Annotated in this window: 42 protein-coding genes; 39 read left to right on the top strand and 3 right to left on the bottom strand. The window is 39.3% G+C overall.

Annotated features, from left to right (window positions below; genetic code table 11):
* Nucleotides 1-118: 118 nt before the first annotated feature.
* Nucleotides 119-784, bottom strand: coding sequence for an SIMPL domain-containing protein (locus ACIFOT_RS30775; RefSeq protein WP_430072362.1), 666 nt, complete (start codon nucleotides 782-784; stop codon nucleotides 119-121).
* Between the two features lie 174 nt (nucleotides 785-958).
* On the opposite strand from ACIFOT_RS30775, the gene spoIIIAA reads away from it, so the two are divergent.
* From spoIIIAA to spo0A, 22 genes are all read left to right on the top strand, one after another.
* Nucleotides 959-1882 (top strand): stage III sporulation protein AA, encoded by a 924-nt coding sequence (gene spoIIIAA / locus ACIFOT_RS30770; protein WP_430072359.1) that lies wholly within the window; start codon nucleotides 959-961, stop codon nucleotides 1880-1882.
* Nucleotides 1883-2398, top strand: a complete 516-nt coding sequence (gene spoIIIAB, locus ACIFOT_RS30765) for a stage III sporulation protein SpoIIIAB (RefSeq protein ID WP_430072356.1) — start codon at nucleotides 1883-1885, stop codon at nucleotides 2396-2398. It abuts the gene before it with no gap.
* 11 nt (nucleotides 2399-2409) lie between these two features.
* Nucleotides 2410-2613: a stage III sporulation protein AC gene (spoIIIAC, locus tag ACIFOT_RS30760; RefSeq protein WP_007084610.1), complete on the top strand. Its 204-nt coding sequence runs from the start codon at nucleotides 2410-2412 to the stop codon at nucleotides 2611-2613.
* 16 nt (nucleotides 2614-2629) lie between these two features.
* Nucleotides 2630-3019, top strand: a complete 390-nt coding sequence (gene spoIIIAD, locus ACIFOT_RS30755) for a stage III sporulation protein AD (protein WP_289985496.1) — start codon at nucleotides 2630-2632, stop codon at nucleotides 3017-3019.
* Nucleotides 3020-3032: 13 nt separating this feature from the next.
* A complete protein-coding gene (spoIIIAE, locus tag ACIFOT_RS30750) occupies nucleotides 3033-4232 on the top strand; it encodes a stage III sporulation protein AE (protein WP_430072353.1) in 1200 nt (399 codons plus the stop codon).
* A gap of 15 nt (nucleotides 4233-4247) precedes the next feature.
* The gene (spoIIIAF, locus tag ACIFOT_RS30745; protein ID WP_430072350.1) at nucleotides 4248-4877 is read left to right on the top strand and encodes a stage III sporulation protein AF; all 630 of its coding nucleotides are present in this window, start codon (nucleotides 4248-4250) and stop codon (nucleotides 4875-4877) included.
* Nucleotides 4870-5520 (top strand): stage III sporulation protein AG, encoded by a 651-nt coding sequence (gene spoIIIAG / locus ACIFOT_RS30740; protein ID WP_430072347.1) that lies wholly within the window; start codon nucleotides 4870-4872, stop codon nucleotides 5518-5520. Before spoIIIAF ends, spoIIIAG begins: the two co-directional genes overlap by 8 nt.
* A gap of 16 nt (nucleotides 5521-5536) precedes the next feature.
* Nucleotides 5537-6097 carry a SpoIIIAH-like family protein gene (locus ACIFOT_RS30735; protein WP_430072344.1) on the top strand — a complete coding sequence of 187 codons (561 nt, stop codon included), beginning with the start codon at nucleotides 5537-5539 and terminating at the stop codon, nucleotides 6095-6097.
* 1043 nt (nucleotides 6098-7140) lie between these two features.
* Complete coding sequence (gene accB, locus ACIFOT_RS30730; protein ID WP_430072341.1) at nucleotides 7141-7650, top strand: acetyl-CoA carboxylase biotin carboxyl carrier protein; 510 nt, start codon at nucleotides 7141-7143, stop codon at nucleotides 7648-7650.
* A gap of 14 nt (nucleotides 7651-7664) precedes the next feature.
* Nucleotides 7665-9020: an acetyl-CoA carboxylase biotin carboxylase subunit gene (accC, locus tag ACIFOT_RS30725; RefSeq protein ID WP_430072338.1), complete on the top strand. Its 1356-nt coding sequence runs from the start codon at nucleotides 7665-7667 to the stop codon at nucleotides 9018-9020.
* Nucleotides 9021-9038: 18 nt separating this feature from the next.
* Nucleotides 9039-9446 (top strand): Asp23/Gls24 family envelope stress response protein, encoded by a 408-nt coding sequence (locus ACIFOT_RS30720; RefSeq protein ID WP_430072335.1) that lies wholly within the window; start codon nucleotides 9039-9041, stop codon nucleotides 9444-9446.
* Nucleotides 9447-9657: 211 nt separating this feature from the next.
* Nucleotides 9658-10056: a transcription antitermination factor NusB gene (nusB, locus tag ACIFOT_RS30715; protein WP_430072332.1), complete on the top strand. Its 399-nt coding sequence runs from the start codon at nucleotides 9658-9660 to the stop codon at nucleotides 10054-10056.
* A 36-nt stretch (nucleotides 10057-10092) separates the two neighbouring features.
* On the top strand, nucleotides 10093-10950 hold the full coding sequence (gene folD, locus ACIFOT_RS30710; protein WP_430072329.1) for a bifunctional methylenetetrahydrofolate dehydrogenase/methenyltetrahydrofolate cyclohydrolase FolD: 858 nt from the start codon (nucleotides 10093-10095) through the stop codon (nucleotides 10948-10950).
* Between the two features lie 218 nt (nucleotides 10951-11168).
* Nucleotides 11169-12527 (top strand): exodeoxyribonuclease VII large subunit, encoded by a 1359-nt coding sequence (xseA, locus tag ACIFOT_RS30705; RefSeq protein ID WP_430072325.1) that lies wholly within the window; start codon nucleotides 11169-11171, stop codon nucleotides 12525-12527.
* Nucleotides 12517-12750, top strand: coding sequence for an exodeoxyribonuclease VII small subunit (locus tag ACIFOT_RS30700; protein ID WP_335715157.1), 234 nt, complete (start codon nucleotides 12517-12519; stop codon nucleotides 12748-12750). Before xseA ends, ACIFOT_RS30700 begins: the two co-directional genes overlap by 11 nt.
* Nucleotides 12751-12752: 2 nt before the next feature.
* Nucleotides 12753-13646: a polyprenyl synthetase family protein gene (locus ACIFOT_RS30695; protein ID WP_430072321.1), complete on the top strand. Its 894-nt coding sequence runs from the start codon at nucleotides 12753-12755 to the stop codon at nucleotides 13644-13646.
* Between the two features lie 240 nt (nucleotides 13647-13886).
* Complete coding sequence (dxs, locus tag ACIFOT_RS30690) at nucleotides 13887-15782, top strand: 1-deoxy-D-xylulose-5-phosphate synthase (protein WP_430072318.1); 1896 nt, start codon at nucleotides 13887-13889, stop codon at nucleotides 15780-15782.
* Nucleotides 15783-15785: 3 nt separating this feature from the next.
* Nucleotides 15786-16616 (top strand): TlyA family RNA methyltransferase, encoded by an 831-nt coding sequence (locus tag ACIFOT_RS30685; RefSeq protein WP_430072315.1) that lies wholly within the window; start codon nucleotides 15786-15788, stop codon nucleotides 16614-16616.
* A gap of 151 nt (nucleotides 16617-16767) precedes the next feature.
* A complete protein-coding gene (ahrC, locus tag ACIFOT_RS30680; RefSeq protein WP_223591477.1) occupies nucleotides 16768-17217 on the top strand; it encodes a transcriptional regulator AhrC/ArgR in 450 nt (149 codons plus the stop codon).
* A 15-nt stretch (nucleotides 17218-17232) separates the two neighbouring features.
* Complete coding sequence (gene recN, locus ACIFOT_RS30675) at nucleotides 17233-18921, top strand: DNA repair protein RecN (protein WP_430072311.1); 1689 nt, start codon at nucleotides 17233-17235, stop codon at nucleotides 18919-18921.
* A gap of 122 nt (nucleotides 18922-19043) precedes the next feature.
* Nucleotides 19044-20333: a SpoIVB peptidase gene (gene spoIVB, locus ACIFOT_RS30670; protein WP_430072308.1), complete on the top strand. Its 1290-nt coding sequence runs from the start codon at nucleotides 19044-19046 to the stop codon at nucleotides 20331-20333.
* A gap of 285 nt (nucleotides 20334-20618) precedes the next feature.
* Nucleotides 20619-21413, top strand: a complete 795-nt coding sequence (gene spo0A / locus ACIFOT_RS30665; protein WP_223591483.1) for a sporulation transcription factor Spo0A — start codon at nucleotides 20619-20621, stop codon at nucleotides 21411-21413.
* A gap of 67 nt (nucleotides 21414-21480) precedes the next feature.
* On the opposite strand, the gene ACIFOT_RS30660 is transcribed toward spo0A, so the two are convergent.
* A complete protein-coding gene (locus ACIFOT_RS30660; RefSeq protein ID WP_430072305.1) occupies nucleotides 21481-21621 on the bottom strand; it encodes a YycC family protein in 141 nt (46 codons plus the stop codon).
* Between the two features lie 38 nt (nucleotides 21622-21659).
* Between ACIFOT_RS30660 and ACIFOT_RS30655 the strand changes: the two genes are divergently transcribed.
* Nucleotides 21660-22388 carry a glycerophosphodiester phosphodiesterase gene (locus ACIFOT_RS30655; RefSeq protein WP_430072302.1) on the top strand — a complete coding sequence of 243 codons (729 nt, stop codon included), beginning with the start codon at nucleotides 21660-21662 and terminating at the stop codon, nucleotides 22386-22388.
* 13 nt (nucleotides 22389-22401) lie between these two features.
* Here ACIFOT_RS30655 and ACIFOT_RS30650 read toward each other — a convergent pair whose 3' ends face one another.
* Nucleotides 22402-22635 carry a DUF2627 domain-containing protein gene (locus ACIFOT_RS30650; protein WP_430072299.1) on the bottom strand — a complete coding sequence of 78 codons (234 nt, stop codon included), beginning with the start codon at nucleotides 22633-22635 and terminating at the stop codon, nucleotides 22402-22404.
* A gap of 185 nt (nucleotides 22636-22820) precedes the next feature.
* Between ACIFOT_RS30650 and ACIFOT_RS30645 the strand changes: the two genes are divergently transcribed.
* From ACIFOT_RS30645 to ACIFOT_RS30570, 16 genes are all read left to right on the top strand, one after another.
* Complete coding sequence (locus ACIFOT_RS30645) at nucleotides 22821-24896, top strand: sigma 54-interacting transcriptional regulator (protein ID WP_430072296.1); 2076 nt, start codon at nucleotides 22821-22823, stop codon at nucleotides 24894-24896.
* Between the two features lie 132 nt (nucleotides 24897-25028).
* Nucleotides 25029-25934 carry a phosphate butyryltransferase gene (yqiS, locus tag ACIFOT_RS30640; protein WP_430072293.1) on the top strand — a complete coding sequence of 302 codons (906 nt, stop codon included), beginning with the start codon at nucleotides 25029-25031 and terminating at the stop codon, nucleotides 25932-25934.
* Between the two features lie 28 nt (nucleotides 25935-25962).
* On the top strand, nucleotides 25963-27066 hold the full coding sequence (gene bcd, locus ACIFOT_RS30635) for a branched-chain amino acid dehydrogenase (protein WP_430072290.1): 1104 nt from the start codon (nucleotides 25963-25965) through the stop codon (nucleotides 27064-27066).
* A gap of 98 nt (nucleotides 27067-27164) precedes the next feature.
* Nucleotides 27165-28268: a butyrate kinase gene (buk, locus tag ACIFOT_RS30630; protein ID WP_430072364.1), complete on the top strand. Its 1104-nt coding sequence runs from the start codon at nucleotides 27165-27167 to the stop codon at nucleotides 28266-28268.
* A gap of 22 nt (nucleotides 28269-28290) precedes the next feature.
* The gene (gene lpdA, locus ACIFOT_RS30625; RefSeq protein WP_430072287.1) at nucleotides 28291-29712 is read left to right on the top strand and encodes a dihydrolipoyl dehydrogenase; all 1422 of its coding nucleotides are present in this window, start codon (nucleotides 28291-28293) and stop codon (nucleotides 29710-29712) included.
* A 39-nt stretch (nucleotides 29713-29751) separates the two neighbouring features.
* Nucleotides 29752-30750: a thiamine pyrophosphate-dependent dehydrogenase E1 component subunit alpha gene (locus ACIFOT_RS30620; protein WP_430072284.1), complete on the top strand. Its 999-nt coding sequence runs from the start codon at nucleotides 29752-29754 to the stop codon at nucleotides 30748-30750.
* A 2-nt stretch (nucleotides 30751-30752) separates the two neighbouring features.
* Nucleotides 30753-31736: an alpha-ketoacid dehydrogenase subunit beta gene (locus ACIFOT_RS30615; protein WP_223591496.1), complete on the top strand. Its 984-nt coding sequence runs from the start codon at nucleotides 30753-30755 to the stop codon at nucleotides 31734-31736.
* Between the two features lie 39 nt (nucleotides 31737-31775).
* The gene (locus ACIFOT_RS30610) at nucleotides 31776-33074 is read left to right on the top strand and encodes a dihydrolipoamide acetyltransferase family protein (protein ID WP_430072280.1); all 1299 of its coding nucleotides are present in this window, start codon (nucleotides 31776-31778) and stop codon (nucleotides 33072-33074) included.
* 104 nt (nucleotides 33075-33178) lie between these two features.
* The gene (locus ACIFOT_RS30605) at nucleotides 33179-35047 is read left to right on the top strand and encodes a methylmalonyl-CoA mutase family protein (RefSeq protein ID WP_430072278.1); all 1869 of its coding nucleotides are present in this window, start codon (nucleotides 33179-33181) and stop codon (nucleotides 35045-35047) included.
* Nucleotides 35028-37226, top strand: a complete 2199-nt coding sequence (scpA, locus tag ACIFOT_RS30600; RefSeq protein WP_430072276.1) for a methylmalonyl-CoA mutase — start codon at nucleotides 35028-35030, stop codon at nucleotides 37224-37226. The genes ACIFOT_RS30605 and scpA overlap by 20 nt, the downstream gene beginning before the upstream one ends.
* Nucleotides 37227-38351, top strand: coding sequence for a methylmalonyl Co-A mutase-associated GTPase MeaB (meaB, locus tag ACIFOT_RS30595; RefSeq protein ID WP_430072273.1), 1125 nt, complete (start codon nucleotides 37227-37229; stop codon nucleotides 38349-38351). It begins immediately after the preceding gene.
* A gap of 78 nt (nucleotides 38352-38429) precedes the next feature.
* A complete protein-coding gene (locus ACIFOT_RS30590; protein ID WP_430072270.1) occupies nucleotides 38430-38867 on the top strand; it encodes a BrxA/BrxB family bacilliredoxin in 438 nt (145 codons plus the stop codon).
* A gap of 123 nt (nucleotides 38868-38990) precedes the next feature.
* The gene (locus ACIFOT_RS30585; RefSeq protein WP_430072267.1) at nucleotides 38991-40163 is read left to right on the top strand and encodes a M20 family metallopeptidase; all 1173 of its coding nucleotides are present in this window, start codon (nucleotides 38991-38993) and stop codon (nucleotides 40161-40163) included.
* Nucleotides 40164-40397: 234 nt separating this feature from the next.
* Nucleotides 40398-41174 (top strand): ABC transporter substrate-binding protein, encoded by a 777-nt coding sequence (locus ACIFOT_RS30580; RefSeq protein WP_430072264.1) that lies wholly within the window; start codon nucleotides 40398-40400, stop codon nucleotides 41172-41174.
* Between the two features lie 27 nt (nucleotides 41175-41201).
* The gene (locus ACIFOT_RS30575) at nucleotides 41202-41861 is read left to right on the top strand and encodes an amino acid ABC transporter permease (RefSeq protein WP_430072262.1); all 660 of its coding nucleotides are present in this window, start codon (nucleotides 41202-41204) and stop codon (nucleotides 41859-41861) included.
* The gene (locus ACIFOT_RS30570) at nucleotides 41854-42576 is read left to right on the top strand and encodes an amino acid ABC transporter ATP-binding protein (RefSeq protein WP_430072259.1); all 723 of its coding nucleotides are present in this window, start codon (nucleotides 41854-41856) and stop codon (nucleotides 42574-42576) included. The genes ACIFOT_RS30575 and ACIFOT_RS30570 overlap by 8 nt, the downstream gene beginning before the upstream one ends.
* Nucleotides 42577-42670: the final 94 nt, after the last annotated feature.

The raw sequence follows: 42670 nt of genomic DNA, 5'->3' as shown, positions 1-42670 counted from the left end.
TCATGCGCCTACTCTATTTTAATGGAAAGTATAAATTTCGACTTCGAGAACTGTCCAGCTCCAGCGCCTAGCACCTCGAGGTTTCTTGTCGGGGCTGACCAAGGCGCTTACGCTTTTCTTATGTGTAATGAAATTCGGCCAATATATTGGCCCTTACAATAATTTGTCCCGGTTCAATTTGAGTAGAAGTAATGCCTTTAACCATTGTTTCTGGCTGAAAAGAAAAGGGTTGGACTGAGGTTCCTCCCTCAACGACTAAGCTTGGAGTTTGTATTAATGTCACATTCAATGAACTGGCAATAGTACTCGCTTTTTGATGAGCGTTGGCCAGAGCTAGCTTAAGGGCTTGCTGGTAGTAAGCATCTTTGTTTTTTAGCTTAAATTGAACATTAGAGACATAATTAACACCGTTTTGGACAGCTGTATCCACTATATTTCCTATTTTCGATAAATCGTCTATCTTCACTTGGAGGATATGAGTGATTTTATATCCGCGGAATATTTGTTTTCCCTGTTCGTAATCATAATCTGATTCTATACGGTAATCGAAGGTTTGAATCTGATTTTTGCTGATACCTTGTGATACTAAAGCATTGATTACCTTTGTAGATTTTTGAGAATTTTGCTGCTGAGCGGTTATTAGTTCCTTTCCTTCCGTTATAACACCTAAGTTTACCGAAGCTGAGTCCGGTTGTACCGCTAATTCTCCTTCCCCATTCACTTTGATTAAAGATTCCCCAGCTCTTGGAAATCCGTTACGAATCGATGGCTGGTAATGGTACACATATCTCCCCTCCCAAAAGCTTTTCTCTTTCCTATAAAATACGATACCCCTTAATAAAGGTTCCATTTATTAATAGACTCAAAACATATTTTGACAGATTTGAAAGTCATAATGTGTCTTAGCAGGCATACATTTTAAATAATGAGACAGGCATTTAAGAGGAGGAAGCTTTTTGTGGAAACGATCCTAAACTTTTTACCTAAAAATATCGCCGGCCTAATCAAACAAATCCCCTCTGATCAAAAAGAAGAATTGGAAGAAATACGGATTCGCATCAATCGGCCGATTGAAATAACGATGAAGGGTGCACCAAAATTCCTTTCATATATCATTCAGCCTGATGATGCCTTCCATCTAATGAATAAAATTAGTCAATTCTCCATCTATACGCTTGAAGAGGAACTTAAACGAGGGTATATAACCGTTTCCGGCGGCCACAGAATCGGTCTTGCCGGCAAAGTTATTCTCGAAGACGGAAAGGTTAAGGCCATCAGAGATATCGCTTCTTTTAACATTCGGATTGCTAGAGAAAAGATTGGGATTGCAGACCCAATGATTCCGTATCTGTTTAACGGAAGCTGGATGCACACTATGATTATCGGTCCACCTCAAACGGGAAAAACCACCTTGCTTCGTGATATTGCAAGAATAATCTCTGCAGGGCATAAAGTGAAAGGCATCGAGGCAAAGAAGGCCGGTATAGTGGATGAACGCAGTGAAATTGCCGGATGTGTGAATGGAGTGCCTCAACTGACCTTTGGCAACCGGGTAGACGTATTAGATGCTTGTCCAAAGGCTGAAGGGATGATGATGATGATTCGCTCGATGAGTCCGGAAGTCCTCATTGTGGATGAAATTGGCAGGAAAGAAGATGCTGAAGCCATACAGGAGGCTGTTCATGCGGGAATAAAACTCATAATGACCACACATGGGACGAGCTTGGAAGAATTAAGGAGCAGACCTTCCTTAAGAGAAATCCTTGATCAAAAAATTTTCGAGCGGTTTGTTGTTCTCAGCCGAAAAAGTGGTCCTGGTACCATTACCCATATATTAGATGAAACAGGAAAAGAAATGAAACAAAAAGTGAGTGTGACATAAATGGTTAAGCTTATTGGAGCCATCTTTATAATCGTTGCAACCACTGTCATTGGATTTGAGGCGGCCAGGCATTTTAGTGAAAGGCCCAAGCAGCTTCGTGCCTTAAGGTCTGCTCTGCAATCTCTTGAGGCTGAAATTATGTACAGCCATACACCATTACATGAAGCAGCAAGAAGATTAGCCGTTCAGCTATCAAAGCCACTATCATCTTTCTTTGATAGCTTTGCCAAGAAATTAACGGATACCGAAACAACGGTAAAAGAGGCTTGGGAAACTAGCCTAATAGAGATATGGAAGTCAACCGCTTTAAAGCAGGGAGAATTTGAAATTATGAAGCAATTTGGGGAAACCCTTGGCCGTCATGATCGCTTTTCCCAACAGAAGCATATATTGCTGACTCTTTCCCATTTGGAAAGAGAAGAAGCTGACGCGATTCAAGCACAAGCAAAATACGAAAAAATGGTAAAGAGTCTCGGGTTCCTATCGGGATTATTACTGATCATTTTATTATTTTAGGGGGAAAAGCAATGGGCTTAGAAGTGGATATTATTTTTAAAATAGCCGGTGTAGGGATAGTCGTTGCATTTTTGCATACAGTTCTTGATCAGGTTGGAAAAAAGGAATATGCACAATGGGTTACCCTGTTTGGGTTTATTTACATTTTATTTCAGGTCGCTTCGATAGTCGATGATCTCTTCCAGAAAATAAAATCAGTATTTTTGTTTCAATAGAAAGGGGGGCTCTGCCATTGAAATCATAAAAATTATCGGCGTAGCTCTTGTTGCAACCTTTCTAGCTTTAATTGTAAAGGAACAGAAACCTAATTTTGCCTTCCTTTTAATCGTCTTTGTCGGTTGTACCATTTTTCTTTTTTTAGTAGATAAAATTTATGAAATTATTCATATGCTCGAAAAATTGGCCGTTAATGCAAAGGTAAATTTGGTATATGTTGAAACCATATTAAAAATAATTGGCATTGCTTATATTGCTGAATTTGCTACACAAATCACCAAGGATGCGGGACAGGGAGCGCTGGCATCAAAGATTGAATTAGCAGGAAAAATTATCATACTTGCCATGGCGATACCGATTCTTACGGTTCTAATCGAAACTATTATCAAACTAATTCCGAGCTAATGAGGTGTAAAAATTGAAGGCTAGGCTGCAGATTATTCCTATTATTATTCTCTTATTCTTCTTTATATTTATTCCAAGTGTCCAAGCTGCCGAAGAATCTAAAGACCCAGCTGCCCCAATAACACCTCAGACATTGGTTGACGAACAACTTAAATCCTTGGATTTAACAGAACTTAAACAATATTGGGAGGATATTTCCACTAAATATGGCGGATTCCTGCCAGAAAGCCAAAAGGGAAGCTTGTATGATTTTGTAAGCGGTGAAAAAAAGTTCTCTTTTAAACAATGGGGGCAGGGAGTACTAAAGTTTGCCTTTCATGAATTTGTTGCAAACGGTAAATTACTTGGAACCTTAATCATGCTGACCATTTTTAGCATGTTTCTTCAATCTATGCAAAATGCGTTTGAACAAAGTGCCATAAGCAAGGTTGCTTACTCTATCGTTTATATGGTGCTAGTCATACTCGCCTTAAACAGCTTTCATATTGCCATTAACTACACAAATGAAGCGATTGGGACAATGATTTCCTTTATACTAGCGCTCGTCCCATTGCTGCTTGCATTAATTGCCACATCTGGCGGACTTATTTCAGCGGCCTTCTTCCATCCAGTTATTCTTTTCTTAATGAATATGAGTGGAGTATTCATGCAATATATTATTCTGCCGCTCCTTTTTTTAGCCACCTTGCTCAGTATCGTAAGTACAATGTCTGAACAATATAAGGTGTCACAATTGGCGGCCTTATTAAGAAACTGGAGCATCGGGTTAATGGGGCTGTTTTTAACCGTATTTCTTGGCGTCATCTCTGTACAAGGTGCATCAGCAGCAGTAACGGATGGAGTAACAATAAGAACGGCAAAATTCGTAACAGGGAATTTCATTCCTGTTATCGGCAGAATGTTCACGGACGCAACAGACACGGTCGTTAGTGCGTCTGTACTGTTAAAAAATACTGTCGGCATTGCGGGTGTAGCCATCCTATTAATCATTGTTGCCTTTCCGGCTATTAAAATCTTAATGATTGCCTTTATTTATAAGTTTGCTGCCGCAATCCTGCAGCCATTAGGGGGAGGGCCGGTCATAAAATGTCTGGACATTATCAGCAGAAGCGTGATATACGTCTTCGCAGCCCTTGGCATTGTATCCCTTATGTTCTTTTTAAGTATTACTGTCATTGTCGCGGCCGGAAATTTAACGATGATGATGAGATAGGAGGGGATCCCAGCAATGGACTTTTTAAAAGAATGGGTAACAAATATTATTCTTTTTATCCTTTTAGCAACAGTAATCGATATGCTCCTTCCAAATTCAAGTATGCAAAAATATACGAAGATGGTAACCGGATTGCTGTTAATCGCCATTATTTTAACTCCAATCTTCAAATTAATCTCTAAGGACTTCGAAACAGCTCTTGGTTCTCTCCCTTCATATCAAGCCCCTGGAGAAAAAAACATGAAAAATTTAATAGATTTAAAGAAAAAAGAAATACAAGCCTCCCAACATGCATATATTTTAGAAGAAATGGCTGTCCGACTGAAAAAGGACGTTAAGGAGGAGTTGATGGAACAATACGGATTGGAGATAGCAAATATCGATATCGCCATAAACGAAGAAAGTGATCTAGCATTCCCTGAAAACCTCCAAAAGGTTATGGTTCTTCTGAAACAGCCAGAAACAAAAGTGAAGACAGTCGAAGCGATTAAACAAATAGAAATTAATACAGAAACACCTCTTCCATCAAAAAAATCAACAGAAGAAACAGAGCAAATAGCCGCATTTCTATCGCAAAAATGGAATGTAAAAGAAAAAACAGTTGAAGTTTCGATTGAAGGGGGGATCAATAAAAAGAATGGATAATAATAAAGGACCATTATCAACCTTGAAAAAATGGCTCAAACTTGATGGAAAATCCGAAAAAAAACCGGGGAAATATCAATATATGCTTCTTGTCCTTTGTATTGGTGCAGCCTTTATGCTTGTAGGCAATGTCATCTTTAAAACGGACTCCAATTCTTCTGCTGTACCTGCTACAACGAATGATAAAGGCGAATCAAATGATGTTCCTGCATTTGGAATCAAAAAGAGCTCTGGTAATAAAGCGATAGCTGAATATGAAGAAAAATATGAAAATCAGCTAAAGAAAGCACTTCAGGAAATGTTAGGCGTTGACGATGTCACCGTTGTTGTAAATATAGATTCTACAGATAAAAAGGTGCTAGAAAAAAATAGGGTTTCAAAAACACAAACCACCGATGAAACAGATCGTGAAGGCGGCCAGCGAAAAGTTCAGGAAACCTCCACAGATGAACAGCTCGTGATTATCAGAAACGGAGATAAAGAGGTTCCAATTGTTGTAGAAACAAAGAAACCTGACATTCGCGGAGTCTTGGTGGTTGCAAAGGGTGCAGATAATATTCAAGTGAAAAAATGGATTGTCGATGCAGTAACGCGTGTCTTAGGAGTTCCGAGCCATAGAGTTGCTGTTATGCCTAAAAAATAAAAGGGGGATTTTAATAATGCTATTGAAAAAACAAACGGTTTGGTTATTAACAATGTTGAGCTTAGTAGTCGTGCTATCGGTGTATTACATTACTTCACCAGAACAAAAGAGCAATGACCTCGCTGCGGTGCAACAAAATCCTAAAGACCAAATGGACCAAAAACAGTCAAAAACTAAAACCCAGTCTAAGGATGGAAAAACAGTTGTTTCTTCCTTTGCAGGGGATGCGGCATTTGAAGAATTGCGCATGAAGCTTGAAGATGCACGAAGTGAGGAGAAAGAAAAGTTAACAGCAACCCTTGCATCTACTGACCTAACTCCTGACGAACGGAGTAAAGCAAAAGATCAAATGGATAAATTGACGCAAACAGCGCAACAAGAAGAAATTCTTGAAACCCTAATTAAAGCAATGGGATATGATGATGTCCTTGTCAGAGCAAATGGTGAAAAAGTAAACGTAACAGTTAAATCCAAGAAGAAACATAGTGCTGCTGAGGCCAATAAAATTATTAAAGAAGTGAAAAAAGAAATTGGTGATACTAATTTCGTAGCTGTAACCTTCCAGCCAGCTAAATAGCTTGCACAAAGTAATCAAAGTCAAAGACTTTCATGGCTGTCGACAAACTTTCGATAGCCTTTTATTTATTAAAATTCTTTAATAGTTCACCGCGTTAATTTTTTATAAAATTATTAATATTTTGGGCTTAGCAACAAGTCTGTTGATTTGCGCTCCAGGCGCTTCGCTTTCCGCGGGCGTGCCGGGGAGCCTCCTCGGCGCTTCGCTCCTGCGGGGTCTCCCCTGCCCCGTACTCCCGCAGGAGTCTTCGCGCCTTCCGCTCCAATCAACAGAGTGTTTTTTAATAAAGACCCTAAACTCATCTTTTAAATATTCTAAATAAGAGCGAAATCAATGTTGCCAAAAGAGTTTAGCTAAAGTGAATATGAATTCGAGCCTGTTGATGAATTAGGTCGAGACGACCAACTTCTCCTATTGATTCCAAAAATATAGATTTTACCTTTAAGAGAAAGTTCGTCCTCTTTATAGCGAGGATATTGTTCGCCCATCTGATACCCATATTCTTTTTAAAATGAGGTTTATAAAAAAGATTGCAACTTACCTAGCAAGGCAAGAAAAAGTGTGTTGCTATTCTTTGGGTTAATTTGCCTCCCTGTTGATTGGAGAGGAGGGCACTCGACTCCTGCGGGATATAGAGGTCACTGGAGACCCCGCAGGCGCCAAAGCGCCGAGGAGGCTCCAGGACCTCCCCGCGGAAAGCGAGTGCCCGGAGCGGAAATCAACAGGCCAAATAGCAGAGACAATTAATTAATTAATTAATTAATTAATTAAACTTCGTAATTTAGATTCACGCGAAGTAAAAAATTGCCGAGAAAAATACCCTTTCTCGATAATCTGAGGAAAGTCAATGACTTTCCTTTTTAAATGGTTTAATTTAGCTATTAGTTTAATTTAGCTATTAAAGGAGAAAATAATATTTTGAATTGAATCAATTTCATAATAATTCGCCTTTCATCATGTATAGATTATTGAACTTTTATAAGGTATTATCGTATAGTATTAGTAGTAAGTCCTAATTAATGGAGTACAAGGGGTGTTACATAATGTTAAAAGTACAAGAAATTCGCGAATTAATTAAATTAGTTGACCAGTCCAGCATTGATGAATTTGTCTATGAGCTTGACGGTTCTAAAATTAAAATGAAAAAGCACGGAGCTCAAGTTGTAACGGCTGTACAACAAATTCCACAAGCTGCAGCTCCAGTGGCGGCTGCACCTGTTCAACCAATCCCAGTTGCACCTACTGCGGCAGTAGAGGAAGTAAAACAGGAATCACAAAAAGTGGAAGCAACTTCTCAAGCTGATACAGCAAATTTACACAAGATCCCTTCACCGATGGTTGGTACTTTCTATTCGTCACCAACTCCAGATGCTGATGCTTATGTTAAGGCAGGTACAAAGGTATCCAAGGATTCCATTGTTTGTATCGTAGAAGCGATGAAATTATTTAACGAAATTGAAGCAGAAGTAAATGGAGAAATTGTTGAAGTTCTTGCCAAGAATGGCCAATTAGTAGAATACGGACAGCCTTTATTTTTAGTAAAGCCTGAATAAGGAGCGATAACAGGATGATTAAAAAACTGTTAATTGCAAACAGAGGAGAAATTGCAGTTAGGATTATCAGAGCCTGCCGAGAAATGGGAATTGAATCAGTTGCCGTATTTTCTGAAGCAGACCGCGAAGCATTACATGTACAGCTTGCCGATGAAGCCTACTGTATTGGACCAACTTCATCAAAAGACAGTTATTTAAACGTTACCAATATTATTAGCGTTGCAAAGCTAACCGCTTGTGATGCCATTCACCCAGGATATGGTTTCTTAGCTGAAAACGCTGATTTTGCTGAGCTATGCCGGGAATGCAATATTACCTTTGTTGGACCAAGTCCAGAAGCCATAACCAAAATGGGTACCAAGGATATTGCAAGGGAAACGATGCGGGAAGCAGGTGTCCCAATTGTTCCAGGGTCAACGGGCATCATTAATGATATTGATGAAGCACTTGAGCTGGTAAAAAAAATTGAGTATCCAGTCATTATTAAAGCAACAGCCGGCGGAGGCGGCAAAGGCATCCGCGTTGCTAAAAATGAACAGGAATTAATTAAAGGAATCAATATTACTCAGCAGGAAGCATTAACAGCATTCGGGAATCCAGGTGTTTATATTGAAAAATATATCGAGGATTTCCGGCATGTTGAGATACAGGTGCTAGCAGATAATTATGGAAACACGATCCATTTAGGAGAACGAGATTGTTCCATCCAACGCAGACTTCAAAAACTTCTCGAAGAAACTCCTTCACCTGCATTAGATGGCGAAATTCGCACAGAAATGGGAAATGCAGCTGTTAAAGCGGCGAAAGCAGTTGATTATTCCGGTGCGGGCACGGTAGAATTTATATATGACTATCGTAATCGAAAGTTTTATTTTATGGAGATGAACACTAGGATCCAGGTGGAGCACCCTGTTACCGAAATGGTCACAGGAATCGACCTAATTAAAGAACAAATTCGTGTAGCAAATGGTGAAAAGCTTTCCTTAAAACAACAGGATGTCACCTTCACAGGCTGGGCAATTGAATGTCGGATTAATGCAGAGAATCCGGAGAAGAATTTTCTCCCTTCCGCTGGAAAAATCAAAATGTACTTACCTCCAGGCGGTTTGGGTGTTCGGATTGATTCAGCAGCGTACCCAGGATATACAATTCCACCATACTACGATTCGATGATTGCGAAAGTTATCACATATGGAAGCAGCAGGGAAGAGGCAATTTCAAGAATGAAGCGCGCTTTAAGTGAATTTGTGGTGGAAGGTATTAATACAACCATTCCGTTTCATTTAAAACTGCTTGAGCACGAAAAATTCGTAGAAGGCCAGTTTAATACGAAATTCTTAGAATTGCATGATGTGATGAAATCAGTCTAAAATCTGGAGGTGTTTTTGATGAGCGAATTCAGCATCTTGGAAATGGAACAAGGTAATAACGGCCTTGGGAAAATTGAGATTGCTCCTGAAGTAATTGAAGTTATTGCAGGTATTGCCGCATCCGAGGTGGATGGTGTTGCAGGCATGCGCGGAAATTTTGCAACAGGTGTAGTTGAGCGCCTTGGGAAGAAAAACCATGGTAAAGGCGTGAAAGTGGAGCTAACCGAATCAGGAATAAAAGTAGACGTCTATTGTTTAATGAAATTTGGCGTTTCTATTCCAACGGTTGCTGGGAAAGTCCAAGATAATATTCGTCAGGCACTGCTTAATATGACGGCATTGGATGCGGAAGAAGTTAACATTCATGTTGTTGGCATCCAATTTGAAACCCAAAAAATTGAGCCTGAAATTGATTCAGAAGTATAAAATGAAACCAAAGGAGCCTATTCCTTTGGTTTTTTCATTTTTTTAAAATAAAAGCGGTTGCAAATTAGAAAATTGTCTTTGTAAATGTGCGAATCGTTTTTAGTTATGCTATTATCATTTTATGTGTAAGGTTTCACGATTACCTTAATACTATATCTTGTATATAAAATAGACAAATTTACTTAATATCCCTAAAGGAGTTAAAGGTATAATGAAAAGAAGAACAGCCAGGGAAAAAGCGTTGCAGGCGCTTTTTCAAATCGATGTAAGCAATACTGAACCAGAATCAGCTATTGAACATGTTTTGGAAGGAGAAGAAGGCGACGAATATTTATCAAAGCTTGTTTTTGGTGTGGTAGAGCACAAAGATGAAATTGATAAAATAATTATCGAAAACCTTGAAAAGTGGTCAATGGACCGGCTGGCAACAGTTGATCGAAACTTACTAAGAATTGCAGTATGTGAACTAAAATTTTATCGTTCTGAAGTACCAGAAAAAGTTATTTTAGATGAAGCCATAGAAATCTCAAAAATTTTCGGAGATGACCAATCAAGTAAATTTATTAACGGTGTTCTTTCAAAGGTAAAAGAAAAAATTCTTAACGATTAATTGATTGGGTTATCTCTAGGGTGAGGGAGACGGAAAATGACCGCTGAAATTATTAATGGAAAAGAAATTGCTGCAAAGAAACGATTAGAAATTGCTGAAGAGGTTCAAAAACTTAAAAGTCAAGGAGTCACCCCGGGATTATCCGTTATTCTTGTTGGAAATAACGATGCTTCCCGGACATATGTTAAGAGCAAACAAAAAACATGTGAAGAGCTTGGGATGTACTCCCTTTTGATTACGATGCCTGAGGAAGTTTCTGAAGAGGAACTTTTGTCAAAAATTGAAGAGTTGAACGCAGATCCATCCATCCATGGAATATTAGTCCAACTGCCACTGCCAAAACATATTGATGAAACAAGGGTAATTGAGTCAATTTCTCCTTTAAAAGATGTTGATGGCTTTCATCCGATTAATATTGGCAGAATGATGACTGGGCAGAATGCCTTTCTACCATGTACTCCTTACGGTATTTTGGTACTTCTTGAGGAAACAGGTATCCAAGTAGAAGGAAAGCATGTGGTTGTTGTTGGAAGAAGTAATATTGTGGGCAAGCCGGTAGGACAACTTCTTCTTAATAAAAATGCAACAGTAACGTATTGTCACTCTAAAACAAAAGATTTAGGAGTACATACAAGGCAGGCAGATATTTTAATTGCTGCTGTGGGAATTCCGAATTTTGTCAAAGCTGACCATGTAAAAGAAGGCGCGGTAGTAATCGATGTCGGAATAAATCGCAATGAGGCAGGTAAGCTCTGTGGTGATGTTGCTTTTGATGATGTTAGCGAAAAAGCAGGCTATATTACTCCAGTTCCAAAGGGAGTAGGTCCGATGACGATTACTATGCTTATGTACAATACCTTAAAATCGGCTTCTGAAAGTATCGGAGGTTTTTAAGCAGGATCTTGTCCTTATCATCGATAAGGACAGTTTTATTATTAGAAAAGTGGAAGCGCCTTGACCGACCAGGGGCGACAAGCATAAGACGAGCCGGCGGAAAGGTTGCTTTTTAACCTTTTCGACGGATTGGCTGTAGACCTGCGAGCCCATAGGCGCTGTAGCTGGACAATTTTCAAAGTCAATATTAATACCTTCCTATAAAAAAAGGAGCGGCCATGCAGGAACAACGATATTTATCTGTGAATGCTTTAACCAAATACATAAAAAGAAAATTTGATGCGGACCCACATTTACGTGATATCCATGTAAGAGGGGAAATTTCGAACTTTAAACAGCATTCGAGTGGACATATGTATTTTACCTTAAAAGACGAAAAAGCCCGCATACTAGCCGTTATGTTCTCCAGTCACTCAAGGTTTATGAAGTTTTCTCCTGAAAATGGAATGAAAGTGATTGTTAAAGGTGACATCACTGTATATGAACCAGGTGGTCAGTATCAAATTTATATAAAAGAAATGCAGCCGGACGGAATTGGAGAATTATTTTTGGCATTTGAGCAATTAAAACAACGGCTTGAAGCAGAAGGCTTATTTGCTTTGGAAACCAAAAAGGCCCTTCCGTTATTTCCTAAAACTGTAGGAATCATCACATCACCAACCGGGGCAGCGATAAGAGATGTTATTACCACAATTAAAAGGCGGTATCCTATTGCTAATATTCTTGTTTTCCCTGCCCTTGTGCAAGGTGAGAACGCAGCCCCGTCAATCGCCAGGCAAATTGAAAAAGCAAATACTATGAAAGACATTGATGTATTGATTGTCGGCCGCGGCGGTGGATCAATTGAGGAGTTGTGGGCGTTTAACGAGGAACTTGTAGCCCGAGCTATCCATCAATCGCGGATTCCAATTATTTCAGCCGTCGGACACGAAACCGATTTCACGATTGCCGATTTTGTCGCTGATTTAAGGGCGCCAACTCCAACGGGTGCCGCTGAACTTGCTGTTCCCCATATTGAGGAATTAATGGAAAGGGTTCTGCAGCGCCAAACACGGCTGCTTAGGGCGATGCAGGAAAAATTTCGGTTTGAAAGGGAACGATTAAGCAGAGTACAAAAATCGTATGCTTTCCGTTATCCTCATCGTTTATATGAACAAAAATTGGAGCAGGTCGATAAGCTAACTGAACTGCTTGTACGTGGAAGTTCTCGCTTGACTTCGATTAAAAAGGGACAGCATGACCTTCTTCATAAACGTTTGCAGAGGAATCACCCGAGCGAGACCTTAGCTGCAGCCAAAAAAAGTTTTGACCGTACACACAAAGACATAGACCGTGCAATGCACAAAATATTATCCAAAAAACAAACAGATTTTGATCGACTAGTATCAACTTTACAGGCATTAAGTCCGTTGAAAATAATGGAACGCGGTTACAGTTTAGCTTATTCAGCAGAAAATCGTCTGGTCAAAAGTGTCAGCCAGGTAAAAGTAAATGAACAGGTACAGATTCAATTAACAGATGGCAGTCTTTACTGTAAAGTGGAGAACATAAAGGAGAGCGAAAAAAGTGCCGAATGAAAATAAATTATCCTTTGAAGAGGCAATGACGAAGCTCGAGCAAATCGTCGATAAACTTGAAGAAGGTGATGTTCCTTTAGAGGAAGCGATTATCTTCTATAAAGAAGGTATGGAATTATCCAAACTTTGTCATGATAAATTAAAAAGCGTAGAAGAACAGCTGACGCAAATCATTACGGAGGATGGACGCACGGAGAATTTTTCCGTTGCTGAGGAGGAATAGACTTGGAAGCCGGTTTACTTCATACATTTTCACAAGATTATAAGCAGCTCCTTGAGAATAAACTTAAATCTCTGGTTGATGAGCTTGATGCACCCTCTATCATCAAAGAATCAATGATCTATTCCCTTGAAGCAGGCGGAAAAAGAATTCGTCCCCTATTATTATTCGCAACATTGGATGCGTTTGGAATGGACCCAAACCAAGGTCTTTTTGCTGCAGCTGCAATTGAAATGATACATACTTACTCCTTAATCCATGATGACCTGCCAAGTATGGATAATGACGATCTTCGAAGGGGGAAGCCAACCAATCATAAAGTGTTTGGAGACGCCATCGCAATTCTGGCTGGGGATGCATTACTAACCTATAGTTTTGAGGTTGTTGGTAAAATGCCAAATGAATATGCCACCCCTGAGACAAAGCTAAAGTTAATGATAGAAATGGCAAAGGCTGCAGGAACGGAAGGAATGGTAGGCGGTCAAGTAGCAGATATGGAAGGAGAAGGGAAAGCCCTTTCCCTAGCGGAATTGGAATATATCCATATTCATAAAACTGGGAAACTGTTGAAATATAGTGTTTTAGCCGGAGCGATTATCGCCGGTGCCAATCAAATTCAACTAGAAAATTTATCAGCATTTGCCCATCATCTTGGTCTTGCTTTTCAGATTCAGGATGATATCCTGGATGTGGTTGGAAATGAACATCTAATTGGAAAGCCAGTTGGAAGTGACAAAACAAATCAAAAAAGCACATACCCGCAATTGTTATCTTTAGATGGGGCTAAAGATGCTTTACATAGGCAAATAAAACTGGCAAATGAACATTTAGAAAAGACAGGTTTAGATACCAAATTACTGATGGAATTAACGGAATTAGTTGCTTCGAGAGACCATTAAGAACGGTTATTTGAGGCAATGAAATAAGTGTGTTATAATTGTTTTCAATGTAGAAAACGTTGTCAATGCCGTTATCACTTTCGTGTTAGCGGCTTTTTTTAGAAGGCTATGATAAGTGGAATAGTTGATTTTTTAAAACTGTTGATTAGAGCGGAAAGCGAAGCGCCTGGAGCGCAAATCAACAACCAAGTTTACCAGAGCCTTTTAGTATGAAAAAGTATGAAAGTGAGTGGTCCAAACATGGATCTATTATCAATAAAAGACCCATCCTTTTTAAAAAGGATGTCAAACAAACAACTGGAGGCTTTAAGTCAGGAAATTCGCCAATTCTTGATTGAAAAGTTATCTGTAACTGGAGGCCATATTGGACCTAATTTAGGTGTAGTAGAACTAACAATTGCCTTACATAAATGCTTTGAAAGCCCAACTGATAAAATTATTTGGGATGTGGGCCATCAATCCTATGTCCATAAAATTTTAACGGGAAGAGCTTGTGAGTTCGATACTTTAAGACAGTTCAAGGGCCTTTGCGGCTTTCCAAAACGAATTGAGAGTGAACATGACGTATGGGAAACAGGACATAGTTCCACATCTCTGTCTGCTGCTATGGGAATGGCAATTGCAAGAGATTTAAAAAAGGAAAAGTCATTCGTTATTCCTGTAATTGGTGATGGTGCCTTAACCGGAGGTATGGCATTAGAAGCTTTGAATCATATTGGTCACGAGAAAAAAGATATGATTGTAATTTTAAACGATAATGAAATGTCAATTGCACCGAATGTAGGTGCCCTGCATAATATCCTAGGTCAATTACGTACAGCAGGAAAATACCAATGGGTAAAAGATGAGTTAGAAGTGTTATTAAAGAAGGTCCCTGCTGTTGGTGGGAAACTTGCTGCAACGGCAGAGAGAGTAAAAGACAGCCTAAAATATTTATTTGTTTCTGGCATGTTTTTTGAAGAACTTGGATTTACTTATTTAGGTCCAATTGATGGCCATAACTTTGATGACTTATTTGAAAACCTTAGCTATGCGAAAAAGACTGAAGGCCCAGTACTCCTTCATGTGATTACGAAAAAGGGTAAAGGATATCAACCTGCTGAAAGCGATAAAACCGGTACATGGCACGGTACAGGTCCATATAAGATGGATACTGGTGCTTTTGTTAAACCTGATAAAAAACAGCCGCCAGCCTGGAGCAGCCTAATAAGCGAGACGGTTCGAAGGCTTGCTCGTGAGGATGAACGTATTGTCGCTATAACCCCGGCGATGCCGGTAGGTTCTAAGCTTGAAGGTTTTGCCAGTGAGTTTCCTGACCGAATGTATGATGTAGGAATCGCGGAACAGCATGCTGCAACAGTTGCTGCAGGATTAGCTACTCAAAACATGAAACCTTTTTTGGCCATTTATTCAACGTTTCTGCAACGGGCTTATGATCAAGTGGTTCATGATATCTGCCGGCAAAATTTAAATGTGTTTATCGGAATTGATCGAGCTGGCTTGGTGGGTGCTGATGGTGAAACACATCAAGGTGTATTTGATATTGCTTTTTTACGCCATGTCCCTAACATGGTGTTAATGATGCCAAAGGATGAAAATGAAGGGCAGCATATGGTTTATACGGCCTTGAAATATGATGATGGTCCAATTGCCTTAAGATTTCCCCGCGGAAATGGGCTGGGTGTGCCATTGGATACGGATTTGCACAATATTCCGATTGGTACATGGGAAGTACTCAAAGAGGGGGATGATGCTGCAATCTTAACCTTTGGAACTACTATTCCAATGGCACTAGAAGCAGCACAGCGACTCGAGAAGCAAGGGATTTCTGTAAAAATCGTTAATGCCCGTTTTATTAAACCTTTGGATGAAAAGATGTTAAATATCCTCTTAGGAAAAAATATGCCGATCCTTACGATTGAAGAAGCAGTGCTGCAAGGTGGATTTGGAAGTGCTGTTCTTGAGTTTGCCCAGACAAATGGCTTTTATCATTCGCAAATAGACAGAATAGGAATTCCCGATCAATTTATTGAGCATGGTGACGTAGGCTCACTCCTTGATGAAATTGGCCTGACAACAGAGGAAGTAGTTAAACGAATTACCATTCTTGCACGAAAAAAACAACAAAGGGCTTAAATAATGAAAAATAAAGAACGTTTAGATGTTTTACTTGTGGAACGGGGATTAATTGAAACCCGTGAAAAGGCTAAAAGGGCGATAATGGCTGGTTTGGTTTATACAAACGAAGAGCGTTTAGATAAGCCAGGTGAAAAAGTTAAAACGGATATCCCGCTTAATATTAAAGGCAATATGCTGCCATATGTCAGCCGAGGAGGATTAAAGCTCGAAAAGGCATTAAAATCCTTTGAGGTGAATATCCAGGATAAGGTTCTGTTAGACATTGGAGCTTCGACTGGAGGTTTTACGGATTGTGCCCTGCAAAATGGGGCGAAATTGTCGTATGCCCTTGATGTTGGCTACAATCAGCTTGCATGGAAGCTTCGCCAAGATGATAGAGTCGTTGTCATGGAAAGAACAAATTTTCGCTATGTTACACCAGCTGATTTGAACGGAGAAATGCCGAATTTTGCCTCCATCGATGTTTCCTTTATTTCATTAACTTTAATTTTGCCTGTACTTAAAACGCTCTTAGTACCAGGAAGTGACATAATTGCCCTTATTAAGCCACAATTTGAGGCGGGCAGAGAGCAAGTAGGCAAAAAGGGTATTGTAAGGGATGAAAAAGTTCACCTTCAAGTGATTGATAAAATTATTCATTTTTCTATTCAACAAGGGTTTACTATTACGAACTTGTCTTATTCACCAATTACCGGCGGAGATGGGAATATTGAGTTCCTTCTTCACCTGAAATGGGAAGGCGAAAGAGAGACGGGAGTAAACCTATTGCCGGTTTTGCCAGCCGATGTGGTTAAGGAGGCACATAGAGAATTTCATACAAAGCAAGAATAACAGGGGTAGGTTCGCTTACCCTTTTTTTGTATTTCATTGCATATTTATTAAGAAAAAAATGTACAAGTATAGAAAAATGGGCTAACATATGAGTAGAAGCGACAAAATAGAACAAAATACTCAGTTGTTTTAACGACCACGAGGTGAAAGTATGAATAAAGGACAACGACATATAAAGATAAGAGAAATTATTGCTACCAATGATATTGAAACACAGGATGATTTAGTCGATGAACTTAAGAATGCAGGTTATAATGTGACTCAGGCCACCGTCTCCCGGGATATTAAAGAGTTACACCTTGTAAAAGTGCCACTAAGTGATGGGCGCTATAAATACAGCTTGCCTGCTGATCAGCGGTTTAATCCTTTGCAAAAACTAAAAAGATCATTAATAGACGCATTTGTTCGAATTGATTCCGCAGGACATTTACTCGTCATGAAATGCCTGCCGGGAAATGCTATGGCTATTGGTGCTCTCATCGATAACTTGGATTGGGACGAAATATTAGGAACCATATGCGGTGATGATACGATGCTTATTATTTGCCGGACACCAGAAGATACAGAAGTGATTACCAATAGGTTCCTTGACATGCTTTAATTGGGGGAGAGTTCCTTGTTAGCAGAATTATCAATTAAAAATTTCGCGATTATTGAAAATTTAACGATTTCTTTTAAAAAAGGTTTAACCGTATTGACAGGAGAAACAGGCGCTGGAAAATCTATTATCATTGATGCCATTCATCTCCTCGTTGGCGGAAGGGGATCGGCGGAATTTGTCCGCCATGGAGAAGAAAAGGCAGAAATAGAGGGGTTATACCAAATTGATGATCCACAACATCCTGTAATATTCAAAGCAATGGAGTTCGGGATTGATATCGAAGAAGGGATGGTCATTTTACGTCGTGATATTGCCAAGACTGGAAAAAGCGTATGCCGTATAAATGGAAAGCTCGTAACCATTTCTACACTTCGTGAAATTGGGGCTACACTTGTCGATATTCACGGGCAACATGAACACCAAGAATTAATGGATGAATCTTGGCATTTACCTTTGCTTGATCAATTTGGTTCAGAAGAAATCTTACCTTCACTAGAAGAATATCAGGAAGTATTCCACCGGTATGAACAAACCCGGCAAAAGCTTAAATCTTTAAGTGATAATGATCAACAAACGGCCCATCGTTTGGATTTAATCTTATTTCAGTTTGATGAAATCCAAAAAGCAAATTTAAAGCCGCAGGAAGATGAAGAATTGTATGTAGAAAAGAAGAAACTGGGGAATTTTGAAAAGGTGTTTGCGGCCGTACAATCAAGTTACAATGGCTTAAACGGTGAACAGAAAGGACTCGATTGGATCAGTTTGGTCATGGGGCATCTTGAAGATGCAGCTTCTCTCGATAATGCCTATAAAGAAATTTTTGAATCGGTCTCAAATAGCTTTTACCAATTAGAGGACGCTGCCCGGTCGTTAAGAAATGAATTAGACGGATTAGAGTTCGACCCGCAAAGGTTAAATGAAATTGAAGATCGATTAAATGAAATCAACCAACTAAAACGTAAATACGGCAAAACCATTAATGAAATAGTGGAATATGCCGCTAAAATCGAAGAAGAGATTGAAACGTTGCAAAACAAAGAAACACATATTGGGGAGTTAGAAAAGGAATTAGCTTCCATCAAAAAGGATTTGAGCCTAGAAGCTAAGCAATTAACTGAACTCCGGAAAAAATGGGCAGAAAAGTTGACGAAATTAATACATAAAGAATTGAAAGAATTATACATGGCGAAAACCGTTTTTGAGATTCGTTTTGAGCCTGATATCGAGCATTTTTCCAAAACAGGTGTTGATCATGTCGAGTTTTATATAAGCACCAATCCTGGAGAACCGTTAAAACCATTATCAAAGGTTGCTTCTGGCGGAGAGTTATCACGAATTATGCTTGCATTAAAAAGTATTTTTTCTAAACATCAAGGCGTCACTTCCATTATTTTTGATGAGGTAGATACGGGTGTTAGCGGCAGAGTGGCCCAGTCAATTGCCGAAAAAATTTATAAAGTAGCATCTGATTCCCAGGTTTTATGTATTTCGCATTTGCCTCAAGTAGCGGCTATGGCTGATACACATTTATTTATTTCGAAGATCATTAAAGGCGGCAGAACGAAAACTTCCGTCTCGCCATTGAATATTGAAGAAAAAATAAAAGAAATCGGACGGATGATTTCTGGAGTGGAAATAACCGATTTAACGAAACAACATGCGAAGGAATTATTGCAATTAGCTGAAATAAATAAAAAAAATTGAAAAGCTATCCATTCTGGGTAGCTTTTTTATGTAGAACGAAGTTATAAATGATTGTCAAGGAGGCAAAATTATAGATGTAGCCATTTCAGTTGATGTAACTAGAAGCGAGGAGAGTGAAAAGTTTGAAGTTAGAGATAATTAGAAAAATTATTGGTGGAATTCTCCTTGTTTCATTAATTAGCCTTATTTTTTTTCAGCCATTGCAACAATATTTAAGTGTACCTAAAACAATCACTGTTTTTGAAGGACAAGATTATACGTTTCAAAAGGCTGTCCCGGTTTCAGCCGCTTTAGTATCTCACAATTCCACTATCACACTTGAACAGGAAAAACATTCAGTTTCGGTAAAGGCATCAGAAAAAGGCAAAAATGAAATGCTTTTAGAATATGCCGGTATCCCCATTAAAAAGGTCGATGTACGTGTCTTAAAAGATTTCCGTGTCATTCCAGGCGGTCAATCAATCGGTGTAAAATTGAATACTGTAGGAGTTTTGGTTGTCGGCCACCACTTAGTCAACACATCAAATGGAAAAAAGTCTCCAGGTGAAATTGCAGGAATTAAAGTTGGAGATATCATCACAGAAATCAATGGCAATAAAATTGAAAAAATGACAGATGTTGCGCCTTTTGTACAAGCTGCTGGACAGGATGGCAAAGCATTAGATATGATGATCAGCCGAGAAAGCGGCAAATTTAAGACTAAACTTACCCCATTAAAGGATAAAGAGGAAAATAGTTATAAGCTTGGCTTGTATATTAGAGATTCTGCTGCTGGGATTGGAACGATGACTTTTATTCATCCGCAATCCAAAAAATATGGTGCTCTTGGCCATGTTATTTCCGATATGGATACGAAAAAGCCGATTGTTGTAGAAGATGGTCAAATTGTAAGATCAACCGTAACATCAATTGAAAAAGGCAGTAATGGAGACCCGGGTGAAAAGCTAGCGCGTTTCTCTTCGGACCGAGAAATTGTCGGTAATATTACTAAGAATAGCCCATTTGGAATTTTTGGTGAATTAAATAAGGAGTTAAAAAATGGCGTGTTAGATAAACCACTGCCAATTGCTTTATCCCATCAAGTAAAAGAAGGACCAGCAAAAATATTAACAGTTGTAAACAATGACAAAGTTGAAGAATTTAATATCGAAATTGTCAGCACAATCCCGCAAAAGTTTCCGGCTACAAAAGGCATGGTCATAAAAGTAACCGACCCTAAGCTGCTTGAAAAAACGGGAGGAATCGTTCAAGGAATGAGCGGAAGTCCGATTATTCAGGATGGAAAGCTTGTCGGAGCAGTGACACATGTCTTTGTCAATGATCCAACCTCAGGTTATGGGGTCCATATTGAATGGATGCTAAATGAAGCTGGAATTAACATATATGATATGCCAAAAAATAAAGCGAGTTGATATTAGAGCAAAATAGGTAAATATCCCTATTTTGCTTCTTCTCTTATATAAAGTTTTTTCGACAAATAGCAGTTATTTTTTGGAAAAAACGCGATTTTCGTCGAAAAGATGAGGAAAACAAAGAAAAGATAAGATTTTATCACTAATTTAAGAAATATTAAAAAAATGAGAGGATTTTTTGTTGCATTGTCGAATTTCTAATTTAGAATAGAATTAAGAGCTTACAGAGAATAAGGGATGAAACTGAAATAGAGATTTATGAGTCGAGTTAAGGAGGAACCGGAGTTGAAAAAAATAAAAGTATGTGTCGTTGATGACAATAGGGAACTAGTTGGATTATTAGAGGACTATATTTCGTCCCAGGATGATATGGAAGTAGTAGGTATTGCTCACAATGGTCAGGAATGTTTAGAAATGTTAAGTAATACAGATCCTGATGTTCTCGTTTTAGATATTATCATGCCGCATCTTGATGGTTTAGCAGTATTAGGACGTCTTCGTGAACTGAAAAAAGGAGTTTTGCCAAATGTCATAATGCTGACTGCATTTGGGCAGGAGGACGTAACCAAAAAAGCGGTTGAACTTGGGGCCTCTTACTTTATTCTTAAACCGTTTGATATGGAGAATTTAGGAAGTCATATTAGACAAGTTAGCGGCAGCAGCAATTTATTTACAACACGTAAGGCTCCGGCAACTAATTATCGTTCCCAATCCGAACAAAAACCAAAAAATCTTGATGCCAGCATTACCAGTATTATCCATGAAATTGGAGTACCGGCCCATATTAAAGGTTATTTATACTTAAGAGAAGCGATTTCGATGGTTTATAACGATATCGAACTGCTTGGCTCGATTACTAAAGTTCTATATCCAGACATCGCTAAGAAATACAACACAACAGCCAGCCGTGTAGAACGTGCAATCCGTCATGCGATTGAAGTAGCTTGGAGCCGTGGCAATATCGACTCCATTTCTTCGTTGTTCGGATATACTGTCAGTATGTCAAAGGCAAAGCCAACGAACTCAGAATTTATCGCCATGGTTGCTGATAAACTTCGCTTAGAGCATAAGGCTTCTTGAAAGGAAGAGTAAATTAAATTAAAAAGCCTTCATTTTAGAGGAATGAAGGCTTTTTTGCTTTTAATTGTTAATTATTCTTTTCCTTTTCTAATTCCATTAGCTTTTGAATTAGAATATGCTGTGGCATGTGCATAAGCTGTTCAAGAGGAATATTTAATTTTTGTGCAAGTTTTAGGGCGGTATCAGGTGATAATTGTAATGGTTTCATTTGGAATCCTCCATATTAATAGTTGGGATGTGAAAAAAATGACACAAATTTTCGCGCACCGTGGTTACTCTGCTTTATTTGCTGAAAATACAATGGGTGCCTTTATTGAAGCAGAAAAAGCAGGTGCAGACGGTCTAGAACTTGATGTTCAATTAACAAAAGACGGCGAAATTGTCGTCATACATGATGAAAAAGTCGATCGGACAACGACGGGAAAAGGTTTTGTTAAGGATTTTTTATATAAAGATATTAGAAAACTAAACGCCAATAAAAAAGGTCTTAAAAAGGAAGCGATTCCTTCTTTAGCGGAAGTGTTAGATTGGCTTAAAACGAACAAAATGATTTGTAATATTGAGTTAAAAAATGGCCTGATTCCCTATGAAGGCATGGAAGAAAAGGTTGTTAATCTGGTTCGTGAGTATGGTTTATCAGATAGGATCATCATTTCCTCATTTAATCACTATAGTATTGTCCAAAGTTATCGTTTAGCCCCAGAAATTGAAACGGCCCCGCTGCTTATTGAAGCAATCTATATGCCGTGGATTTACTCTAAATCCATTAGGGCAAAAGGATTTCATCCAAGGCATTCTTCGATGTCAGATAATATTATTATCAATACAATGGAAAATGGGATAGCAGTACGGCCTTATACTGTTAATATGGATGCCGATATGCACAGATTCTTTAATATTAATTGTACCGCTTTTATTACTGATGACCCAGTAAAAGCTTTACGAATAAGAAAACAATATGAAAAGAGACCATAACTGGCCTCTTTTTTCATTTTTTAAATTTTGTTTGAACTTTATTTCTTTTTCGATCACGATGGAGGATGAATCCGGCAACAAAACCAAGACCACCAATGAAAAAGACTAATCCAACGAGAAATTGAAGCCATAATTTAGGAAATGGTGCTTGAAGAATCCCGAAGGTCATATCTCGCATCAATTTTATTCCAACCGCAGCCAAAATACCAGGGATCAATACTATGATAAGGGCAATTATCCTGCTCATGAATGAAATCCTTCCAATTTGTAATTTATTAAATAAGCACATCTAGATTATAACTCATGAAAATATTATTACATAGACGAAATTTGTCAAGATAAGAGTTTAGCTATAAAATAGATACTGAAAAAAGTTGCATATTTTTCCTGTGTTGAAATGAAAAGATTTTCTTTATATGAAAGGGTGGGAAAATGCAAAATGTCATGATTGTAGGAGCCGGAAAGGGCGGTACAGCAATCTTGAAAATTTTAAAAGAATCAGAAATGCTAAACCTTCATGCCGTTGTAGATCGAAATTTGGATGCACCAGGTATACTAATGGCACAAGAAGAAGGTATTAAAACAGGGACACATTGGCAGTCTTTTCTCAACGAAAACATAGATATTATTATTGAAGTTACAGGAAACGATGCTGTTTTTCAAGAAATACGGGAAACAAAAAATAAAAAAACAGTATTAATTCCAGGCAGTGTAGCCTTCCTCGTGGCTAGGCTTATGGAAGAAAAAGAAGAGCTCATCGAAAAGCACCAGAATGAATCCTATCAGCAGGAATTAATTTTTAACGCTACAAATGATGGTATGGTTGTCATTGATAAATTTGGAAAGGTCATTTTATTTAATAGACGGGCAGAAGAAATAATGGGAGTCAAGAGAGATGAGGCAATTGGGAAATTTGTCGTTGAAGTTATCCCGCATAGCCGTCTGCCACATATCCTTGAAACCAGAAGGATAGAGTCTAACCAAGAAATGATCTTAGGGAATGGTAAAAAAATTATTACCACACGTATTCCGATTATCGAGGAAAATGGAACCTTAATTGGAGCTTTCGCTGTTTTTAAAGACATTACAGAGGTTGTAAATCTTGCTGAAGAAATCACGGATCTTAAAGAAATCCAAACGATGCTGCAAGCTATAATCCACTCAAGTGATGATGCGATTTCTGTTGTGGATGAAAATGGCCGGGGCCTCCTGATAAACCCTGCATATACCCGAATTACTGGGCTTACACAAGAACAGGTTATCGGCCAGCCGGCAACCACAGATATTTCTGAAGGTGAAAGCATGCACATGAAGGTGCTGCAAACAAGAAGGGCAGTTCGTGGCGTGGCGATGCGAGTCGGCCCGAACAAAAAAGAAGTAATCGTAAATGTAGCACCCATAATCGTAAAGGGGAAATTAAAGGGCAGTGTCGGGGTTATCCATGATATGTCTGAAATGAAATCGCTCAGCAGGGAATTAAGCCGTGCTAGACAGTTGATTCGTAAGCTGGAGGCAAAATACACATTTGAGGATATCATCGGAAAATCGGACGAAATGACCTTGGCGATAGAACAGGCAAAGCTTGGAGCCAAAACTCCTGCAACAGTTCTTCTTCGCGGTGAGTCAGGAACGGGAAAAGAGTTGTTTGCCCATGCCATACATAATGCAAGCGATCGTAAATATAACAAATTTATCCGTGTTAATTGTGCTGCAATATCGGAGTCCTTGCTTGAAAGCGAATTGTTCGGCTACGAAGAAGGAGCTTTTTCTGGTGCAATAAGAGGAGGAAAGACAGGTTTTTTTGAGGAAGCAAATAATGGGAGCATATTTCTCGATGAGATCGGCGAACTATCCGCCAATACTCAGGCAAAACTCCTTAGGGTATTACAGGAAAATGAAATCATCCGAGTGGGTGGAACAAAGCCAATCACCATCAATGTAAGGATTATAGCTGCGACAAATGTCAATTTAGAAAAAGGAATTGCTAAAGGAACGTTTAGGGAAGACTTATATTATCGTTTAAATCGTATGCCGATCCACATTCCTCCGTTAAGAAAACGCAAAGATGAAATTCCGTTATTATGTGAAAGGTTAATTCAAAAAATTAATCGAGATTACGGACGAAATGTTGAAGGAATTACCCAAGCAGCTTTGCTGCAGTTGATGGGGTATGATTGGCCTGGAAATGTAAGAGAATTGGAAAATATTCTTGGCAGAGCGATTATTTTTATGAATTATTATGAAACCTTAATCGACGTCCATCACTTGCCTGAATTAAAAAATAAAAAATCAGGACATGAAATAAATTCAACAAACGAAAGTGAGTCCTTTACATTAGATCGTTCACTTTCCGAAATGATGGAAGAATATGAAGCGAATATTATTCAGCAAACACTAACTCGATTAAAGGGCAATAAAACATTAACAGCTAAAACTCTTGGTTTGTCTGTAAGGAATTTATATTATAAGCTGGAAAAATACAATCTTGAAAAAAATATCATGCAATAAATTTCATGGTGTGAATTTTTTTGCATAGGGGAAATTTGAAAATAAAGCGTTTTCATTGCATTTAAGTTTGGCATGGAACTTGCAATGTAATATATCGGAGTTGCAGAAATAGGAGAAGGGGTTGATGACAACTTGTTGCTTGAATCACTAATTGACAAAGCAACCCAGGTTAGTGCCAAAACAGTGGCCGTTGCAGCTGCAGAGGATGAAGAAGTTATTGAAGCTGTTTTGGATGCTCATAACCGAAATCTCGCAAATTTCATATTATTTGGTGATAAGGAAAAAATCAAAACCATTTTGGAATTAAAAAAACATGATAAAAGAGATTCTAACAATCTGGAGATAATTCATACTGAATCAAACGCATCAGCTGCTGAATTGGCAGTCAAAGCCGTTTTTAACAAACAGGCAGATGTATTGATGAAAGGCAATATTCCAACAAGCACTTTATTAAAAGCCGTTTTAAATAAGGAATATGGACTTCGAACAGGAAATGTACTGTCCCATGTAGCTGTTTTTGAGATACCTGGCTTTGAACGATTTACGATTGTTACAGATGCTGGGATGAATATTACTCCAGATTTAGAACAAAAGGCACAAATTACAAAAAATGCTGTATCCATTGCAAAGTCAATTGGAATTGAATTACCGAAAGTAGCACCTATTGCTGCCGTAGAAGTAGTTAATCCAGTCATGCAGCCTACTTTGGATGCCGCTGCTTTAACGACGATGAATAAACGCGGGCAAATAACTGGTTGCATAGTCGATGGTCCATTGGCGTTAGATAATGCCGTTTCGGAGCTTGCAGCAGAGCATAAAGGAATTCATAGTGAAGTGGCTGGAAAAGCCGATATACTATTAGTACCTACTATTGAGGTGGGTAATGTCTTATATAAATCATTAATTTATTTTGCCAAAGCTAAGGTTGGAGCAGTAATTGCCGGTGCTCGAGCACCGATTGTTCTGACTTCTAGAGCTGATTCTGCGGAAAGTAAATTATATTCGCTTGCGCTGGCACTATGCTGCGTATCAAAATAGAAGGTTAACATCCGAGGAGGAATAAGAAATGGAAATTTTCAAGTACTTAGAGAAATATGATTATGAGCAAGTGGTATTTTGCCAAGATAAGCAGTCAGGATTAAAAGCTATTATTGCTATTCATGATACAACTCTTGGACCAGCATTAGGCGGAACCCGCATGTGGACATATGAATCTGAGGAAGCAGCCATTGAAGATGCTCTTCGTCTCGCAAAAGGAATGACTTATAAAAATGCTGCCGCTGGCTTAAATCTTGGCGGAGGAAAAACAGTTATCATTGGTGACCCTCGCAAGGATAAGAATGAAGAAATGTTCCGTGCCTTTGGCCGATATATTCAGGGGCTGAATGGCCGATATATTACAGCAGAAGACGTTGGTACCACTGTTGCCGATATGGATTTAATCCATGAAGAAACAGATTATGTAACAGGAATTTCACCAGCTTTCGGTTCTTCTGGAAATCCTTCACCGGTAACTGCATTCGGTGTTTACCGAGGAATGAAAGCCGCTGCCAAAGAAGCATTCGGCACAGATTCACTTGAAGGAAAAGTGGTTTCAGTTCAAGGTGTTGGAAATGTTGCCTACACTCTTTGCGAATATTTGCATAAAGAAGGCGCCCAGCTTATTGTAACAGATATTAATAAAGAGGCTGTTAATCGTGCCGTGGAAGCATTTGGTGCACGTGCTGTAGACCCTAATGAAATTTATGGTGTTGAGTGTGATATTTATGCTCCATGTGCTCTTGGGGCAACAATTAATGATGATACTATTCCACAACTAAAGGCAAAGGTAATTGCAGGTTCTGCTAATAATCAATTAAAAGATACCCGTCACGGCGATATCATTCATGAAATGGGAATTGTTTATGCTCCTGATTATGTTATTAATGCCGGCGGAGTCATAAATGTTGCCGACGAGCTTTATGGATACAACCAGGAACGTGCGATGAAAAAAGTTGAACAACTCTATACAACGATTGAAAAAGTAATTGAAATTTCTAAACGTGATGGGATTCCAACATATGTTGCTGCTGATCGGATGGCAGAAGAGAGAATTGCAAAAATACGTAATTCCAGAAGCCAATTCCTGCAAAATGGACATCATATTCTTAGTCATAGAATTTCAAGATAAGCAATTTTTGTGTCATAAGGTTGGGGGAAGAACGCTGAATGGAAATTCAGCGTCTTTGCCTTTCATTAAGAGAAATTGCTCAATTGGAGGTTAAAAAGTTGTCAGATAAAGAATATCGAATTCTCGTCATCAACCCAGGCTCGACATCCACTAAGATTGGGGTTTTCGATAATGAAATTTCCATTTTTGAAAAAACAATCCGCCATGATGCAGATATAATCAATTCTTATTCAAATATTATTGAACAATACGATTTTAGAAAGGCCACTATTTTGGAAACACTGGATAAAGAAGGAATAAATATTTCCAAATTGAGCGCCGTTTGCGGCAGGGGTGGATTACTTCGTCCCATCGAGGGTGGTACCTATGCGGTAAATGACTTAATGCTAAAAGACTTAAGGGCTGGTTTTTCCGGACAGCATGCATCAAACCTTGGCGGTATCATCGCTTTCGAAATTGCGGCAGGTCTTAATATTCCAGCATATATTGTAGATCCGGTTGTTGTCGATGAACTCGATCCAATAGCAAGAATTTCCGGGTTCGCTTTAATTGAAAGAAAAAGTATCTTTCATGCCTTAAATCAAAAGGCAGTTGCAAGAAGAATCGCAAAAGAATTAGGTAAAAAATACAATGAGCTGAACTTAATCGTAACCCATATGGGCGGCGGCATTACCGTTGGTGTTCATAAGCAAGGAAAAGTTATTGATGTAAATAATGGTCTCCACGGTGATGGGCCTTTCAGTCCAGAGCGTGCAGGGACTGTTCCTGCGGGGGACTTAATTGCCCTGTGTTATTCGGGGGAATATTACCGGGAAGAAATTATGAAGAAACTTGTTGGCCAAGGAGGACTTGTTGGATACCTTGGAACGAATGATGCGGTTCAGGTGGAAGAAAGGATTGCTGCTGGTGACAAGGAGGCCAAGCTTGTCTACGATGCAATGGGCTATCAGGTTGCTAAGGAAATTGGGGCAGCAAGTGCCGTATTGGCCGGTAAAGTAGATGCCATTGTGCTAACAGGCGGTCTTGCTTATGGGAAGGGTTTTGTGAAAGAAATATCTGATAGAATAAATTGGATTGCCGATGTTATTATCCATCCTGGTGAAAACGAACTTCAAGCTCTTGCAGAAGGAGCTCTTAGGGTCTTGCGCGGTGAAGAAGAGGTAAGGGTCTACCCAGGGAATTTTACAACAGCTAACATTTAAGAAATTTGGGGAGGAATTTTAAATGGCACAAGAATATGATTTGGTCATTCTTGGCGGTGGAACAGGCGGTTACGTAGCTGCCATTCGCGCTTCTCAGCTTGGCTTAAAAACAGCGATTGTCGAAAAAGGTAAATTAGGCGGAACATGTCTTCATAAAGGCTGTATTCCTAGTAAGGCACTCCTACGAAGTGCAGAAGTTTTCGCAACAGCAAAACATAGTGAGGATTTCGGCGTTTTTACTGGAGATGTTTCCGTTAATTTTACTAAGGTTCAGGAAAGAAAAAATAAAATTATCGATCAGTTACATAAGGGTGTTCAGCATTTAATGAAGCAGGGGAAAATTGATGTCTATGAAGGCCTTGGACGTATACTAGGGCCATCCATTTTTTCACCAATGCCAGGAACGATTTCCGTTGAAATGAATAATGGATCTGATAACGAAATGCTAATTCCGAAAAATGTGATAGTTGCGACTGGATCAAGACCACGAACCCTTCCTGGACTTGAAATTGACGGGAAATATGTCATGTCCTCTGAGGAAGCACTGCAACTCGAGGAGCTTCCAAGCTCGATCATTATTGTCGGCGGCGGTGTAATTGGAATTGAATGGGCATCCATGCTTTCAGATTTCGGGGTAGAAGTAACTGTAATTGAGTATGCTGACCGAATCATTCCGACAGAAGATAAGGAAATCTCTAAGGAAATGCAGCGTTTAATGAAGAAGAAAGGAATTAAACTCGTAACAGGTGCTAAAGTCCTTTCAGAAACACTGATAAAAGATAATGGAGTTGCCATTTCAGCGGAAGTAAAAGGTGCTGTGAAAGAATTTAAAGCCGATAAACTGCTTGTTTCTGTCGGCCGTCAAGCGAATACAGAAGGAATTGGACTTGAGAATACCGAAATACAAGTAGAAAAAGGTTTTATCTTAACAAATGAATTTTACCAAACGAAGGAATCTCATATTTATGCGATTGGTGATGTCATTGGCGGCCTTCAGCTTGCACATGTGGCTAGCCACGAAGGAATAATTGCCGTTGAACATATAGCTGGAAAAGACCCTTCAAATCTTGATTACAATCTAGTTTCAAGATGTATTTATTCAAGCCCTGAAGTATCAAGTGTCGGGATTACAGAGGACCAAGCGATAGAAAAAGGCTTAAAAGTAAAGGTCGGAAAGTTTTCATTTAGGGCAATTGGTAAAGCATTAGTTTTTGGAGAATCGGATGGATTTGTTAAAATTGTTGCAGATGAAGAAACCAATGATATTTTAGGGGTGCATATGATTGGACCTCATGTAACTGATATGATTTCTGAAGCTGGGCTTGCGATGGTTTTAGATGCAACACCATGGGAAATTGGCCACACTATTCATCCGCACCCAACATTATCTGAAGCCATTGGAGAAGCTGCGCTGGCAGTGGACGGAAAAGCGATTCATTCATAATAATGATTTTTTTACGAACAATCGGGAGGTTAGAAATTAATGGTAGAGAAGCGTCATGAAGCTTTAGGGTTAAGCGACGGAAAAGTATTGGAAATGTATGAAACGATGCTTTTAGCCCGCCGCATAGACGAACGGATGTGGCTATTGAATCGTGCCGGGAAAATTCCTTTTGTTATTTCTTGTCAGGGACAGGAAGCAGCTCAAGTTGGTGCAGCATTTGCCCTTGATCGTGATAAGGATTATGTACTGCCATACTATCGCGACATGGGAGTTGTTTTAACATTCGGGATGACTGCAAAAGAACTGATGCTTTCAGGATTTGCTAAAGCGGAAGATCCTAACTCGGGAGGACGGCAAATGCCAGGGCATTTTGGCCAAAAGAAAAACCGGATTGTCACTGGTTCTTCTCCAGTTACTACCCAAGTTCCACACGCAGTAGGTGTTGCTCTGGCTGGGAAAATGGAAAGAAAAGACCTTGTTACGTTTGTTACGTTTGGTGAAGGTTCCTCAAACCAGGGAGATTTCCATGAAGGTGCAAATTTTGCAGGTGTGCATAAGCTTCCAGTCATTTTTATGTGCGAAAACAACAAATATGCTATCTCTGTTCCAATAGAAAAGCAATTGGGCTGTGAAAAGGTTTCTGATCGTGCAATTGGTTACGGAATGCCAGGATTTACTGTTGATGGGAATGATCCATTAGAAGTTTATAAAGTGGTAAAAGAAGCTGCAGACCGAGGTCGCCGCGGCGAGGGAGCTACTTTGATTGAAACTATATCTTACCGTCTGACACCACACTCTTCCGATGATGATGACCGTTCTTATCGGGCGCCGGATGAAGTGGCCAAGGCGAAAACACAGGACCCGATTATCACTTTTGGAGCTTATTTAAAAGAAACCGGAGTATTGAATGACGAGTTGGAAAAAGAAATCAACGACCGTGTGATGAAATTGGTGAATGAAGCAACTGATTATGCTGAAAATGCTCCGTATTCTGCACCAGAAGAAGCTTTGAAATATGTTTATGCGGAGGGAGTATAGGCATGGCAGTAATTTCTTATATTGATGCAGTAACAATGGCCATTCGTGAAGAAATGGAAAGAGATCCCAAGGTATTTGTCCTTGGGGAAGACGTTGGAGTTAAGGGTGGGGTATTTAAGGCTACCCAAGGATTATATGAACAATTTGGTGAAGAACGTGTTATTGATACACCGTTAGCTGAATCAGCCATTGCTGGGGTAGGTATCGGGGCAGCGATGTACGGAATGCGTCCAATTGCGGAAATGCAATTTGCTGATTTTATCATGCCAGCAGTCAATCAAATAATTTCGGAAGCTGCTAAAATTCGTTTTCGTTCCAACAATGACTGGCATTGTCCTATGGTCATTCGTGCACCATATGGCGGGGGAGTTCATGGAGCACTCTATCATTCCCAATCAGTAGAAGCAGTATTTGCGAACCAGCCTGGCTTGAAAATTGTCATGCCTTCTACTCCTTATGATGTTAAAGGTTTATTAAAAGCAGCTATCCGTGATAATGACCCTGTATTGTTTTTTGAACATAAACGGGCCTACCGTTTAATTAAAGGAGAAGTTCCAACGGATGATTATACGCTGCCAATCGGAAAGGCCGATGTAAAGCGTGAAGGAGAAGACATCACCGTCATTACATACGGACTTTGTGTTCATTTTGCCCTTCAAGCAGCTGAAAAATTAGCGAAGGATGGAATTTCTACTCATATTCTTGATCTGCGAACTGTTTATCCACTTGATAAAGAAGCCATCATTGAAGCGGCTTCGAAGACAGGAAAAGTGTTGCTTGTAACTGAGGACAATAAAGAAGGAAGCATTATTAGTGAAGTGTCAGCGATTATTGCCGAAAACTGCTTATTTGAATTAGATGCACCGATTATGCGATTAGCAGGCCCGGATGTACCGGCAATGCCATATTCTCCAACAATGGAAAAGTTCTTTATGGTAAATCCTGATAAAGTGGAAAAAGCAATGCGCGAGCTGGCTGAATATTAATTTTTCTAATGGAATGTTTTTCTTAAGGAGGTTTCACCATTGGTAATTGAACAAATAAAAATGCCGCAGTTAGGCGAAAGTGTTACCGAGGGAACGATAAGCAAGTGGCTCGTTTCTGTCGGAGATAAAGTGAATAAATACGACCCTCTCGCTGAGGTTATGACAGATAAAGTAAACGCGGAGGTTCCTTCCTCCTTTACAGGTGTGATTAAGGAACTAATTGCCGGAGAAGGCGATACATTGGCCGTAGGAGAAATCATTTGTACAATCGAAATTGAAGGCGACAATGGTGCAGAGGTAGCACCAGTTGAACAAAAAACAGCAGCCGCTGAATCAGCCGCAGCTCCTCAAGCGGACCAAGGAAATAAAGCCCGCTACTCACCTGCCGTTCTAAAAATTTCTCAAGAGCACGGCATTGATTTATCACAGGTGTCAGGCACCGGTGCCGGCGGCCGGATTACTCGGAAAGATTTATTAAAACTAATCGAATCCGGAACGATTCCTGCGGCTGGTGCAAAAGTGGAAGAACCACAACAGCCAGCGGCTGTAAAGCAAGAGGTTGTTCAGCCTGCAGCAAAAAGTCAGCCTGTATCACCTGCTGCCGCTGCTCCAGCAGTGAATATCCCGGTGGCCGCAGGTGATATTGAAATTCCGGTAACAGGCATCCGTAAAGCGATTGCTGCCAATATGCTCCGAAGCAAGCATGAAGCACCCCATGCCTGGACGATGGTTGAAGTTGATGCTACAAATCTTGTGGAATACCGAAATTCCCTTAAGGATGAATTCAAGAAAAAAGAAGGCTTCAATTTAACCTTCTTTGCCTTCTTTGTAAAAGCTGTAGCACAAGCACTTAAGGAATTCCCGCAAATCAATTCAATGTGGGCCGGAGACAAAATTATCCAAAAGAAAGATATAAATCTTTCAATTGCTGTTGCTACGGATGATGCTTTATTTGTACCGGTTATTAAAAATGCCGATGAGAAAACAGTTAAAGGAATTGCACGTGAAGTATCCGAATTAGCTGTTAAGGTGAGGACTGGGAAACTTCGTTCAGAAGATATGCAGGGCGGCACGTTTACCGTTAACAACACAGGTTCATTCGGCTCTGTTCAATCAATGGGAATCATTAATTATCCACAAGCGGCAATTCTACAAGTCGAATCCATTGTCAAACGACCTGTTGTAATGAATAATGGCATGATTGCTGTCCGTGACATGGTAAATCTTTGCATGTCACTTGACCACCGCGTATTGGACGGTCTTATCTGTGGCCGCTTCCTCGCACGGGTAAAGGAAATCATTGAAAATACATCAAAATCTACGACATCCATTTATTAAAGAAAAGCCGCTGCCTGCTATGGCGGCGGTTATTTTTATTGCCTGATTTCAATATCTATCCTAAAATAGAATTAATTGAATTTTTATAATTTAATTGAAAGGGGATGAGTGGTTTGGAAAAATTAAGGACTCAAACTTTCCCTCCCAAATCGATTCAAGATTGGGAAGAAAAAGCCGAACAATCCTTAAAAGGAAGAAAAATTGAATCTTTACAAAATACTACATATGAAAACATCATTTTGAAACCGCTTTATTCTCGTAAGGATGAACAGCTAGTTCCTGAATATCCGGGTGGATCAGATTCAAGAAGAGGTATACACCCTTTAGGATATGTGACGAATGAATGGAAGGTTGCACAGCGAATCACAGCTGATACAGCTGGTGACCTGAAAATTAAGCTTCATGAAGCAATAAAAAAAGGACAAACGGCTATTTCATTTGAAGTAAGAGAAGAGCTTTGTGAATCTGAAAGTTTTGCAGATTTATATCAGAAATATCCTTTCGCATTAAATACAAAATGCCTGCAGTCTGATTTTTTAACAAAGTTAGACAGCCAAATTAGTGAAAAGGAAAAGGTTACTGGTTATATTGCAAATGACCTCATTTCTCTTTTTGCAGAAACAGGAATTCTTTCGGAAGAACTCCTCGAAAAGTGGACAGAGGATGTGAAGTATGCAGAAAAGAAATTTCCACAATTACGAAGCATCCTTATAAGCACTACTCCTTATCATAATAGTGGAGCAAATGCTGTCCAAGAGCTGGGAATTGCAGCTGCCACTGGAGTTTTTTATTTACAACAACTTATTGAAAAAGGGATGGACCTTAATTCAATAACCAACAAAATAGTCTTTCAATTTTCAATTGGCAGCAACTTTTTTATGGAAGTAGCGAAGTTGAGGGCAGCCAGAGTCATCTGGGATCGAATATCCGAGCTATATGGTGCTAAAGGTGATTCACGTAAAATGCATATCGCGGCCGAAACTTCCACTTTTACCAAAACAATTACAGATTCACATGTGAATCTTCTTCGTTCTGCAAATGAGGCATTCGCCGCTGTTTTAGGGGGAGCCCAATATTTACAAGTAAGCTCCTTTGACGAAATGACCGGAGCAAACGCTTTCTCTGAACGAATTGCACGAAACATTCAGTTGATTTTAAAGGAAGAGGCCCATTTACAGAAGGTAATTGACCCAGCTGGCGGCTCTTGGTATATTGAAGCGCTGACTAATCAATTAGCTGAAAAAGCATGGAGCTTTTTCCAACAAATTGATGCCAAGGGCGGAATACTTGAAGTCTTAAAATCTAATTGGCTTCAACGAGAGCTCGAGGCTGTTTTTGAAAAGAGAAATACGGATATCCAAACTAGAAAACAGAGTATTATCGGAACAAATGTTTATGCTGCACTTGATGAAAGTTTACCTAATATTCAATCCTCCCAAACAAGTGAATCTCTCAGCAATAAAGATTCACTAGTGATTGAAAGAATTCACCAACGAAGATTATCAGAACCATTTGAAGAGCTGCGATATAAGGCAAAATTAATTGAGGAAAAATCAGGTTCTACTCCTTCTGTAGGCATGATTTGTCTTGGCGAATTGAAACAATACAAAGCAAGACTTGATTTTATGAAAGGTTTCCTAGCGGCCGGAGGCATCAAGGCTGTTGAAAGTAAACCAATCTTCAATCTGGAAGAAGCTAGACAATTTCTAAAAGACCTAGAGACGAATTTTGTTTGCTTCTGTGGCACCAATGAACAATATGAATTGCTAGGTTACCCAATACTGGCTGCCTTAAATGCAGAATTTCCAAATCAGACGTTCCTTTTGGCAGGAATTCCTGAAAAGGAAAGACAGGAAGCGTGTCAAAAGGATGGTGTCGCCCAGTTTGTTCATGTTAAAAGCAACTGCTATGAAACTGTTTCAACCATCCTAGAATCAATGGAGGTGAGCTCAAGTGAAGAAACAAAAGCCTGATTTTCAAAATAAACCGTTATTTGATAATCAAGAATTCCTTTCTAAAGAAGAATGGCTGAAAAAAGCAGAAAAAGAAATCAATGCTTCCATCGATGATTTATTGTTTGAAACCAATGAACAAATTAGTTTAAAACCCATTTATTCAAAAGAAGACCGAGATGGCTTAGAGCATATCGATGACTTGCCAGGGCTCCCGCCATTTACCCGTGGCCCTTATCCGACAATGTATGTGAATCGCCCGTGGACAGTGAGACAGTATGCTGGCTTTTCAACAGCGGAGGAAAGCAATGCTTTTTACCGCAGGAATCTTGCGATGGGACAAAAGGGTCTATCCGTTGCTTTCGATTTGGCAACTCATCGCGGCTATGATTCAGATCATCCGCGCGTTGTTGGAGATGTTGGAAAAGCCGGAGTTGCGATTGATTCTATTCTCGATATGAAAACATTGTTTGATGGCATTCCACTTGATCAAATGTCTGTATCAATGACAATGAACGGTGCAGTCCTTCCGATTTTGGCCTTTTTTATCGTAACTGCTGAAGAGCAGGGTGTCAGTCAGGAGAAGCTTTCCGGAACGATTCAAAACGATATTTTAAAAGAATATATGGTGCGTAACACCTATATCTATCCTCCAGAAATGTCGATGAAAATTATTGCGGATATTTTTGAATACACGTCCAAATATATGCCTAAGTTTAATAGCATCAGCATCTCCGGCTATCATATGCAGGAGGCGGGTGCACCAGCAGATTTAGAATTAGCCTACACCTTAGCAGACGGTTTGGAATATGTAAGGACTGGACTTAAAGCAGGAATCGAAATTGATTCGTTCGCACCAAGACTTTCTTTTTTCTGGGCGATTGGCATGAATTATTTTATGGAAGTAGCAAAAATGCGTGCGGCCCGGCTTATCTGGGCAAAAATGATGAAATCTTTTAATCCGAAAAGTGAAAAATCATTGGCACTCAGAACCCATTCTCAAACCTCTGGCTGGAGCTTGACAGAGCAGGATCCATTTAACAATGTAACCCGGACGTTAATTGAAGCACATGCGGCAGCGATGGGGCATACGCAATCCCTTCATACAAATGCGCTAGATGAAGCTATTGCCTTGCCAACTGACTTCTCCGCAAGAATTGCCCGGAACACTCAGCTGTTTCTACAGGAAGAAACCGGTATTACAAACGTGATTGATCCATGGGCAGGTTCCTTTTATGTTGAGAAATTAACCGATGAATTAGTGCAAAGAGCTTGGACACATATTGAAGAAATTGAAAAACTTGGCGGCATGGCAAAAGCGATTGAAACCGGACTTCCAAAAATGCGGATTGAAGAGGCAGCTGCCAAAAGGCAGGCGCAAATTGATTCAGGTAAAGAGACGATCATAGGTGTAAACCGATACCGTCTTGAAAAAGAGGAAGCAATTGATATTCTTGATATCGATAATACGGCTGTTCGCTTAAAGCAAATTGAAAAATTAAATGCATTAAAGATGAACCGGGATGATGAAAAGGTTAATGAAGCTTTGGCTGCCCTAACGAAAGCAGCTGAAACAGGTGAACGGAATCTATTGGAACTCGCTGTCCAAGCTGCAAGGGCAAGGGCAACACTAGGCGAAATTTCTGATGCAATTGAAAAAGTGGCAAGCCGTCATAAAGCGGTAATCCGCTCAATTAGCGGTGTTTACAGCCAAGCGTTTACCAATGAAGAAGAAATTGCCGCAGTGAAAGAAATGACAGACGAATTCCTTGAAAATGAAGGCAGAAGACCAAGAATTTTGATTGCGAAAATGGGGCAGGACGGTCATGACCGCGGTGCCAAGGTTATTGCGACAGCTTTTGCGGATCTTGGGTTTGATGTAGATATCGGCCCTTTATTTCAAACTCCCGAGGAATCAGCTATGCAGGCAGTTGAAAACGATGTACATGTAATCGGTATGAGCTCACTGGCTGCAGGACATAAAACATTACTTCCGCAGCTTGCCAGCGAATTAAAAAAGCTCGGCAGAGAGGATATTTTAATTGTTATCGGCGGTGTCATTCCAGCTCAGGATTACCAATTTTTATATGACAATGGTGCAGCGGCCATTTTCGGTCCTGGAACTATTATTCCTGTTGCAGCCGGGAAAGTAATCAAGGAGATTTATAAACAGCTTGGTTATGAGGAAGTGGCACAGTAAATGGACGGGGATAAGAGACCAGAATGGAGCGATCCAAACGAGCCTGATAAATTTTCAAGCATTATTCGTAAAGGCCAAATACAAGAAGGGCAAGAAATTTCCATTCAAAAAAATATGCGGTTTCAAAAGCGCAAATCGAGCGAGCCCTCAGTCGAAGAATTATTTGATGGGGTGCTGTCAGGAAACAGAAGCCAGCTTGCCCGTGCGATTACCCTGGTTGAAAGTAATGCGGAACAGCATTTTCATAAGGCCCAAGAGCTCCTTCAAAAACTTTTAACACATACCAGTAATTCGGTTCGGATTGGAATTACAGGTGTCCCTGGAGCAGGAAAAAGCACTTTTATAGAAGCATTTGGTACGTTTCTATGTGAGTTAGGCCTCCAAGTTGCTGTGTTAGCCATTGACCCATCCTCTAGCATTAGCGGAGGCAGCATTCTAGGAGATAAAACGCGGATGGAGCAGCTTTCCCGAAATCCAAGGGCCTTTATTCGACCTTCCCCAACCGCAGGGAAGCTAGGAGGAGTGCACCGAAAAACAAGGGAAGCGCTGCTGATATGTGAGGCTGCCGGGTATGACGTTATCTTGATTGAAACTGTCGGTGTCGGTCAAAGTGAAACCATCATTAGAGATATGGTAGACTTCTTTATGCTCCTAGTTTTAACAGGGGCAGGAGATGAATTGCAGGGGATGAAGAAGGGAATCATGGAACTTGCCGATGCGATAATTGTTCACAAGGCTGATGGAGCAAATCAACCAAAAGCAGAGCAGACAAAAAAAGAATACAACCGTATTCTCCATTTCCTTCAGCCTGCCACGAAGGGCTGGAACACCAAAGCCTATACTTGTTCGTCCTTAACTGGAGATGGTATTAAAAATATTTGGAATGTCATAAAAGAATTTGAAGCATCAGGGAAATTAACAGGTGTTTTTAACGAAAGAAGAAATGGTCAGCAGCGGGATTGGCTTTATTCCATGATTACAGATCAGCTTCAATACAGCTTTTTCCATCATCCGGCGGTAAAACTGAAATTACCCCAACTGGAAAACGAAGTCATTGCCGGTGAAAAAACGGCGGCCTCTGCCGTGGAAGCCTTATTCGATGCGTTTTTGAATAAAAAAGTTTAGTGGTCGATTGGTTTATTTGAAAAAAACACTTTTTTACTGTTATCATATAGTTATAAGGACATAGAAGGAGTGAAGTTGATGAGCATGGATTTTAACTTTTTCATGAATGATGTAGTTAAACAGGCACGCCAAGAAATCGCGGCGGCTGGCTATAAAGAGCTTAAAACACCTGAAGAGGTGGAAGCTGCACTTGAACAAAAAGGAACAACCTTAGTAATGATTAATTCTGTCTGCGGCTGCGCAGGCGGGATTGCCCGCCCTGCAGCGGAACATGCCTTGCATTATGATAAACGTCCAGACCATCTTGTCACCGTTTTTGCCGGCCAGGATAAGGAAGCAACGGAAAAAGCAAGAGGTTATTTCACCGGATATCCACCATCCTCTCCGTCATTTGCTTTATTAAAAGACGGAAAGATTGTCTCCATGGTTGAACGCCATCAAATTGAAGGCTACGATCCGGCAACGGTGGTTGCAAAGCTTCAAAATGAATTCGAACAGCACTGTGACGAAGTATAGCGAATAAAATGGAAAGGTCAAATCGTGAATCGATTTGGCCTTTTTTATTGTCGAATCTTCCTTTATCGTGTATATTTATTAATTATTTCGTAATTTTAATCACTTCGAAGGGGAGTTTTTGATATGAAGGACTTATTAAAAAGTTATTTAGAAAACATTCAAAATAAATTATGGGAGATTAGTGATACCTTGTACCATAATCCAGAATTGGGTGACCAAGAATTTAAATCCATGCAGCGATTAGTGGATTTTCTTGAAGAAAATCAATTTACAGTTGAAAAAGGGATTGTTGACAGGCCAACTGCCTTTAAAGCTGTGTATGATAGCAAGAAAGATGGACCAACTATTGCTTATTTATCAGAATATGATGCTTTGCCTGAGATAGGGCATGGATGCGGCCATAATATGATTGGAACGATGAGTGCAGGTGCAGGTGTTCTTTTAAGCAAGGTTGTTGATGAAATTGGCGGAAGGGTTGTTGTATTAGGTACTCCGGCAGAAGAAACAAATGGCGCAAAAGTTCCAATGGCAGAACAGGGAATCTTTGATGATATCGATGCAGCAATGATTTTGCATCCAGCTGATGAATCTTATGAAAGCGGTGATTCACTTGCAATGGATGCCATACAATTTGAATATAAAGGCAGAACAAGCCATGCAGCCGCTTCTCCTGAAAAGGGAATTAACGCACTTGATGCTGTACTACAATTATTTAACGGGATAAATGCTCTTAGACAGCATGTCACTTCAGATGTTAGAATACACGGAATCATTAAAGAGGGCGGGGTTGCGGCCAATATTGTCCCAGATAAAGCGATAGCCCAATTTTATGTCCGTGCCAGCAACCGCAGCTACTTAAACGAGGTTGTTGAAAAGGTAAAGAACATAGCAAAGGGTGCTTCTTCAATGACTGGGGCGGAACTCGAGATTAGTAATTACGAATTGAGCTATGACAATATGGTAACGAACAATACCTTATCTCAGTTGTTTACAAACAATCTTCTATCAACTGATGTAAAAGAGGTAAAAAAAGCTAAAAATTCTTATGGTTCCATTGATATGGGAAATGTGAGTCACGTGGTTCCTGCCATTCATCCGTATATCGGACTTGATTCTCCTGGATTAATCGCACATACAAGGGAATTTGCGGACTTAACTATTACTGACAACTCTCATAAGATTCTTTCTAATGGTGCCTTAGCCCTTGCCTTAACTGGTTTTGATGTAATAACCAATAAAGATGTATTAGAAAAAATAAAAAATGAATTTCGTCAGCAGATAGTTAGTGAGGCATAAATATTAGCAGTACCTCTCTTTAATGAGAGGTACATTTTTATTTTAATAAATCATTTTACATAAAAATACTATTAATGTTTAATCTATTTAATATAATTGTAACGGAATTATTTGAATATTTTTATATTGAAAAAATATCTTTTCAAAATAAAACTCATGTGTTATTATTCGTTTTGTTGAATAAAAATTCAAGTTGTTATAAAAAAATACCTTTATAATATAGGAGGAGACATCATGAAAAAGACGATCTTAACATTAACTCTTATCTTAACTTTAGTTGTTCTAGCTGCATGCGGCCAAACTAATAAGGACGGAGCAAATGGAGGAAAAACCAAAGACGAGAAAGTATTAACGATGGCAACATCTGCTGATTTTGCTCCATTTGAATCAAGAGATCCATCCGGCAAGGTTGAAGGATTTGATATTGACTTGGCGAATGCTATTGCAAAGGAATTAGGTTATAAATTAGAAATTAAAGACATGAAGTTTGATGGCTTAATCGGTGCCTTACAAGCTAAGCGAGTAGATATGGTTCTTGCTGGTATGTCTGCAACAGAAAAGCGCAAGAAAAATGTTGATTTTTCAACTCCTTATAACCATTCAGGTGAAATGTTCTTAACATTAAAAAATGCTAATATTAAAACAATCGATGATCTAAAAGGAAAAACAGTTGGAGTCCAGTTAGGCACGATTCAAGAAGAAGGGGCAAAAGTACTTCAAAAAAAGGTTGATTTTACTATTAAGCCACTTGATAATGCCACAACTTTAATTCAAGAACTATTATCTAACCGAATTCAAGTCGCCTATTTAGATAAATCAGTTGCTACAGGGTACATTAAGGAACAAGGGTTAGCTGGATTTGATGATCCAACAACAAGTTCTCCAGGAATGGCAGTTGCATTTCCTAAAGGCAGTGACATGATTGACGATGTAAATAAGGTTCTTAAAAACATGGAGGAGAACGGTAAACTCCAGGAATTAAAAGATAAGTGGTTAAAAGATCAACAATAATTAAAATATTGAAGTGAGGTGTAAGGCATGAATTTGGATTTTACCCAAATTGTGCCTTATATTCCTTTTATCCTAAAAGGAATATGGGTTACATTAAAATTTGTTGTTTTTTCGATAATTTTTGGTTTTGTTCTGGGGACTATTTTAGCCTTGTTTAAGATTTCACGGAACAAAGCATTGAATTTTTTGGGAGATGCCTATACATCTATTTTTCGTGGTACACCATTAATTTTGCAATTAATGCTTATCTATTTTGCTATTCCACAATTAACTGGTTATGACATCTCACCATTTTTATCATCAATTTTAGCATTTGGACTAAATTCATCTGCCTATGTTTCAGAAATTATCAGGGCAGGAATTCAAGCGGTAGATAAAGGCCAAACTGAAGCTGCGCAAGCACTGGGAGTCCCTTATCGTTTAATGATGAAGGATCTAATTTTGCCCCAAGCGTTAAAAAATATATTACCTGCACTTATGAACGAGTTTATTACCTTAACAAAAGAATCAGCTATTGTTTCAACAATTGGTTATTTAGATTTAATGCGCCGTGCTCAGGTTGTTGGAGCAGATACCTATCGGAACTTTGAGCCTTTGATATTTGTTGGTTTAATTTATTGGATTTTAGTTATGGGATTAACACTTGCTGGTAAACGAGTTGAAAGGAGGATGAAATTTAGTGATTAAAGTAGAAAACCTCTTTAAACAATTCGGAGAACATGAAGTCCTAAAAAATATTTCTACCCATATTGATAGTGGGGAAGTTGTTTCCATTATCGGACCATCAGGTTCGGGCAAGTCCACCTTCCTTCGTTGTTTGAATTTGTTGGAGACACCAACGCAAGGGAAGGTCTGGATAAATAATCAAGAGATTACCGACAGGAAAACGAATATCATGAAAGTTCGTGAACAAATTGGTATGGTTTTTCAGCACTTTTATTTATTTCCCCATTTGACAGTTTTAGAAAACTTAACCTACGCACCGATGAAGGTTAAAGGGGAATCAAGGGAAACTGCTGAAAAAAAAGCTAGGGAATTGCTGGCTAAAGTTGGTCTTTCCGAAAAAGAGAAAGCTTATCCAAATAATCTTTCAGGCGGACAGAAGCAGCGTGTTGCCATTGCTCGTGCTTTGGCAATGGAACCAAAGCTGATGTTGTTTGATGAACCTACTTCAGCGCTTGACCCAGAAATGGTAAAAGAAGTTTTAAACGTTATGAAAGACCTGGCACAATCAGGAATGACCATGGCTATTGTAACCCATGAAATGGGATTTGCACGGGAGGTTTCTGACCGCATCATGTTTCTGGATGAAGGAAAATTATTAGAAGAAGGCTCTCCTAATGAATTTTTTAATAATCCTCGTACAACCAGAGCAAAGGACTTTCTGGAAAAAGTGTTATAATTATATTAATGAAGTTAAAAGATGGTCATATTGATCATCTTTTTATTTAGGCTAAATTAATGCAATTTTTGATATTTAACACTGTTGATTGGAG

This window comes from Neobacillus sp. NRS-1170 (genome assembly GCF_050468025.1).
This window is presented reverse-complemented; position numbering and strand designations above follow the sequence as displayed.

Bases quoted from the DNA above. Each gene is read 5' to 3' on its own strand.
- spoIIIAB (WP_430072356.1), top strand. From the start codon at position 1,883: ATGGTTAAGCTTATTGGAGCCATCTTTATAATCGTTGCAACCACTGTC.
- spoIIIAC (WP_007084610.1), top strand. From the start codon at position 2,410: ATGGGCTTAGAAGTGGATATTATTTTTAAAATAGCCGGTGTAGGGATA.
- spoIIIAF (WP_430072350.1), top strand. From the start codon at position 4,248: ATGGACTTTTTAAAAGAATGGGTAACAAATATTATTCTTTTTATCCTT.
- spoIIIAG (WP_430072347.1), top strand. From the start codon at position 4,870: ATGGATAATAATAAAGGACCATTATCAACCTTGAAAAAATGGCTCAAA.
- ACIFOT_RS30735 (WP_430072344.1), top strand. From the start codon at position 5,537: ATGCTATTGAAAAAACAAACGGTTTGGTTATTAACAATGTTGAGCTTA.
- accB (WP_430072341.1), top strand. From the start codon at position 7,141: ATGTTAAAAGTACAAGAAATTCGCGAATTAATTAAATTAGTTGACCAG.
- accC (WP_430072338.1), top strand. From the start codon at position 7,665: ATGATTAAAAAACTGTTAATTGCAAACAGAGGAGAAATTGCAGTTAGG.
- ACIFOT_RS30720 (WP_430072335.1), top strand. From the start codon at position 9,039: ATGAGCGAATTCAGCATCTTGGAAATGGAACAAGGTAATAACGGCCTT.
- nusB (WP_430072332.1), top strand. From the start codon at position 9,658: ATGAAAAGAAGAACAGCCAGGGAAAAAGCGTTGCAGGCGCTTTTTCAA.
- folD (WP_430072329.1), top strand. From the start codon at position 10,093: ATGACCGCTGAAATTATTAATGGAAAAGAAATTGCTGCAAAGAAACGA.
- xseA (WP_430072325.1), top strand. From the start codon at position 11,169: ATGCAGGAACAACGATATTTATCTGTGAATGCTTTAACCAAATACATA.
- dxs (WP_430072318.1), top strand. From the start codon at position 13,887: ATGGATCTATTATCAATAAAAGACCCATCCTTTTTAAAAAGGATGTCA.
- ACIFOT_RS30685 (WP_430072315.1), top strand. From the start codon at position 15,786: ATGAAAAATAAAGAACGTTTAGATGTTTTACTTGTGGAACGGGGATTA.
- ahrC (WP_223591477.1), top strand. From the start codon at position 16,768: ATGAATAAAGGACAACGACATATAAAGATAAGAGAAATTATTGCTACC.
- ACIFOT_RS30660 (WP_430072305.1), bottom strand. From the start codon at position 21,621: ATGAAACCATTACAATTATCACCTGATACCGCCCTAAAACTTGCACAA.
- ACIFOT_RS30655 (WP_430072302.1), top strand. From the start codon at position 21,660: ATGACACAAATTTTCGCGCACCGTGGTTACTCTGCTTTATTTGCTGAA.
- ACIFOT_RS30650 (WP_430072299.1), bottom strand. From the start codon at position 22,635: ATGAGCAGGATAATTGCCCTTATCATAGTATTGATCCCTGGTATTTTG.
- ACIFOT_RS30645 (WP_430072296.1), top strand. From the start codon at position 22,821: ATGCAAAATGTCATGATTGTAGGAGCCGGAAAGGGCGGTACAGCAATC.
- bcd (WP_430072290.1), top strand. From the start codon at position 25,963: ATGGAAATTTTCAAGTACTTAGAGAAATATGATTATGAGCAAGTGGTA.
- lpdA (WP_430072287.1), top strand. From the start codon at position 28,291: ATGGCACAAGAATATGATTTGGTCATTCTTGGCGGTGGAACAGGCGGT.
- ACIFOT_RS30620 (WP_430072284.1), top strand. From the start codon at position 29,752: ATGGTAGAGAAGCGTCATGAAGCTTTAGGGTTAAGCGACGGAAAAGTA.
- ACIFOT_RS30615 (WP_223591496.1), top strand. From the start codon at position 30,753: ATGGCAGTAATTTCTTATATTGATGCAGTAACAATGGCCATTCGTGAA.
- ACIFOT_RS30605 (WP_430072278.1), top strand. From the start codon at position 33,179: ATGAGTGGTTTGGAAAAATTAAGGACTCAAACTTTCCCTCCCAAATCG.
- meaB (WP_430072273.1), top strand. From the start codon at position 37,227: ATGGACGGGGATAAGAGACCAGAATGGAGCGATCCAAACGAGCCTGAT.
- ACIFOT_RS30590 (WP_430072270.1), top strand. From the start codon at position 38,430: ATGAGCATGGATTTTAACTTTTTCATGAATGATGTAGTTAAACAGGCA.
- ACIFOT_RS30585 (WP_430072267.1), top strand. From the start codon at position 38,991: ATGAAGGACTTATTAAAAAGTTATTTAGAAAACATTCAAAATAAATTA.
- ACIFOT_RS30580 (WP_430072264.1), top strand. From the start codon at position 40,398: ATGAAAAAGACGATCTTAACATTAACTCTTATCTTAACTTTAGTTGTT.
- ACIFOT_RS30575 (WP_430072262.1), top strand. From the start codon at position 41,202: ATGAATTTGGATTTTACCCAAATTGTGCCTTATATTCCTTTTATCCTA.